This is a genomic window from Streptomyces sp. NPDC001443, from assembly GCF_053597355.1.
In genome coordinates this window covers 211,039-253,667 of the sequence record NZ_JBSFIA010000006.1, presented here as the reverse complement: position 1 = coordinate 253,667, position 42,629 = coordinate 211,039, and the positions used below count along the sequence as shown (strand labels likewise).

General features: G+C 71.3%; 40 protein-coding genes, 1 rRNA gene and 1 riboswitch (1 of these 42 running past the window's edge). Of the genes, 26 read left to right on the top strand and 15 right to left on the bottom strand.

The window, feature by feature from the left end:
• The first annotated feature begins 162 nt into the window (after window positions 1-162).
• From rrf to ACWC24_RS10255, 11 genes are all read left to right on the top strand, one after another.
• Window positions 163-279 (top strand): 5S ribosomal RNA (gene rrf, locus ACWC24_RS10305).
• 108 nt (window positions 280-387) lie between these two features.
• Window positions 388-996 carry a CDP-alcohol phosphatidyltransferase family protein gene (locus tag ACWC24_RS10300; RefSeq protein ID WP_351616052.1) on the top strand — a complete coding sequence of 203 codons (609 nt, stop codon included), beginning with the start codon at window positions 388-390 and terminating at the stop codon, window positions 994-996.
• 113 nt (window positions 997-1,109) lie between these two features.
• Entirely contained in the window at window positions 1,110-3,605 is a 2,496-nt protein-coding gene (locus ACWC24_RS10295; RefSeq protein ID WP_450662388.1) for a sugar phosphate nucleotidyltransferase, read from the top strand.
• A 166-nt stretch (window positions 3,606-3,771) separates the two neighbouring features.
• A complete protein-coding gene (locus ACWC24_RS10290) occupies window positions 3,772-4,608 on the top strand; it encodes a DUF881 domain-containing protein (protein WP_450662387.1) in 837 nt (278 codons plus the stop codon).
• Window positions 4,605-4,937: a small basic family protein gene (locus tag ACWC24_RS10285; protein WP_003988855.1), complete on the top strand. Its 333-nt coding sequence runs from the start codon at window positions 4,605-4,607 to the stop codon at window positions 4,935-4,937. The genes ACWC24_RS10290 and ACWC24_RS10285 overlap by 4 nt, the downstream gene beginning before the upstream one ends.
• 719 nt (window positions 4,938-5,656) lie before the next feature.
• Window positions 5,657-6,436: a DUF881 domain-containing protein gene (locus ACWC24_RS10280; protein ID WP_450662400.1), complete on the top strand. Its 780-nt coding sequence runs from the start codon at window positions 5,657-5,659 to the stop codon at window positions 6,434-6,436.
• A 61-nt stretch (window positions 6,437-6,497) separates the two neighbouring features.
• The gene (locus tag ACWC24_RS10275) at window positions 6,498-7,400 is read left to right on the top strand and encodes an FHA domain-containing protein (RefSeq protein WP_450662386.1); all 903 of its coding nucleotides are present in this window, start codon (window positions 6,498-6,500) and stop codon (window positions 7,398-7,400) included.
• Window positions 7,401-7,445: 45 nt separating this feature from the next.
• A complete protein-coding gene (gene ftsR / locus ACWC24_RS10270; RefSeq protein WP_450662385.1) occupies window positions 7,446-8,183 on the top strand; it encodes a transcriptional regulator FtsR in 738 nt (245 codons plus the stop codon).
• Window positions 8,184-8,277: 94 nt separating this feature from the next.
• Window positions 8,278-8,751: a bifunctional nuclease family protein gene (locus ACWC24_RS10265; protein ID WP_003988851.1), complete on the top strand. Its 474-nt coding sequence runs from the start codon at window positions 8,278-8,280 to the stop codon at window positions 8,749-8,751.
• Window positions 8,752-8,989: 238 nt separating this feature from the next.
• Entirely contained in the window at window positions 8,990-9,634 is a 645-nt protein-coding gene (locus tag ACWC24_RS10260) for a MerR family transcriptional regulator (protein WP_450662384.1), read from the top strand.
• 56 nt (window positions 9,635-9,690) lie between these two features.
• Window positions 9,691-11,181 carry a DNA polymerase IV gene (locus ACWC24_RS10255; protein ID WP_450662383.1) on the top strand — a complete coding sequence of 497 codons (1,491 nt, stop codon included), beginning with the start codon at window positions 9,691-9,693 and terminating at the stop codon, window positions 11,179-11,181.
• A gap of 261 nt (window positions 11,182-11,442) precedes the next feature.
• Here the strand turns inward: ACWC24_RS10255 and ACWC24_RS10250 are convergent, their stop codons facing one another.
• Window positions 11,443-11,814 carry a PRC-barrel domain-containing protein gene (locus ACWC24_RS10250; RefSeq protein ID WP_450662382.1) on the bottom strand — a complete coding sequence of 124 codons (372 nt, stop codon included), beginning with the start codon at window positions 11,812-11,814 and terminating at the stop codon, window positions 11,443-11,445.
• Between the two features lie 115 nt (window positions 11,815-11,929).
• A riboswitch (glycine riboswitch) is annotated at window positions 11,930-12,025 on the top strand.
• A 180-nt stretch (window positions 12,026-12,205) separates the two neighbouring features.
• On the opposite strand from ACWC24_RS10250, the gene gcvP reads away from it, so the two are divergent.
• The gene (gene gcvP, locus ACWC24_RS10245; RefSeq protein WP_450662381.1) at window positions 12,206-15,091 is read left to right on the top strand and encodes an aminomethyl-transferring glycine dehydrogenase; all 2,886 of its coding nucleotides are present in this window, start codon (window positions 12,206-12,208) and stop codon (window positions 15,089-15,091) included.
• A 175-nt stretch (window positions 15,092-15,266) separates the two neighbouring features.
• Here the strand turns inward: gcvP and ACWC24_RS10240 are convergent, their stop codons facing one another.
• The 4 genes from ACWC24_RS10240 to modA form a co-directional block, all read right to left on the bottom strand.
• Entirely contained in the window at window positions 15,267-15,686 is a 420-nt protein-coding gene (locus ACWC24_RS10240; protein ID WP_450662380.1) for a TOBE domain-containing protein, read from the bottom strand.
• A 75-nt stretch (window positions 15,687-15,761) separates the two neighbouring features.
• Window positions 15,762-16,853: an ABC transporter ATP-binding protein gene (locus ACWC24_RS10235; RefSeq protein WP_450662379.1), complete on the bottom strand. Its 1,092-nt coding sequence runs from the start codon at window positions 16,851-16,853 to the stop codon at window positions 15,762-15,764.
• Window positions 16,854-16,986: 133 nt separating this feature from the next.
• On the bottom strand, window positions 16,987-17,844 hold the full coding sequence (locus tag ACWC24_RS10230; protein WP_450662378.1) for an ABC transporter permease: 858 nt from the start codon (window positions 17,842-17,844) through the stop codon (window positions 16,987-16,989).
• Window positions 17,841-18,677: a molybdate ABC transporter substrate-binding protein gene (gene modA / locus ACWC24_RS10225; protein WP_450662377.1), complete on the bottom strand. Its 837-nt coding sequence runs from the start codon at window positions 18,675-18,677 to the stop codon at window positions 17,841-17,843. Before modA ends, ACWC24_RS10230 begins: the two co-directional genes overlap by 4 nt.
• A 208-nt stretch (window positions 18,678-18,885) precedes the next feature.
• Between modA and ACWC24_RS10220 the strand changes: the two genes are divergently transcribed.
• Window positions 18,886-19,374 (top strand): molybdopterin-dependent oxidoreductase, encoded by a 489-nt coding sequence (locus ACWC24_RS10220; RefSeq protein WP_450662376.1) that lies wholly within the window; start codon window positions 18,886-18,888, stop codon window positions 19,372-19,374.
• 46 nt (window positions 19,375-19,420) lie between these two features.
• Window positions 19,421-20,275, top strand: a complete 855-nt coding sequence (locus ACWC24_RS10215) for a LysR family transcriptional regulator (protein ID WP_450662375.1) — start codon at window positions 19,421-19,423, stop codon at window positions 20,273-20,275.
• A gap of 22 nt (window positions 20,276-20,297) precedes the next feature.
• Here the strand turns inward: ACWC24_RS10215 and ACWC24_RS10210 are convergent, their stop codons facing one another.
• The 3 genes from ACWC24_RS10210 to ACWC24_RS10200 all read right to left on the bottom strand — a co-directional run bounded on the left by ACWC24_RS10210 (window position 20,298) and on the right by ACWC24_RS10200 (window position 23,545).
• Window positions 20,298-20,693, bottom strand: a complete 396-nt coding sequence (locus ACWC24_RS10210; RefSeq protein ID WP_450662374.1) for a TOBE domain-containing protein — start codon at window positions 20,691-20,693, stop codon at window positions 20,298-20,300.
• A 132-nt stretch (window positions 20,694-20,825) separates the two neighbouring features.
• Window positions 20,826-21,368, bottom strand: coding sequence for a hypothetical protein (locus tag ACWC24_RS10205; protein ID WP_450662373.1), 543 nt, complete (start codon window positions 21,366-21,368; stop codon window positions 20,826-20,828).
• Window positions 21,369-21,589: 221 nt separating this feature from the next.
• Window positions 21,590-23,545 (bottom strand): amino acid transporter, encoded by a 1,956-nt coding sequence (locus tag ACWC24_RS10200; protein WP_450662372.1) that lies wholly within the window; start codon window positions 23,543-23,545, stop codon window positions 21,590-21,592.
• 374 nt (window positions 23,546-23,919) lie between these two features.
• On the opposite strand from ACWC24_RS10200, the gene ACWC24_RS10195 reads away from it, so the two are divergent.
• The 5 genes from ACWC24_RS10195 to ACWC24_RS10175 all read left to right on the top strand — a co-directional run bounded on the left by ACWC24_RS10195 (window position 23,920) and on the right by ACWC24_RS10175 (window position 30,045).
• On the top strand, window positions 23,920-25,461 hold the full coding sequence (locus ACWC24_RS10195) for a glycoside hydrolase family 43 protein (protein ID WP_450662371.1): 1,542 nt from the start codon (window positions 23,920-23,922) through the stop codon (window positions 25,459-25,461).
• 176 nt (window positions 25,462-25,637) lie between these two features.
• Complete coding sequence (locus ACWC24_RS10190) at window positions 25,638-26,930, top strand: extracellular solute-binding protein (RefSeq protein WP_450662370.1); 1,293 nt, start codon at window positions 25,638-25,640, stop codon at window positions 26,928-26,930.
• 6 nt (window positions 26,931-26,936) lie between these two features.
• Complete coding sequence (locus ACWC24_RS10185) at window positions 26,937-27,935, top strand: carbohydrate ABC transporter permease (RefSeq protein ID WP_450662369.1); 999 nt, start codon at window positions 26,937-26,939, stop codon at window positions 27,933-27,935.
• Window positions 27,936-27,994: 59 nt separating this feature from the next.
• Window positions 27,995-28,759, top strand: coding sequence for a carbohydrate ABC transporter permease (locus ACWC24_RS10180; protein ID WP_450662399.1), 765 nt, complete (start codon window positions 27,995-27,997; stop codon window positions 28,757-28,759).
• Window positions 28,760-29,016: 257 nt separating this feature from the next.
• Window positions 29,017-30,045: an endo-1,4-beta-xylanase gene (locus tag ACWC24_RS10175; protein WP_450662398.1), complete on the top strand. Its 1,029-nt coding sequence runs from the start codon at window positions 29,017-29,019 to the stop codon at window positions 30,043-30,045.
• A 184-nt stretch (window positions 30,046-30,229) separates the two neighbouring features.
• Here the strand turns inward: ACWC24_RS10175 and ACWC24_RS10170 are convergent, their stop codons facing one another.
• Window positions 30,230-30,436, bottom strand: a complete 207-nt coding sequence (locus ACWC24_RS10170; protein WP_351608496.1) for a DUF5999 family protein — start codon at window positions 30,434-30,436, stop codon at window positions 30,230-30,232.
• 278 nt (window positions 30,437-30,714) lie between these two features.
• Window positions 30,715-31,299 (bottom strand): hypothetical protein, encoded by a 585-nt coding sequence (locus ACWC24_RS10165; RefSeq protein WP_450662368.1) that lies wholly within the window; start codon window positions 31,297-31,299, stop codon window positions 30,715-30,717.
• 570 nt (window positions 31,300-31,869) lie between these two features.
• Between ACWC24_RS10165 and ACWC24_RS10160 the strand changes: the two genes are divergently transcribed.
• On the top strand, window positions 31,870-33,387 hold the full coding sequence (locus ACWC24_RS10160) for a glutamate-cysteine ligase family protein (protein WP_450662367.1): 1,518 nt from the start codon (window positions 31,870-31,872) through the stop codon (window positions 33,385-33,387).
• A gap of 304 nt (window positions 33,388-33,691) precedes the next feature.
• A complete protein-coding gene (locus ACWC24_RS10155; protein WP_450662366.1) occupies window positions 33,692-34,492 on the top strand; it encodes a CPBP family intramembrane glutamic endopeptidase in 801 nt (266 codons plus the stop codon).
• Between the two features lie 24 nt (window positions 34,493-34,516).
• Here the strand turns inward: ACWC24_RS10155 and ACWC24_RS10150 are convergent, their stop codons facing one another.
• Together ACWC24_RS10150 and ACWC24_RS10145 are read right to left on the bottom strand one after the other, a co-directional pair.
• Window positions 34,517-35,329, bottom strand: coding sequence for a PhzF family phenazine biosynthesis protein (locus tag ACWC24_RS10150; RefSeq protein ID WP_450662365.1), 813 nt, complete (start codon window positions 35,327-35,329; stop codon window positions 34,517-34,519).
• 109 nt (window positions 35,330-35,438) lie between these two features.
• Window positions 35,439-35,948, bottom strand: a complete 510-nt coding sequence (locus ACWC24_RS10145) for a DUF2199 domain-containing protein (protein WP_450662364.1) — start codon at window positions 35,946-35,948, stop codon at window positions 35,439-35,441.
• Window positions 35,949-36,144: 196 nt separating this feature from the next.
• On the opposite strand from ACWC24_RS10145, the gene ACWC24_RS10140 reads away from it, so the two are divergent.
• Window positions 36,145-36,777, top strand: a complete 633-nt coding sequence (locus tag ACWC24_RS10140; protein WP_450662363.1) for a PadR family transcriptional regulator — start codon at window positions 36,145-36,147, stop codon at window positions 36,775-36,777.
• Between the two features lie 87 nt (window positions 36,778-36,864).
• Here ACWC24_RS10140 and ACWC24_RS10135 read toward each other — a convergent pair whose 3' ends face one another.
• Window positions 36,865-37,293 (bottom strand): type II toxin-antitoxin system Rv0910 family toxin, encoded by a 429-nt coding sequence (locus ACWC24_RS10135; protein ID WP_450662362.1) that lies wholly within the window; start codon window positions 37,291-37,293, stop codon window positions 36,865-36,867.
• Between the two features lie 264 nt (window positions 37,294-37,557).
• Between ACWC24_RS10135 and ACWC24_RS10130 the strand changes: the two genes are divergently transcribed.
• The 3 genes from ACWC24_RS10130 (at window position 37,558) to ACWC24_RS10120 (ending at window position 40,459) form a co-directional block, all read left to right on the top strand.
• Window positions 37,558-38,205 (top strand): Clp protease N-terminal domain-containing protein, encoded by a 648-nt coding sequence (locus ACWC24_RS10130; RefSeq protein WP_450662361.1) that lies wholly within the window; start codon window positions 37,558-37,560, stop codon window positions 38,203-38,205.
• Between the two features lie 108 nt (window positions 38,206-38,313).
• Window positions 38,314-39,318, top strand: coding sequence for an EamA family transporter (locus ACWC24_RS10125; protein ID WP_450662397.1), 1,005 nt, complete (start codon window positions 38,314-38,316; stop codon window positions 39,316-39,318).
• 190 nt (window positions 39,319-39,508) lie between these two features.
• Window positions 39,509-40,459, top strand: coding sequence for a DMT family transporter (locus ACWC24_RS10120; protein ID WP_450662360.1), 951 nt, complete (start codon window positions 39,509-39,511; stop codon window positions 40,457-40,459).
• A gap of 106 nt (window positions 40,460-40,565) precedes the next feature.
• On the opposite strand, the gene ACWC24_RS10115 is transcribed toward ACWC24_RS10120, so the two are convergent.
• Both ACWC24_RS10115 and ACWC24_RS10110 read right to left on the bottom strand, forming a co-directional pair.
• The gene (locus ACWC24_RS10115) at window positions 40,566-41,198 is read right to left on the bottom strand and encodes an FMN-binding negative transcriptional regulator (protein WP_450662359.1); all 633 of its coding nucleotides are present in this window, start codon (window positions 41,196-41,198) and stop codon (window positions 40,566-40,568) included.
• Window positions 41,198-41,881, bottom strand: coding sequence for a pyridoxamine 5'-phosphate oxidase family protein (locus tag ACWC24_RS10110; RefSeq protein WP_450662396.1), 684 nt, complete (start codon window positions 41,879-41,881; stop codon window positions 41,198-41,200). The genes ACWC24_RS10115 and ACWC24_RS10110 overlap by 1 nt, the downstream gene beginning before the upstream one ends.
• Before the next feature lie 35 nt (window positions 41,882-41,916).
• On the opposite strand from ACWC24_RS10110, the gene ACWC24_RS10105 reads away from it, so the two are divergent.
• Window positions 41,917-42,629: the 5' portion of an aminotransferase class I/II-fold pyridoxal phosphate-dependent enzyme gene (locus tag ACWC24_RS10105; RefSeq protein ID WP_450662358.1), read on the top strand. It continues 619 nt past the right edge of the window; the window shows 713 of its 1,332 coding nt (coding positions 1-713); the start codon lies at window positions 41,917-41,919; its stop codon lies off the right edge, out of view.

Sequence of the window (42,629 nt, the reverse complement as noted above, 5' to 3'; positions counted from 1 at the left end):
GTTGATAGGCCGGATCTGGAAGCCCAGTAATGGGTGGAGGTGACCGGTACTAATAGGCCGAGGGCTTGTCCTCAGTTGCTCGCGTCCACTGTGTTGGTTCTGAAACCACGAACAACCCCACGTTTGTCACAGAGCGTGGTGCGGTTGTCAGTTTCATAGTGTTTCGGTGGTTATAGCGTGAGGGAAACGCCCGGTTACATTCCGAACCCGGAAGCTAAGCCTCACAGCGCCGATGGTACTGCAGGGGGGACCCTGTGGGAGAGTAGGACGCCGCCGAACTCCTTTTAGAGCTCTGGCTCTTGGGCATCAGCCCAAGAGCCAGAGCTTTTTTGTGTTGAGGTAAGGTCAGTGGGAATCATCGGCACATTTTCTACTGGAGGCCCCCGGGTGGAGGTCCAGGAGACCCGCGTCCAGACAGACCGGGTCCTCACCATCCCGAACATCCTGAGCATGGCGCGTCTTGCCGGCGTGCCGCTCTTCCTGTGGCTGATCCTCAGGCCCGAGTTCGGCGGGCCGAACAGCGACGGCTGGGCCCTTCTCGTACTGGCGCTCAGCGGCATCAGTGACTATCTGGACGGCAAGCTGGCACGACGCTGGAACCAGATCAGCAGCCTCGGCCGGCTGCTCGACCCCGCGGCCGACCGGCTCTACATTCTCTCGACATTGGTCGGGCTCACCTGGCGTGAGATTCTCCCGCTCTGGCTGACCGGCATACTTCTCGCGCGTGAGCTGGTCCTGCTGGTCATGGTCGGCATCCTCAGACGGCACGGCTACCCGCCGCCGCAGGTTAACTTCCTGGGCAAGGCCGCCACCTTCAACCTGATGTACGCCTTCCCGTTGCTTCTCCTGAGTGACGGAAGTGGATGGATCGCGTCACTCGCGGCTGTTTTCGGATGGGCGTTCGCAGGGTGGGGTACAACCCTCTATTGGTGGGCAGGAGTCCTCTACGTGGTGCAGGTCCGCCGTCTCGTTCGTGCGGACGCCATGGCCGACTGAGCTCGCCCTTCGGCGGTAATAGTGGCTCGATGGCCCGTTGCGGAAAAGTGCGGGACAATCAAGGCGGGTGAAGTCGGCTAGACCGTCGTCTCTTAGAGGAGGACGCTTCCGACATGAAGGCCGTCGTGATGGCCGGAGGCGAAGGCACACGCCTTCGCCCCATGACCTCAAGCATGCCCAAGCCGCTCCTGCCGGTGGCCAACCGGCCGATCATGGAGCACGTTCTGAGGCTGCTCAAAAGGCACGGGCTCAACGAGACCGTCGTAACCGTGCAGTTCCTGGCATCGCTGGTCAAGAACTACTTCGGAGACGGCGAAGAGCTCGGGATGGAGCTCACCTATGCCAATGAGGAGAAGCCACTCGGTACCGCCGGAAGCGTCAAGAACGCCGAGGAAGCATTGAAGGACGATGCCTTCCTCGTCATCTCCGGAGATGCCCTGACCGACTTCGACCTCACCGAGCTGATCAACTTCCACAAGGAAAAGGGTGCGCTGGTCACCGTCTGCCTGACGCGCGTACCCAATCCGCTGGAATTCGGTATCACCATCGTGGACGAGGAAGGCAAGGTCGAGCGCTTCCTGGAGAAGCCGACCTGGGGCCAGGTCTTCTCGGACACGGTGAACACGGGCATCTATGTCATGGAGCCCGAGGTGTTCGACTACGTGGAACCCGACGTGCCGGTCGACTGGTCCGGCGATGTCTTCCCGCAGCTGATGAAGGAAGGCAAGCCGATCTACGGCTATATCGCCGAGGGCTACTGGGAGGACGTCGGTACGCACGAGAGCTATGTGAAGGCGCAGGCGGACGTCCTCGAGGGCAAGGTCGACGTCGAACTCGACGGGTTCGAGATCTCCCCGGGCGTATGGGTGGCCGAGGGCGCCGAGGTGCATCCCGACGCCGTTCTCCGCGGCCCCCTCTACATCGGTGACTACGCCAAGGTCGAAGCCGGTGCCGAGATCCGGGAGCACACGGTCGTGGGCTCGAACGTCGTGGTGAAGACCGGAGCCTTCATGCACCGGGCCGTGGTGCACGACAACGTGTACGTCGGTCAGCACAGCAATCTGCGCGGCTGCGTGGTCGGCAAGAACACCGACATCATGCGGGCCGCCAGGATCGAGGACGGCGCGGTCATCGGCGACGAGTGCCTGATCGGTGAAGAATCGATCGTGCAGGGCAATGTGCGGGTCTACCCGTTCAAGACCATCGAGGCCGGCGCCTTCGTCAACACATCGGTGATCTGGGAGTCGCGAGGACAGGCCAATCTGTTCGGTGCACGCGGTGTGTCCGGGATCCTGAACGTCGAGATCACGCCCGAGCTCGCCGTGCGCCTCGCCGGGGCCTATGCGACGACGCTGAAGAAGGGCGCCACGGTCACCACGGCACGTGACCACTCCCGTGGTGCCCGCGCGCTGAAGCGGGCCGTCATCTCCGCGTTGCAGGCCAGTGCCATCGACGTCCGCGACCTGGAGAACGTACCGCTGCCGGTCGCCCGGCAGCAGACCGCGCGCGGCAGTGCGGGCGGGATCATGATCAGGACCTCGCCCGGTGTGCCGGACTCCGTCGACATCATGTTCTTCGACGGACAGGGCGCGGACCTGTCCCAGGCCAGCCAGCGCAAGCTCGACCGGGTGTTCGCGCGTCAGGAGTACCGGCGTGCGTTCCCGGGAGAGATCGGGGACCTGTACTTCCCGGCCAGCGTGTTCGACTCGTACACGGGATCCCTGCTGCGGAACGTCGACACGACCGGTATCGCCGAGTCCGGGCTGAAGGTCGTCGTCGACGCGTCGAACGGCTCGGCGGGTCTCGTCCTGCCCAGCCTGCTCGGTAAGCTGGGCGTGGACTCGCTGACGATCAACCCCGGTCTGGACGAGTCCAGGCCGACGGAGAGCGCCGAGGTGCGGCGGGCCGGGCTGGTCAGGCTCGGTGAGATCGTGGCGTCCTCCAGGGCCGCGTTCGGCGTACGGTTCGACCCGGTCGGTGAGCGGCTCTCGCTCGTCGACGAGAAGGGGCGGATCGTGGAGGACGACCGGGCGCTGCTGGTGATGCTCGACCTCGTGGCCGCGGAGCGGCGCAGCGGCCGGGTGGCCCTGCCGGTGACCACGACCAGGATCGCCGAGCAGGTGGCCGCCTACCACGGGACCCAGGTGGAGTGGACGACGACCTCGCCCGACGACCTGACCAGGGTCGGGCGGGACGAGGCGACCATCTTCGGTGGGGACGGCAAGGGCGGATTCATCGTTCCCGAGTTCAGCAGCGTCTTCGACGGCACCGCGGCCTTCGTACGACTGATCGGTTTGGTGGCCCGGACACAGCTCACGCTGAGCCAGATCGACGCGCGGATCCCGAGGGCGCACGTCCTCAAGCGCGATCTGGCGACTCCGTGGGCCGTCAAGGGACTGGTGATGCGCCGGGTGGTCGAGGAGGCGGGAGACCGCTTCGTGGACACCACGGACGGGGTACGGGTCGTGGAGACCGACGGGCGCTGGGTGATGGTGCTGCCCGATCCGGCCGAGGCGGTCACCCACCTGTGGGCGGAAGGGCCGGACGACGCCTCCGCGCAGGCCCTGCTCGACGAGTGGGCGGCGGTCGTGGACAGCGCCGGCCGCTGACGGCCCGGTCCGTGGGCGTGCCGGACAAGTGTCCCCGAGGGGGCCTGTCCGGCACGTCGGAGGGGCCGTTCGGAGGTATGGGTCGCGACATGCGACGATGTGCGGCATGCCGCAGGAGCCCCCCGTTCGGAGTACATTCACGCGCCCGTCGCGTCCGGACGCGTCCATGTCGCTGCTCACCAACGTCATGGATCACAGCCTGGACGACGGATACGCCGAGGCAGCCGCCCGCAAGAAGGCCGAGGGCGGCGGTGGCCTGCCCCGGACGCTGAGCGGGAAGCTGGGTCTCGCCGGCGGTCTGGTGCTCGCCGCGCTGGTCGTGACGGTCGGCGCGGCGCAGGCCCGGATCGCGGCTCCGGTGGTCGCCAAGGAGCGCCAGGAGCTGATCGACCGCATCGACCGTGAGACGAAGGCGGCGGACGAGCTGGAGGGCACCGTCGACGAGCTCCGGGACGACGTGGGCGCACGGCAGCGGGAGGCGCTCCGCGACGACGGCGGCGACAGCCGGGCCGAACTGGTGGGCATTCTCTCGGGCGCCTCCGAGGTGCACGGGCCCGGCGTGAAACTGGTCGTGGACGATGCGAAGGAAGCCACCACCGGAGGAAACGGGGACCCGCGTGAGACCTCCGGGTTCTCCGACACCGGGCGGGTGCGCGACCGGGACATGCAACGCGTGGTCAACGGGCTGTGGGAGTCGGGCGCCGAGGCGATCTCCATCAACGGACAGCGCCTGACTGCGCTGTCGGCGATCCGGGCCGCGGGGGACGCGATACTGGTCGACAACAGGCCGCTGGTGCCGCCTTACACGGTGCTCGCGGTGGGGGACGGGAAGCGGCTGAGCGCCAAGTTCCAGGACAGTGCCGACGGCCTGTATCTGAACGCCTTGCAGGAGAACTACGGCATCCGGACCGCCATCTCCACGGAGAGCGACCTCCGGTTGCCGGCCGCACCGAGTGTGATCGTACGTACAGCACAGCCGATATCCGAGAAGGGCACATCGTGATCGCCGTACTGGGCCTCGTCGTGGGAGTCGTGGCCGGCCTTTTGGTCCGCCCTGAGGTTCCGGCGGTCGTCGAGCCTTATCTGCCGATCGCCGTCGTGGCGGCGCTCGACGCCGTCTTCGGAGGTCTGCGGGCCATGCTCGACGGGATCTTCGACGACAAGGTGTTCGTCGTGTCGTTCCTGTCGAACGTGGTCGTGGCGGCCCTGATCGTCTTCCTGGGCGACAAGTTGGGCGTGGGCGCCCAGCTGTCCACGGGTGTCGTGGTCGTCCTCGGCATCCGCATCTTCTCCAATGCCGCGGCCATCCGTCGGCACGTGTTCCGGGCGTGAGACCGACGATGAGCAACCAGGACGAACAGCCTGAGCCGCGCGGGCCCGAGCAGCATCGGCCCGAGCCCGAGCAGCCCGAGCAGCCCGAGCCGGAGGAGCGTCGGCCCGAGCCCGCCCCCGCGCGGCCCGAGTCGGGGGAGCGTCGCCCCGAGCCTGAGCTTGAGCAGCCTCGGCCGGAGTCTGAGCAGTCGCGGCCGGAGCTTGAGCCCGTGCGGCGCCGGCCTGAGCCGCGTCGGGTCGAGCCTGAGCGGACGCAGCCTGCGCCGCAGGCGCCGGAGCCGCGTCGGCCCGAGCTCGAGCGGTTGCGCCAGCTTCGGTCCGAGGTGGAGCGGCGCCAGCCGGAGCCGCGTCGGTCCGAGCCTCAGCCTGAGCGGCCGCAGCCTGAGCGGCCGCAGCCTGAGCGGCCGCAGCCTGAGCGGCCGCAGCCTGAGCGGCCGCAGCCTGAGCGGTCACAGCCGGAGCCGCGTCGGGTCGAGCCCGAGCGGCCGCAGCCTGTGCAGCAGCGGCCGGAGCCGCACCGGCCCGAGCCCGAACGCCCCCTGATACAGCAGCCGCAGCCCCGGCCGGAGTGGTCCCGTCTGCAGCCGGAGCGGCCGCGGCCCCAACCCGAGCCGCCCCGGCCGCAGCCGGAATGGTCGCGGCCTCGACCCGAGCAGTCTCAGCCGCAGCCGGAGTGGTCCCGGCCCGAGCAAGGGCTGCGCAGGGAACTGCCCGACGAGGTGCCCGCGCAGCCTGTCCAGGCCGAGCAGCCGGCCGACACGGCGGCAGAGCCCGTGCTGTCCGGTCGGCAGCGACTGGCGCAGGGGCTGTGGCCGCCGCGTCTGTCGCGGGCCCAACTCATCGTGGCCGTGCTGCTGTTCGGTCTCGGCTTCGGACTGGCGGTGCAGGTGGCGTCGAACAGCGACAGCGACAGCGCGCTGCGCGGCGCACGCCAGGAAGATCTTGTTCGGATCCTCGATGAACTGGATGACCGTACTCAGCGTCTTGAGGACGAGAAGCAAGGTCTCGAGAAGCAGCGCGACGAGCTGGAGAACAGCTCCGACCAGGCCGAGGAGGCCCGTAAGCAGACGCTCGAGAAGGAGCGGCAACTCGGCATCCTCGCGGGCACGGTGGCCGCGCAGGGGCCCGGCATCACGATGACGGTCGAGGACACGAAGGGGACGGTCCAGGCGGACATGCTGCTCGACGCGATCCAGGAACTGCGTGCCGCAGGCGCGGAGGCGATCCAGGTGAACGGGGTGCGCGTGGTCGCAGGCACGTATCTGACAGAGTCCGGAAAGAGTGTGAGCGTCGACGGGAACAAGATCAACGCTCCGTATCGTTTCACTGTCATCGGCAAGCCGCAGGATCTCGAACCGGCGCTCAACATCCCTGGAGGCGTGGTGCAGACACTGGAGAAGGAGCAGGCCACGGTTACCGTCGAGCGTTCGAGCAAGATCGTCGTGAATGCCTTGCGGGCGGCGGAGCGGCCTGACTACGCTCGGTCGTCCTCCCAGTGAACCGGGGGTGCATGGTGGTCGTCGGCCCAGGGCATCAGGTTGCGGGGGGTCGGCGCACCGAATGGGTGGTGCGTGGTGGAAACTGTCTGGTGGATACGGACGTTGTGAAGATGTCCGGGTCGACCGGTGTATTGAGTCAGGGTTCGTCCTGCCCCACGGGCGGGTCTGTTTCGGTCAAGGGGAATCGCCCGTGAAGTTGTTTGCGAAGTTGTTCGGCAAGAGCGCTCGAGAGGGTAGCGAAAACGCGACCGCTCGCCATCGCGCACAGCCCGACGCGGACGGCCAGCGGCCGTTGTTCCGGGACCAGGTGGCTGGCCCGGGTGGTGACGTCTCCGGAGGTCAGGGCGCGGCGTCAGTTGACCCTGCCCAGTCCGGCGGCATAGGTTTCGGGCAACCGTCAACCTCAAGTTCGGGTGGAGGGTTTTCCGTGTCGGCCCTGGTGTGTACGAGGTGCGGCAACCGCAACGGCGAAAACAGCCGCTTCTGTTCCAACTGTGGCGCACCGCTGCGCCCCGGTCTGACGCCCGAGCGGGCGTCCGAGACGACGTCCACGATCTCGATCTCGGGGATCGAGGCCTACGACGCCGAGGTCACCGGCCAGACGGCGGTGCCGGCGCTGTCGCCCGAGGCGCAGGCGGCCGTCGACGCACTGCCGCTGGGTTCCGCGCTCCTGGTGGTGCGCCGGGGCCCGAACTCGGGCAGCCGCTTCCTCCTGGACGGCGAGCTGACCACGGCAGGGCGGCACCCGCAGAGCGACATCTTCCTCGACGACGTGACGGTCTCGCGTCGGCACGTGGAGTTCCGGCGTGGCCAGGACGGCACGTTCACGGTCGCCGACGTGGGCAGTCTCAACGGCACGTACGTCAACCGTGAGCGGATCGACGAGGTCCCGCTGGCCAACGGCGACGAGGTACAGATCGGCAAGTACCGGCTGGTCTTCTACGCGAGCCAGCGAGGCTACTGACCCTCCCCCGGACCCTGCGTCCGGGGGGACCCCCAGGGAAGGTCCATGCTTCGAACACCGGGCGGCGGTGCCGGGCACGGCACCGCCGAGGCGGACAGCGGGCTGATGAGTATCGGCTCGGTGCTGAACACGCTGCGCGAGGAGTTCCCCGAGGTCACCATCTCCAAGATCCGATTCCTGGAGTCGGAGGGCCTCATCGAGCCGCAGCGGACCCCTTCGGGGTATCGCAAGTTCAGCATCAAGGATGTCGAGCGTCTCGGCCATGTCCTGAGGATGCAGCGCGACCACTATCTGCCGCTCAAGGTGATCCGTGAGCACCTGGACGCCATGGAGCGCGGGGAGGCCGTACGGCTGCCCGCGCTGGGGCGCCAGCGGGAGGGCGAGGCCGTCCCGGAGGTCTCCGACGGCTTCACCGCGGCCCGGATCGGGCGGGCCGAGCTGCTCGCCGCCGCGGAGGTCGGCGAACGCGAGCTCGAGGAGTGGCAGTCCTACGGGCTCATCACCCCGCTGGAGGGCGGAGTGTATGACGCCGAGGCGGTCACGGTCGCCTCGCTCGTCATCGAGCTGGGGCGGTTCGGGATCGAGCCTCGCCATCTGAGGCTCATGAAGGCCGCCGCGGACCGTGAGGCCGGGCTGGTGGATCAGGTGGTGGCCCCGCTCAGACGGCACCGCAACCCGCAGACCAGGGCACACGCCGAGGACCGCACCAAGGAGCTCGCGGGGCTCACGACGAAGCTGCACGCGGCGCTGGTGCAGACCGCGCTCGGGGTCCGGCTGCCTTGAGAGCCGGGCACCCCGGGCCTCCCGGACGGCGTGATCGGGCGCCCGTTCCCGGCCCGACTACCCAAACATCCCGGGCACGGCCTAGGGTTGCTGTGTGAACGAGCTCGATGTCGTAGGTGTCCGGGTCGAAATGCCCTCCAACCAACCGATCGTGCTCCTGCGTGAAGTGGGAGGCGACCGTTACCTCCCTATCTGGATCGGGCCGGGGGAGGCGACGGCGATCGCTTTCGCCCAGCAGGGCATGGCCCCCGCGCGACCGCTGACCCACGACCTGTTCAAGGACGTGCTCGAAGCCGTCGGCCAGGAGCTCACCGAAGTGCGTATCACGGACCTGCGTGAGGGCGTCTTCTACGCGGAGCTGGTGTTCGCCAGCGGGGTCGAGGTCAGTGCCCGTCCGTCCGATGCCATAGCGCTGGCGCTGCGTACCGGGACGCCGATCTACGGCAGCGACACGGTCCTGGACGACGCGGGCATCGCGATCCCGGACGAGCAGGAGGACGAGGTGGAGAAGTTCCGTGAGTTCCTCGACCAGATCTCACCCGAGGACTTCGGCAGCAGCAGCCAGTAGGCGCTGAGCGGGCGTGTCGCCCCGGTCGGGTGGCGCGCCACGGCGGCGGCAATTGCCAGCGGCCAGTGAGTGCGTCCTACGGCTCCGCCCGAGAGCATTCGGCTAGCCTTTCCCCGCGGTGAGGTACGGGAAACCACTCCTAGGGTGATTATCACTCGGCGTGCCGAGTGTGGCGATCGTTGACGCACCCCTGGTGACTGCCTACCGTCGAGGAGGCAGGTCAAGGACGGAGGTCGGCGTGAGCAGCAGCGGCGGCGGTATGGCTGGGGGTGCCCCCGGACGCGGTTTCGGGGCGAGCGGCCCGTACCCGCTTCACGGTCATGCGGCCGACCATGCTCCGCAGCGGCCTTCGGCAGTGCCGAGCAGCGGAGGGGCGACGTCCATGGCGTCCGAGCAGATCGGCTATCGGGGTCCGACGGCCTGCGCGGCCGCCGGCATCACCTACCGGCAGCTCGACTACTGGGCCCGTACCGGCCTGGTCGAACCGAGCGTGCGGCCCGCCCACGGGTCCGGGACGCAGCGGTTGTACAGCTTCCGCGACGTGGTCGTCCTGAAGATCGTCAAGCGGTTCCTCGACACCGGGGTGTCGTTGCAGAACATCCGTACCGCCGTGCGGCACCTGAAGGAGCGGGGCTTCAGCGACCTGGAGCGCATGACGCTGATGAGCGACGGCGCGACGGTGTACGAGTGCACCTCGCCCGACGAGGTCCACGCGCTGCTCCAGGGCGGGCAGGGCGTCTTCGGGATCGCCGTGGGCGTGGTGTGGCGGGACGTGGAGAGCGCCCTGTCACAGCTGCACGGGGAGCGGATCGACACCGGGGAGACCCTGGTCGGACCCAACCCGGCCGACGAGCTGGCGCGGCGGCGCAACCGGGCCGTCTGAGTCCGCCCCGGCGCCGCGCGAGGGCATTGTCAGTGGCGTAGGGCAGCATCGGAGATGTGAGAACCGCGCCCACGATCCTGCATCTCGACATGGATGCCTTCTTCGCCTCGGCGGAGCAGGCGTCCAAGCCGAGTCTGCGCGGGAAGGCCGTCGTCGTGGGCGGGATCGGGCCGCGCGGGGTGGTGGCGACCGCTTCGTACGAGGCACGGGTCTTTGGCGTCAGCTCGGCGATGCCCACGGCTCAGGCCCGTCGGCTGGTGCCGAACGCGGCCTACCTCGTGCCCCGCTTCGGGTTCTACCGTTCGATCAGCGAGCAGGTGATGGAGCTGCTGCGGGCGCTGTCGCCGTTGGTGGAGCCGCTGAGTCTGGACGAGGCGTTCGTGGACCTGGAGGCCGGTGGAGCGGCCTGGGACACGGGGTCGGCCCGGTCGGCGGGGGAGAAGCTGCGTGCCGACATACGGGCGGTGACGGGGCTCACGGGGTCCGTGGGGCTGGCCGCGTCGAAGATGCTTGCGAAGATCGCCTCCGAGCAGGCCAAGCCGGACGGTCTGGTGCTGATCGACCCGGGCACCGAGCGGGCGCTGCTCGGGCCCAAGCCGGTACGGATCCTGCCGGGCGTCGGTCCGGCCACCGGCGACCATCTGCGGCGGGCCGGGATCACCACGGTCGACGAGATCGCCGGGGCCGGCGAGGACGAGCTCGTCCGGCTGCTGGGCAAGGCGCACGGCCACGCGCTGTACGCGATGGCGCTGGCGCGCGACGACCGGCCCGTGGTGGCCGAGCGGGAGGCCAAGTCGGTGTCGGTCGAGGACACGTACGACGTGGACATCCACGACCGGCTCAGGGTTGGGTTCGAGGTGGCGCGGCTGGCCGACCGGTGCGTGGGGCGGCTGCGCGGGGCCGGTCTGTCCGGGCGGACCATCGTGCTGAAGGTGCGGCGGTACGACTTCTCCACCCTGACCCGGTCCGAGACGCTGCGTGGCCCCACCGACGATCCGGCCGTCGTGCGCGAGGCGGCGGCCCGGCTGCTCGATTCCGTGGACACCACGGGCGGCGTAAGGCTGCTCGGGGTGGGGGTGACCGGGCTGGCCGACTACACGCAGGAGGACCTGTTCGCGCAGGCGGCCGGCGAACAGGCGGGCGAGCTGGAGGGGGAGGCTGCCGCGGACGAGGTCGTGCCGCAGCCGCCGGAGCCGGCCGAGCGGCACTGGCCGGCGGGTCACGACGTACGGCATGCCGAGCACGGGCACGGGTGGGTGCAGGGCAGCGGCCTGGGCCGGGTCACCGTCCGGTTCGAGACGCCCGACTCCGCACCCGGTCGGGTGCGGACCTTCCGTATCGACGACCCCGACCTGGAACCGGCGGATCCACTGCCGCTGGTACGGCGAAGACCGGCGGAGGACGAGAGTCCGGGAGTGGTTCGCGGTGCCGAGGAAGCGGCAGCGGAGGGAGAACCGTTCGACGGGGAGCCGCTGGACGGAGAACCGTTCGACGGGGAACCGGTGGACGGCGAGCCGGCGACCGCTGGGGAGCGCGCGACCGGCTGACGGCGGGCTCGGTGGTCTTGACGGGACGGAGTCGTGGCTGCCCGGAACGGTCCGGGTTCCGGCTGTGCGGAACGGCCGGGCCCCAGCAGCGGCAGCGGAAGCTGTCCAGGGCTACCGTCCGCTCACCCGCGAGCGCATCCCGTGGGCGGTCCGTGCGCGCCCGGGCGCGTTCCGTCGGCCCTCGCCCGACGTGCGGGGTGCCCGTCCGGGCGGGAAGTCGGGTGCGAGGTGTCGCGGGGGCGGTCGGGCGGGGCGGTGGCGTCAGGACTCGTCCGGGCCGGCCAGCTTGCCGAAGTCGTGGTCCGGGAAGGGGGGCGGGGCGGCGATGTCGAGACCGTAGTGGTGGTAGAGCTGGAGTTCCTGCTCGGGGGAGAGGTGACGGCCGACGCCGAAGTCGGGGGCGTCCTTGATCAGAGTGCGGTCGAACGGGATGCGCAGCGCGCCCTCGACCAGTTCGCTGGGCTCGAGCGGAACGAAAGCGTCCCTCGAGAACAGGCCGGTACGTATGGCTGCCCACTCCGGTACGCCGGTCGCGTCGTCGAGGTACACCTCGTCGACGGTGCCGATCTTGGTGCCGTTGCGGTCGAACGCCTTGCGGCCGATCAGGTTGCGCGGATCGATATCGGTCTGCACGGTCCCTCCTCCAGGTCGCAAACTCATCCGTAAGCACTACAAAAGAGCACATTCAGGAAGGTGGCCACTCGAAGACTCCCACGTTGACCTCGCTGGTAGTCTGGCAAGCGGCTGCTGACCCCGCGCGGGAGAGTCCTCCGGACATCACCGGAGGCGCCGAAGGAGCAAATCCTCCCCGGAATCTCTCAGGCACACGTACCGCACGGACGAGGTCACTCTGGAAAGCAGGACGGGTGTCGACGACCCGCGTCCTCACCGACGGTGAAAGCCGGTGACCCCGCTCAAGGTGATCCGGTGAAGCTCTCAGGTTGAGATGACAGAGGGGGAGGCCGTCCGGGTACCCGCGCCAGGGTGCCCCTCGCAGGTCGCGTCAGACCAGGAGGCCTCCGCAATGACCGCCCACCGCACCCCGCTCTTCGAACTCGAACAGGGCATCCCGTTCGAGCAGCGCCACATCGGGCCCGACCACGAGGCGCGGGCCAAGATGCTCGCCCACGTCGGCTACGGCTCGCTGGACGACCTCACAGCGGCCGCGGTGCCGGATGTGATCAAGAACGCAGACGCTCTCGACCTGCCGGGCGCGCGCACCGAGGCCGAGGTGCTGGCCGAGCTGCGCTCCCTGGCCGACCGCAACCAGGTCCTCGGCTCGATGATCGGCCTCGGCTACTACGGGACCTTCACGCCGCCCGTCATCCTGCGCAACGTGATGGAGAACCCGGCCTGGTACACGGCGTACACGCCGTACCAGCCGGAGATCTCGCAGGGCCGCCTGGAAGCCCTGCTGAACTTCCAGACCATGGTCGCCGAACTCACCGGGCTGCCGACCTCCGGCGCCTCGCTGCTGGACGAGGGCACGGCCGCCGCCGAGGCGATGGCGCTGTCCCTGCGCATGGGCAAGAACAAGAAGGGCCTGTTCCTGGTCGACGCGGACGCGCTGCCGCAGACCGTCGCCGTGATCGAGACCCGCGCCGAGCCGACCGGCGTCGAGGTGGTCGTCGCCGACCTCAGCGACGGCATCCCGGCCGAGCTCGCCGAGCGCGAGATCAACGGCGTACTCCTCCAGTACCCGGGCGCCTCCGGTGCCGTGCGCGACCTCAAGCCGGTCATCGACCAGGCCCACGGGCTGGGCGCGCTGGTCACGGTCGCCGCCGACCTGCTCGCGCTGACGCTGCTCACCTCGCCGGGCGAGCTGGGCGCGGACATCGCGGTCGGCACCACCCAGCGCTTCGGCGTGCCGATGGGCTTCGGCGGACCGCACGCCGGTTACATGGCGGTGCACGAGAAGTTCGCGCGCAGCCTGCCCGGTCGTCTCGTGGGCGTCTCCGTCGACGCCGACGGCAACCGGGCCTACCGCCTCGCCCTGCAGACGCGCGAGCAGCACATCCGCCGGGAGAAGGCGACCAGCAACATCTGCACCGCGCAGGTGCTGCTCGCCGTGATGGCGGGCATGTACGCGGTCTACCACGGGCCCGACGGTCTCAAGGCGATCGCCGCCCGCACCCACCGCTACGCCACGCTGCTCGCCGCGGGCCTCACCGCCGGCGGTGTCGAGGTCGTGCACGGCGCGTTCTTCGACACGCTCACCGCGCGGGTCCCGGGCCGGGCCGCCGAGACCGTGGCCGCCGCCCGCGAGCGCGGGGTCAACCTGCACCTCGTCGACGCCGACCGGGTGTCCCTGTCCTGCGACGAGACCACCACGCGCGCGCAGCTCGCCGCCGTGTGGACCGCGTTCGGGGTCGAGGCCGACATCGAGGCGCTGGACGCGGTCACCGAGGAGGCCCTGCCGGCCGCGCTGCTGCGCACCGACGCCTACCTGACCCACCCGGTCTTCCACCAGCACCGCTCGGAGACCGCGATGCTGCGCTACCTGCGCAGGCTCTCCGACCGCGACTACGCGCTCGACCGGGGCATGATCCCGCTGGGCTCCTGCACCATGAAGCTGAACGCGACCACCGAGATGGAGCCGGTCACCTGGCCCGAGTTCGGTCAGCTGCACCCCTTCGCGCCCGCCGAGCAGGCGCAGGGCTACCTCACGCTCATCCGTGAGCTGGAGGAGCGGCTCGCCGAGGTCACCGGCTACGACAAGGTGTCCCTCCAGCCCAACGCCGGTTCCCAGGGCGAGCTGGCCGGTCTCCTCGCGGTGCGCGGCTACCACCGGGCCAACGGCGACGACCAGCGGACCGTCTGCCTGATCCCGTCCTCCGCGCACGGCACGAACGCCGCCAGCGCCGTCATGGCCGGCATGAAGGTCGTCGTCGTCAAGACCGCCGAGGACGGCGAGATCGACGTCGAGGACCTCCGGGCGAAGATCGAGCAGCACCGCGAGCGGCTGTCGGTGCTGATGATCACGTACCCCTCCACGCACGGCGTGTTCGAGGAGCACGTCGCCGACATCTGCGCGCAGGTGCACGAGGCGGGCGGCCAGGTCTACGTCGACGGGGCCAACCTCAACGCGCTCGTGGGGCTCGCCAAGCCGGGGCACTTCGGCGGCGACGTCTCGCACCTGAACCTGCACAAGACGTTCTGCATCCCGCACGGCGGCGGCGGTCCCGGCGTCGGCCCCGTGGCCGTACGGTCGCACCTCGCGCCGTACCTGCCCAACCACCCGATGCAGCCCGCGGCCGGTCCGGAGACCGGTGTCGGCCCGATCTCGGCGGCCCCGTGGGGTTCCGCGGGCATCCTGCCGATCTCGTGGGCGTACGTCCGCCTGATGGGCGGCGAGGGACTCAAGCGGGCCACGCAGGTGGCGGTGCTCTCCGCCAACTACATCGCCAAGCGCCTGGAGCCGCACTACCCGGTGCTCTACACCGGCCCCGGCGGTCTGGTCGCGCACGAGTGCATCATCGACCTGCGGCCGCTGACCAAGGCGACCGGCGTGAGCGTCGACGACGTCGCCAAGCGGCTGATCGACTACGGCTTCCACGCGCCGACGATGTCGTTCCCGGTGGCCGGGACGCTGATGATCGAGCCGACCGAGTCCGAGGACCTGATCGAGCTGGACCGTTTCTGCGACGCGATGATCGCCATCCGCGCGGAGATCGAGAAGGTCGGCGCGGGCGACTGGCCGGCCGGTGACAACCCGCTGGGCAACGCCCCGCACACCGCCGCCGCGCTCGGCGGGGAGTGGGAGCACGCCTACAGCCGCGAGGAGGCCGTCTTCCCGGCCGGTGTCTCGGCCGCCGACAAGTACTGGCCGCCGGTGCGCCGGATCGACCAGGCCTTCGGCGACCGGAACCTGGTCTGCTCGTGCCCGCCGCTGGACGCGTACGACGACTGAGCACTCGGCCGGCCCACGGGCCGGTGAAGGACCGGTCCGCCCGGTCCCCACGCTCCCGTCGAGGGGTGCGGGGACCGGGCGGACCGGGTTCGGGGCTTCGGCACCCGCCGCTCGGCGGCGGGTGCCGGGGGGCTCCGTTCCGGCCTGCGCGGCCGGGGCGGAGCCCCCTTGCGCGTCACACGGACGCGAGGGACACCTCGGTCGACTTGATCAGCACGGTGACGGCCGAGCCCGCCGACAGGCCGAGATCGGCCGCGGAGTCCCGGGTGATCGCCGAGGTCAGCACGGCACCGTCGACGGCGACCTTGACGGTGGCCATGGCGCCGCCCGCGGCGACGTCCCGGACCGTGCCGGGCAGCCGGTTGCGGATGGACAGGCCCTCGACCGGCCCGGTGGCGAGGGCGACCTCGGTGGACTTCACCAGGGCGTGCACCGCGGCGCCCGGCGTCAGGCCGAGCTCCTCGACCGCCTCCCGGGTGATCGCCGCGGTGAGGTCCTGGCCCCCGGCCAGCCGGACCTTCACCGTCGCCATGACCTCGCCCGGGGTGACGGCGGTCACGGTGCCGGGGAGCTGGTTGCGGATGCTCAGGCTCATGGGGAACGCCTCGCAGACGGTGGGGTGCGTCGGGCTCTGGGCCTCGGGTGGCCCCACCGTAACCAGGCCGGGCCGTCAGGCCGGGTATGTGTGCGTCTGCGTCGCCTTCACGGTCGCCCAGACCGATGCGCCCGGATGCAGATCGAGCTCGGCCGCGGCGACCGTGGTGAGGTCCGCGGCCACCGGGAGTTCGCCGGTGAGGTCGGCCCGGATCCGGTCGCCGTGGGTCTCCAGGCCCGCGACCTCGCAGCGCCACAGGTTGCGGGCGCTGGAGCCGGTGGGACGGTCCCGGTACAGGGTGACCGCGTTCGGCGGGAACGCCACGAAGACCTCGCCCGACAGGGACTCGGTGGTGGTGACGGCGGGGCCGGCCTCGAGGCGGACCGTGTGCCCGTCGGACCGTCCTCGGTAGAGGTTCAGGCCGACCAGTTGCGCGACGTAGTCGGTACGCGGGTGACGGGCGATGTCGGTCGGGGCGCCCTCCTGGACGACGCGACCGTGCTCGACGACGACCAGCCGGTCGGCCAGCACCATGGCGTCGAGCGGATCGTGGGTGACCAGCACGGCGACGGCCTCGAACTCGGCCAGATGGCGGCGCAGCCGACTCCGTACCTCCAGCCTGGTACGGGCGTCCAGGGCGGCGAGGGGCTCGTCCAGGAGCAGCAGGCGCGGGCGGGTGGCCAGTGCGCGGGCCAGGGCGACCCGCTGGGCCTGACCGCCGGAGAGACGGCGGGGCCTGGCGTCGGCGTGGTCGGCCAGACCCATACGGTCCAGCCACTGCGCGGCCAGGGAGCGGGCCTGCGCCTTGGAGCTGCCCCGGCAGCGCGGGCCGAAGGCCACGTTGTCCAGGGCCGTCAGGTGGGGGAAGAGCAGATAGTCCTGGAAGACCACACCGACCGGACGGGACTCGGGAGGCGTGCCCTCGAGCGGGACGCCGTCGAGGCGCAGATGGCCGCCGGAGGGCGGGACGAGGCCGGCGAGTACGCGCAGGGCCGTGGTCTTGCCCGCGCCGTTGGGGCCGAGCAGGGCGACGACGTCACCGGGCGCGGCCGTCAGCGAGACGTCCAGGCGGAACGTGCCGCGGTCCACGACGAGACGGGCGTCGAGGCCCTGGTCGTGCGTGCCCACGGGGGCGGGGTGGACCCGGTCGGCGTCGAGGTCGGTCATGAGGCAATCGTCCGGCAGAGTCGGGGGCAGGGACAGGGGCAGGGGCGAGCGTAGGGGAGGGGTGGTGCGGGACGGGCGGGCCGCCGTGCCGGCCGGCTCGTCCGTCCCGCAGGTGTCGTCGGTGTCGTCGCTGTCATGACGTGGTGATCCAGCGGTCCCGCAGGCCCGCCAGTACCGCGATCGACACGGCCAGCAGCACCAGGCTGAGGGCGATCGCCGCCTCCGGGTCGCTCTGGAGCGCCAGGTAGACCGCGAGCGGCATGGTCTGGGTGCGGCCGGGAAAGTTGCCCGCGAAGGTGATCGTCGCGCCGAACTCGCCGAGCGCACGGGCCCAGGCGAGCACGGCGCCCGCCGCGATGCCCGGGGCGATCAGCGGCAGGGTGACCCGGCGGAACGCGGTGAAACGGGAGGCGCCCAGCGTGGTGGCCGCCTCCTCGTAGCGGGGGTCGGCGGCCCGCAGGGTGCCCTCCACGCTGATCACGAGGAACGGCATCGCCACGAACGTCTCCGCGACGACGACGCCCGCAGTGGTGAAGGGCAGGGTGATGCCGAACCAGGCGTCCAGCCACTGTCCGACGACCCCGTTGCGGCCGAGCGCGAGCAGCAGCGCGACACCGCCGACGACCGGGGGCAGCACCAGCGGCAGGGTGACCAGGGCCCGTACGAGGCCACGGCCGGGGAAGTCCGTACGGGCCAGTACCCAGGCCAGCGGGACGCCCACGACGAGACTCGCCGCGGTCGCCGCCGTGGCGCACAAGAGGGACAGCCGGAGGGCCTGCCAGACCTCCGGGCTGGTCAGTTGCCCGGGCATGTCGCTCCAGGGCGCCCGGACGATCAGGGCGACCAGCGGTACGAGCAGGAACGCGAGGCCGAGCAGCGCGGGCAGCAGCAGGGGCAGGGGGATGCCCCGGTTTCCGTTGCGGGAACGGCCGCGCCGCGGACGTTCCCGGTGGGTGTCGTCCGCGGCGTCGGCCTTGTCGGTGGGGATCACGGCTCCAGGAATCCGGCCTGGGTCAGGACCTGCCGACCCTCGGCGGACTGCACCAGCGCGATGAACGCCTTGCCGGCCTCGGCGTTGGGGGCGTCCTTGAGCAGGGCGATCGGGTAGTCGTTGACGGCGCCGGCGGACTCGGGGAACTCCACACCCTCCACCTTGTCACCCGCGGCGTGCACATCGGTCTTGTAGACGACCGCCGCGTCGGCCTCCTTCAGCTCGACCTTGGTCAGGGCGCTCTTGACGTCCTGCTCGTAGGAGACCGGGGTGAGCTTCAGCTCGGCGGCGTCGAGGGCCTTCTGGGCGGCGGCGCCGCACGGCACCGTCTTGTCGCACAGGACGACCTTCAGGCCGGACTTGGTGAGGTCCTTGAGCGAGGCGACCTTGTCGGGGTTGCCCGGCAGGGTCGCGATCTCCAGCTGGTTGCGGACGAAGGTGGCGGGCGTGGTGGCCGCGTCCTTCTTGTCCGTCACGATCGCCATGGTCTTGGGACTGGCGGCGGCGAACACGTCGGCGGGGGCGCCGCCGGTGATGCTCGCCGCGAGGGTGTCGCTGCCGCCGAAGTTGAAGGTGACCTTCGTGCCCGGGTGCTCCTTCTCGAACTGCTTGCCGAGGGCCGTGAAGCTCTCCTTCAGCGAGGCGGCCGCGAAGACGGTCACCGTGCCGGAGAGCTTCGGCGACGCCGACGTCGAGGAGTCGGACCTGGCGGCGGAGTCGGAGTCCGAACCGGAGGAGGAGCAGGCGCTCAGTGCCAGCAGCGCGGCGACGCCCGCACCAACCAGCTGCAAGGTCCGGTGGGTCCGGCGGATCCGGCGTGCGGGACGGGTCATCACGGGTCTACTCCCTTGGCTGCTTCACGTCGGGGTCCGGTGGGCCCCTCCACGGTCTCTTTCGGACCGTGCCCGATGATACTGCCGCATATGCGAGGCGTAACTCTTCTGTTGCATCGCATGATCTGCCACGATCCCGGGTTGAGGTGGGCATGTGCGTTTCCGCCAGGCCCTCCGCCGGGTACCGTCAAGCGGGAGGTGGTGGCACGTGACGCTCGCGGAACTCTCCCTGACCGGCGACCTCGCCCGCCCGGCCCGTCTGACCGTGCCGGATCTGCTCGGCTGGCCCCAGCACCGGGTGCGGGTCCGCTTCGAGTGCGCCACCAGCGGGACGCAGCACCACCGGTTCACCGGCCCGCGTCTCTACGACGTGCTGTCCGACGCGGGTCCCGGATTCGACCCGGTCCGACGCAAGGACCGGCTGCGCTTCCTGATCGCCGTCACCGGTTCCGACGGACACCACGCCCTGTTGTCCTGGGCCGAGATCGACCCCGACTTCGCCCACGCGCCCGTGCTGCTCGCGGTGAGCATCGACGACGACGCCCTCGACCGCTCCGGACCCCAGCTCGTCCTGCCGCAGGACCGCTGCGGGGCCCGGCACATCAGCGGCATCAGCGCGATCCGCGTCGACGGGGGCTACGACTGGCGACGGCCGGTGCCCGCCACACCCGGCCCCGGGTCGGCGGCGGCTTCGTGAACCGGGCACCTGTCGTCCGCCGGGTCCCGCGGGGCGGAGGCCGCGCATGCTGCTGCGTCAGCCGGAGTACCTCGTGGCGCTCGCGCGTGAGCGCCACTTCGCGCGGGCGGCGGCCGCCTGCCATGTCTCGCAGCCGTCACTGTCCGCCGCGATCAGCCGCCTGGAACACGAACTGGGCGTGCCGGTCGTACGGCGGGGGCGACGGTACGAGGGACTGACCCTGGAGGGGGAAGTCGTCCTGGCCCGGGCGCACCGCATCCTCGCCGAGCGCGACGCACTGCACCAGGAGCTGTCGATGCTGCGCGGTGGGCTCGCCGGCACGCTGCGGCTCGCCGTCGTACCCACCGCACTGCCCGTCGCCTCCCTGCTGACCACCCCGTTCTGCGACCGCCATCCGCGAGCCCGGGTCGCGCTGGAGTCGCTGTCCTCGGCCGACATCACCCAGGGGCTCGGCGGGTTCGAGCTGGACGCGGCGATGACGTACCTGGAGGACGACGCACTGCGCAACGTGCGCCGGATCCCGCTCCACGAGGAGCGGTACGTGCTGCTCACCCCCGTCGGCGGCGCGCTGGGCGAGGCGCGCGCGGCCCGCTGGCCCCAGGCCGCGGAGCTGCCGCTGTGCCTGCTCGGCCCGCGCAGCGGACGACTGGCGGGCTACGCGGGCGACGTCTGGTTCCCGCAGCCGGCACCCGCCGACCACCCCTGGCGCACCATGCCGCACCACGGCATGACCCCGCACATCTCCGGCTCCTCGCTGTCCGCGCAGGCCCGTTACGCGGCCGGCAGCCGGGAGATCCTGGAGTGCTGGCCGGCGGGGCGGCCGGTCCGGGAGGAGTACCTGATCGTGGACGGGGGAGCGCTGGCGGGGGCCGGCGCGCACGCCTGCTCCGTGCACGGGTGACCGGTGGGGGCCGCCGCCCGCTTCAGACCCGGTCGATGTGCACGTTCGTCGACTTCACCCGGGCGGTGGCCTCCATGCCGACCTCCAGGCCCAGTTCCTCCACGGCCTCGCGGGTGAGCAGGGAGACCAGGCGGTGCGGGCCCGCCTGGATCTCGACCTGGGCCGCGACATCGCCGAGCTTGATCGCGGTGACGATGCCGGGGAAGGCGTTGCGGACCGAGGTGTACGGGGTGTCCTCGTCGCCGCCGCCGGGCCTGGCCAGCTCGACGGAGAACGCGGCGAGGTCCTTGCCGTCGATGACCCGGCGGCCGCTGTCGTCGCGGTGCGTGGTCACCCGGCCCGCGTCCGCCCAGCGCCGGGCGGTGTCGGGGCTCACGCCGAGCAGCCGTGCCGCCTGTCCGATTGTGTAGGACTGCATACGCGTCACGATAGGGCCGGGAACCCGTGCAGGTGACATGGGGTCGGCCGACGCACCTGGGGTCGCGGGCCGGGACCGTGGGCCGTGCGGGTCACGGGGAGACCGTCGCGGGCCCGTCCCGGCGCGTCCTGTTCAGGAGATCCCGGAGCGTTCGAGCACGGCCCGCGCGGTCTCGTCGTCGATCTCCCGGCGCAGCCGCTCCAGCACCTCGGTGCCCTCCCGCAGCGTGCCCCGTTCGAGCGACCGGCGTGCGCCGGTGTCCAGGTCGTGCCAGAGCAGCGGGTCGGCGGCCAGCACGCGGGGATCGAGTTCCACCCGGTGACCGAAGGCGTCCCGCAGGACCAGGCGCGCGGAGAGCCCCGGGCACTGCCGTACCTCCGTCAGCGCGTCGGTACGGACCAGGTGCCGGCGCACCGGACCGCGCACCGCCAGCCAGCAGCGGCCCGCGGTGACGCGCTGCGGCAGCAGGGCGAGCAGGAGCACCAGGGAGAGGGCCGGCCACAGCAGGGCGCGCGCCGGTGTCAGGGTTCCGGCACCCCAGTCGAGCAGGAAGGTCAGGCCGCACAGGACCAGGGCGCAGCCCACCGCGTACCGGACGCCGGCGCGCCAGCGACGGTCGCCGTCCGGGGGCAGGCGCCGGAGGCGGGACGGGGTGAGCGAGGTGGTGGGGACCATGAGTCCCACGTTAGGTCCGCGCCCCCGGAACCGGACGTGCGCTGACGCGGCCCTGACGCCGTAGGGCCGGGTCCTGACGGGATCCATACGGGTCCTCGCGGCACCGGGACCGGGGGACCGGGGCCTCGGCCGCGACAGGCGCCTGGTCCCGCCCGCGACAAGCCCCCACGACAAGCCCCCGCGGCAGCCCCCGTGCAGACGCACGCCCGCGCGCGTCGTGCTCAGCCGGTGTGGACCCGGGGGCGCCGGTCGCGGTCCGGTTCCGCCTCGCGCAGCACCTCACGGGTGACCGGGGCGACCTCGCCCTGGCCGAAGAGGAAGAAGCGCAGGAAGTTGGCGAACGGGTTGCCCTCGGTCCACTCGAAGTAGATGTGCGGGGTGCGGCCGGTGGCGTCCCGCACGTGCAGCAGCAGCGCGGCCAGTGCGTTGGGGATGGAGGCGGACTCCAGGGTCAGGACCCGGTAGCGGTTGTGCAGCACCTCGCCGCGCACGATCAGGCCCGCCTCGAACTCGGACGGGTCGGTGACCGTGACCTCGACGAAGACGAAGTCCTCCTGGCCGGGGATGTCGTTGTCCTGGAGGATCTGCTCGATCTTGTCGCGGTACTCGGCCTTGTCCCGTCGGTCGGGCTCGTTGGCGATGAACCGGATCTTCCGGCTGGCCATGTCCCTGACGAAGCGGTCCGCCAGGTCGTCCAGCGTCACGCTGGTCACGCGCAGCTCGAAGGCGCGCGCCAGCCGGGACAGCAGCGAGACGAGCATGATGCCGACGATGAAGCAGGCACCGATCTTGACGCCGTCCGGACGCTCGATGACGTTGACGACCGTCGTGTACAGGAACACCGCCGAGATGACCGCGAACCCGATGGTCCAGTTGCGCTGGCCCGCCTTGCGCGCGGCGATGGTCACGGCGATCGCCGCGGAACTGATGAGCACCAGCACACCGGTGGCGTACGCGCCGCCCTGGGCGTCGACGTTCGCGTCGAAGATCCAGGTGACCAGGAAGCCGATCAGGGTGAAGACGATGACCATGGGGCGCACCGCGCGGGCCCAGTGCGGAGCCATGCCGTAGCGGGGCAGGTAGCGCGGCATCAGGTTCAGCAGGCCGGCCATGGCGGAGGCGCCGGCGAACCACAGGATGCAGATGGTCGAGACGTCGTAGACCGTGCCGAAGGCGTTGCCCAGGTACTCGTGCGCGATGTACGCCAGGGCGCGCCCGTTGGCCTGGCCGCCCGGCTGGAACTCCTTCTCCGGGATCAGCAGGGTGGTGATGAAGCTGGTGCAGATCAGGAAGCAGCTCATGATCAGGGCGGCGGTGGTGAGCAGCTTCTTGGTGTCCCGGATCCGTCCGGCCGGCCGTTCCTCCGTGTCGTCCGGGTCGCCCTCGACGTGCGGCATCACGGCCACGCCGGTCTCGAAGCCGGAGAGGCCGAGCGCGAGCTTGGGGAACACCAGCAGGGCCACGCCGACCATGGCGAAGACGTTGCCGTGCTCGGCGGTCAGGGCGGTGGTCCAGTCGGTGACCACGTGTCCGGCGGTGGCCACGTGGTAGAGGCCGCTGATCACGACGACGACGTTCAGGGCGAGGTAGATGCCCACCAGGACGACGGCGACGCCGATCGCCTCCAGGAAGCCCTTGAGGAACACCGCGCCGAGCAGCGCCAGCAGGAACAGGGTGATCACCATCTGCTTGTCGTGCAGGGCGCTGTTCAGATGCGGATTCTCGACCAGGTGGGTGGAGGCGTCCGCCGCCGACAGGGTGATGGTGATCAGGAAGTCGGTGGCCGCGAACCCGAGCAGGGTCAGCACGAAGAGCTTGCCCTGCCAGAACGACAGCAGTTTCTCCAGCATCGCGACCGAGCCCTGGCCGCGGGGGCTCTCCTCGGCCACCCGCCGGTACACGGGCAGCGCGCCCGCCAGGGTGACGATCACCAGGACGATGGTCGCGACGGGTGACAGCAGCCCGGCCGCGAGAGCCGCGATGCCGGGCTGGTAGCCGAGGGTCGAGAAGTAGTCGACACCGGTCAGGCACATCACACGCCACCAGCGCTGGCCCTTGTGCGCGGGCTCCGGCTGGGCGTGGGGCCCCTGGTGGCCGCCGCCCTTGCCCATGTCGGACAGGCCCTCCAGCATCCAGGCGCGCAGGCGGCTGGGCGGGGGGTGTTCGGTCGTGGCCATGGGTGTGCTCCTGGGGTGCGGCCCGGCGTGTGGTGTCGGCCATCACGCGGACGGCCGCACCAGCGTATGCAGAGCGTGACGCCAGGGCCCACGGATCTCGGGGTGGAGGGCGTCAATTCTCCGTTAAGACTGACCGGGCGGACCCGGGTGCGCACCAGGAAGACGCCCGTACGGCAGCCGGGGACCGCTCGGACCGTGCGGCGACGGGAACCGGACGACGTCCGCCGTCGGACACCCTGGGTGACGGGAGAGCCGATGACACACGGCGGCGGGACGTCTTGTCCGCCTCCCGTAGCCGCCCTACAGTCCGCTCCGTAATGTTCGTCGAAGAAGTCGAAAGTTTCGAACTGCTTCCCGCGGAGGAGCTGACGCGCATGGTGATTCGGACGTACGACAACCCCGTGATCCCCGGCTTCCACCCCGACCCGAGCGTCTGCCGGGTCGGGGCGGACTACTACCTGGTCTGTTCAAGCTTCGAGTACGTGCCGGGCGTCCCGCTCTTCCACAGCCGCGACCTGGTGCACTGGCGGCAGATCGGGAACGTGCTCGACCGGCCGGGGCAGTTGGCGATACCGCCGGACGCCCCCGCGTCCGCCGGCATCTACGCCCCGACCCTGCGGCACCACGACGGCCGGTTCCACGTCATCACCACCCTCGTCGGTGGCGGGGGTACCTTCCTCGTGCACAGCGAGCGGCCCGAGGGGCCGTGGTCCGATCCGGTCTGGATCGACCTGCCCGGCATCGATCCCGACCTCGCCTGGGACGACGACGGCTCCTGCTGGTGCGCCCTGGCCGGGGTCCGGGTGGCCCGCATCGACCCGGTGACCGGCAAGGTGCTCGAAGGGCCGTTGCCCGTCTGGTCCGGGACGGGGATGCGGGATCCGGAGGCCCCGCACCTGTACCGGATCGGCGGCTGGTGGTACCTGCTGCTGGCGGAGGGCGGCACGGCCCTGGGCCACAGCGTCAGCGTGGCCCGCGCCAGGTCCCCGCGCGGGCCGTTCGAGCCGGCGCCGGACAACCCTGTGCTCACCCATCGCGGCACGGACCTGCCCGTCCAGTGCACCGGTCACGCCGACCTGGTCGAGGCGGCCGACGGCACCTGGTGGATGGTGCTGCTGGGCACCCGTCCCGGCGGCTTCTTCCCGGAGTTCCACGTGCTCGGGCGGGAGACCTTCCTGGTGCCGGTGGAGTGGGCGGACGGCTGGCCGCGGGTGGGGCCGGTCGCCGGGCGGCACCCGGCGCCCGCCGCCTGGCACCCGCTCCCGCCGGAGCCGGTGCGCGACGACTTCGACGCCCCGGCCCTGGCGCCGTGCTGGATCTCCCCGCGTGCCAGGCCGGACGGGTCCTGGTCGCTGACCCGGCGGCCGGGCTCGCTGACGCTGACCGCGACCGGCGACAGCCTGGACCGACCCGGGCACACCTTCGTCGGCCGCAGACAGCAGTACCCCGACAGCCGGACGGCGGTCCGGCTGGACGCGGACCGGGGGCGGGCCGGAATCTCCGTCCGCCTGGACGAGGCCCACCACTACGACCTGGAGGTGTACGACGGCACGGTGGGCGTCCACGCCAGGATCGGCCCGCTGCGGCAGTGCGTCGCACGGCACGCCGTGCCGCCGGGACCGCTCACCCTGACCGTCGAGACCCGCACCGACGGCGTCCTGCCGCCCACGGTCACGGCCGTCGGCCAGGAAGCGCCCGGAGTCAGGGCCGGCGGCCCCGACACGATCGCCTTCTCCGTCGAGAGTTCCGAAGGCGTCCTGCGGCTCGCCGCACTCGACGGCCGCTATCTGTCCACGCAGGTCGCCGGGGGCTTCACCGGACGGGTGATCGGGATGTACGTCACCGAGGGCAGCGCCGCGTACGACTGGTTCGACCACGGTCCGCGCCCCGTGGAGCCCGGCGCCGGACCGCGCTGATCCCAACTGCCAAGCACTCCAAGGGGCTTGGCGGCGGATTCGCCGTGTACAAGGGGTTGCCACCCGTCCGAGGCTGTCTCTAGGGTGCGGCAGCAGCGAAGGTTTCCGGATCTACTACGAAACTTTCGGAACCTCGGACGGACAGGGCGAGCCGTCCCGTACCCAAGGAGCGCATCATGGGCGACCCGGCACTGTCCCGCCGCGGCTTCCTGGCGGTCTCCGCCGCGGCCGGTCTGGGCATGACGGCACTCAGCGGCTGTGGCGGCGACTCGGACGGAGGGTCGTCGGGGACGACCACGATCGAGTGGTGGAACATCTCCACGACCCAGCCCACCAAGGACGTCTGGGCAGGCCTCGCCAAGAAGTTCGAGGCGCAGAACCCCAAGGTGAAGATAAAGATCGTCCAGCTGGAGAACGACGCCTACAAGTCGAAGATGACGGCGCTGATCGCCTCCGGGAAGCTGCCGGACATCTTCCACACCTGGGGCGGCGGCGTCCTCCAGCAGCAGGTCGACGCGGGGCTCGTCGAGGACCTCACCGACAGCACCAAGGCCTGGGCCGAAGGACTGCTGCCGGTCGCGAAGCAGCCGTACCTGATCGACGACAAGACGTACGGCATCCCGTTCGACATCGGCATGATCGGCTTCTGGTACAACAAGGCGCTGTTCAAGCAGGCCGGCGTCAGCGCGCCCCCGACCACCTGGAGCGGCTTCCTCGACGCCGTGCGCAAGCTGAAGTCCGCCGGTGTCACCCCGCTCGCCCTCGCGGGCAAGGAGAAGTGGCCCGGCATGTACTACTGGGCGTACCTGGCGATGCGCACCGCGGGCGTCGACGCCCTGCGCAAGGCCGCGGACGACAAGGACTTCACCGGGGCCGGGTTCGTGCAGGCGGGCGGGCACCTGAAGGAACTCGTCGACCTCCAGCCGTTCCAGAAGGGCTTCCTCGGCGCCGCCTACTCCACCCCCACCGGCCAGGCCGCCACGGTCGGCAACGGCAAGGCGGCGATGGAGCTCATGGGCCAGTGGGCCCCTGTCGTCGAGGCCGACGCGGGCAAGGGCCTCGGCGCCGACCTCGGGTTCTTCCCGTTCCCCGCGGTCGAGGGCGGCCGGGGCTCGATCACCGAGGTGTTCGGCGGAGGCGGCGGCCACGCGCTGCGCAAGGGCGCCCCGCAGGCCGCCGTCGACTTCCTCAAGTTCTTCGCCTCCCAGGCCACCGACCAGGAACTGGTCAAGAAGACCGGCGTCCTGCCGGTGGTCCCGGCCGCCGAGAGCTCCCTGACCGACCCCAACCTCACCGCCGTACAGGCCCAGTTGAAGGCTGCCACCGGCTTCCAGCTCTACCTCGACCAGGCCTACGCGCCCGCCGTCGGCCAGGAGATCAACGACAGCGTGGCCGCGCTGATCGCCGGCTCCAAGTCCCCCGAGCAGGTCACGCAGTCGGTCACGAAGACCGCGAAGGAAGAGCAGTAGCCCGCGATGACCTCGACCTTCCTTCCGGACCGGCGGTCGGGCCCGGACCTCGCCCTCCCGCCCCCGGCCGCGTCCGTGGCCCGGGGGCGGGCCCGGCGGCGCCTGCTGAACTGGCTCACCGCCGTCGGCTTCCAGCTCCCCGCGCTGGTGCTGTTCATCGGCCTGGTCCTGCTGCCGATGCTGTTCGCGCTGTACGCGGCCTTCTTCCGCTGGGGCGGCTTCGGGATGCCCTCCGACTACGCGGGCACGGACAACTTCACCCGCCTCTTCGAGGACCCGGTCTTCCTGGGCGACCTGTGGCGCTGCCTGCTCCTGGTCGGCCTGTCGCTGCTGGTCCAGCTGCCCTTCGCGCTCGCCATGGCGGTGCTGCTCAACCAGCGGCTGCGCGGCCGGGCCGTCTACCGGATGCTGTTCTTCGCGCCGTACGTCCTGTCCGAGGCCATCACCGGCGTGCTGTTCAGCATGATCTTCGCGCCGGCCGACGGACTCGCCGACCACGTCCTGGGCGCCGTCGGACTCGACGGTCTGGGCGGCGAGTGGTTCGCCGACCCCTCCTGGGTCCTGGCCACCCTCTTCCTGGTCATGACCTGGAAGTACTTCGGCTTCCACATGATGCTCTACCTGGCCGGACTCCAGTCCGTCCCGGCCGAGTTGATCGAGGCGGCGCTGATCGACGGCGCCGGGCCCTGGCAGCGCTTCCGCAACGTCACCCTGCCGCTGCTGGCCCCCACCCTGCGCATCAGCGTCTTCCTGTCCGTCATCGGGGCGATCCAGTTGTTCGACCTGGTGTGGGTGGTCACCCAGGGCGGCCCCGACCACCATTCCGAGACGATGGCCGTGACCATGTTCCAGTACGGCTTCAAGCGCTACCAGGTCGGCTACGCCAGCGCGATCAGCGTGGTCATGTTCGGCATCTGCCTCGTCTTCGCCCTCGCCTACCAGCGGTTCGTGCTCCGCCGCGACCTGGAAGGCGCCACCACGACGATGAGGGGGAACGGCAAGTGACCCGCAAGACCCCGCGCACCCTGCCGCTGCACCTGGTCCTCCTGTTCGTCGGCGTGGTCATGGTCGTACCCCTGGTGTACGCCGCCCTGTCCGGCTTCAAGTCCACCGACGAGCTCTCCCGCAACCCCTTCGGGCTGCCCGACCGGTGGCGGACCGGGAACTACACCGACATCCTGCGCTCCGGCGACTTCTGGCGGCTGCTCGGCAACAGCACACTGATCGCGGTGGCGACGACCGTGCTGGTGGTCGCGGTGTCCGCGCTCGCGGCCTTCTCCTTCGCCCGGTTCGCCTTCCGCGGGCGGGAGACGCTGTTCACCCTCTTCACCCTGGGGCTGATGTTCCCCTTCGCGGTGGCGGCCCTGCCGCTGTTCCTGCTGCTGCGCTCGATGGACCTGCTGGACAACCCGCTCGGGGTGATCCTGCCGCAGGCCGCCTACGGACTGCCGATGACGATCATCATCCTGCGCGGCTTCTTCCGGCAGATCCCCGGCGAGCTGGAGGAGGCCGCCACCCTCGACGGATGCAGCCCCTTCGGCTTCTTCTGGCGCATCCTGCTGCCCATGGCGCGCCCGGCGCTGGGCACGGTCTCGGTCCTCGCCGTGGTCACCAGCTGGAACAACTTCTTCCTGCCGCTGCTGGTGTTCACCGACGGCACCTGGTGGACCCTGCCCATCGGCGTCCAGCAGTTCCAGGGCCAGTACTCGGCGGAGTACGCCCGTGTCTTCGCCTACCTCGTCCTCGCCATGGTGCCCGCCCTGGCCTTCTACTCCGTCGCCGAGCGCCAGCTCGTCGGCGGCCTCACCGCCGGCGCGACGAAGGGATGACCCGCGCCCGCGGACGTACGGCTCACTCTGCCCCCGGCTCCCGGCTCCGGCCGAGCCAGGGGGACCCGTCCCCGACCGTGAGGAGTCGCACCATGAGCACCACCGGATCAGTGAGCACCACCGGATCAGTGAGCACCACCGGATCAGTGAGCACCACCGGATCAGGGAGTGCCACCGGATCGGCGAGCGCCACGGGCGCCTTACCCGGCGTCCGTCCGTCCCGCGCCCGCCTCGGACTCGCCGGCGCCCTCGCCGCGATGCTGGTGGCGGCGGGTGTCGTCGCCGGCCCGGCCGCCCGGGCAGGCGAGGGACACGACGGCAACGGCCGGCACGCGGGGCGGTCCACCCTCGCCGACCTCGCCCGGAGCCACGGCCGCTACTTCGGCAGCGCCACCGACAACCCCGAACTCACCGACACCGCCTACACCGCGGTCCTCGGCAGCGAGTTCGACATGATCACCCCGGGCAACGGCATGAAGTGGTACGCCACCGAGCCCCGGCAGGGCGTCTTCGACTGGACCGCGGGCGACCAGATCGTGAACCTCGCCCGCGCCCACCACCAGAAGGTTCGTGCCCACACCCTGGTCTGGCACAGCCAGTTGCCCGACTGGCTCACCGGTCGGGCGTGGAGCGCCGACGACCTGCGGGCCGTGCTGAAGAACCACATCCTCACCGAGGCCCGCCACTACCGGGGCAAGGTCTACTCCTGGGACGTCGTCAACGAGGCGTTCAACGAGGACGGCACCTACCGCGAGACGGTCTTCTACAAGACGCTCGGTCCCGGCTACATCGCCGACGCGCTGCGCTGGGCCCACCAGGCCGATCCGCACGCCAAGCTCTACCTCAACGACTACAACATCGAGGCGACCGGCCCGAAGAGCGACGCCTACTACCGGCTGGCCCGGGAACTGAAGGCACAGGGAGTCCCGCTCGACGGCATCGGCCTCCAGGCCCATCTCGCCCTCCAGTACGGCTATCCGGCCACCCTGGAGGAGAATCTGCGCCGGTTCTCCCGGCTCGGTCTGGACACCGCGCTGACCGAGGTCGACGTACGGATGCTGCTGCCCGCCACCGAGGAGAAGCTGGCCGAACAGGCCGACTGGTACCGGGACATGACCCGGGCGTGCCTGGCGGTGCGCCGGTGCGTGGGCATCACGGTCTGGGACTGGACCGACAAGTACTCCTGGATCCCGGCGTTCTTCGAGGGGCAGGGCGCAGCGCTGCCGTGGGACGAACAACTCCGGCCCAAGCCTGCGTATTTCGCGCTGCGGGACGCTCTGCGGTGACGCGGCCCGGGTACCCGGGCACGGCGCGGGGGCGGGCACCGGTGGCGGCTCCGCCTCCGGACCACTACGGTGAGTGAACACCCTCGGACATGCGTCGGGGCCGGTTCGCAGGAAGTCCGCGGTCCGGCCCCTCATGTCCTCCCGGCGTCGCGCGGCGCCGCCGGGGTGTGTGTCCCTGCGGGCCCTAGGCGGCCGTCACGACCCGGCCGGACTCCAGCGGGCGGTGCGGCGCGATGATCTGGCCGTCGGGCAGGAGCTCACCGGTGTCCTCGAAGAGGAGGACGCCGTTGCACAGCAGGCTCCATCCCTGCTCCGGGTGGTGCGCCATCAGGCGGGCGGATTCCCGGTCGGCGGAGTCGGCTGTCGGGCACGGTGGCTGGTGCTGGCACATGGGCGGGATCTCTGTCTCTGTCGTGGTCATGTCCGTCCCCCGTGACGATAAGTCGGTCGGAACCCAGTGTTGCCCTACGGGCGTCAATCCGCAGGGATTTCGGTGCACCGCTTCTCACAGGTTCATGACGCGTCGCTCGGGCGGACGGTTCATTCCGACCGAGTGGTCCCTTCGGGGGGTTCACCGTGGTCAGGCAGGGCTAGTCACTGCGCGGACATACGCGCCCCGCCGCCGGAAGGGCATTCCGGCGGCGGGGCGCGAGAGGCGGATCCCGGAGGTCAGACCGGTTGGCTCAGCAGCGGTGCCGGTGTCGCCCGGTGGGTCAGGACCGGGAGCAGTTCGGCGACCCGGTGCGGGCGGTGGGCCGCGATGCCGGGCGGGGCGGGGGCCAGTGGAACCAGCAGGTCGGTGGCGGCGGGATGGCCCTCGGCGCCGTCCGCGGCGCAGTCGCCGTGCAGCCACAGGGTGAGCATGTACAGGCCGGGCACGGACAGCAGGCGTGCCTGGTAGGGCTGCTGCACCGACTCGGCCTGGCGCAGCGCCCGTTCGGTGGCGGCGATGTAGGGGCCCTCGAAGAAGTGCGAGAAGGCCCAGCCGTCAGGGGTGAGCCTGGTCTCCGCTGCGGCCACCGCGCGGTCGCCGCAGCGGATCAGGAACCGCCAGCCGGCCAGCCTCGTCCCGGACATGCCTTCGGGGGTGATCCGGTCCAGTACATGTACGGGCAGCGGGAGTTCGGGTGTCGCGGGTCCCTGGGCCGCGCGCAGGGAGGGAGTCTGCGCCTCTTGGACGGCGGTGGGGGAACCGAGTGCCGTGAGGACGGAGCGAAGGGCGGGCGCGGGAGCCGGGGGCACATGCAGCGGCATGGTGGGTCGCCTCTCATTCGACAGGCATGGTGGCACGAGGGCGGGGCGGTGCGGGGCGGACGGCGCTGTCAGCTCTCGAGGGGTCGGAGAGGCAGGGGCCGGGGTCTGTGAACCGGGAGTGTGGGTGTGCCTGCCGTTCGTCACCTCGACGACAGGTTCCTTCGACCGTGGGCGCCTGACCTTCTCCGCCTTGTTCGCGAAGTTTATACGACGAGTGTTCATCCTGTGATTCGTCTAGCCGTTTCCCGCGGTTTCGGCAAGGGTTCATTCAGCCTGCGGTACGCGGTAATCATCCCGATTCCGAGCCTGCTGCGAGGCGATGACCTCGGCTTATGCCGATGCGGCGGTCGGCCAATTGTCGTCGGCGTTTTTCACGAGACGCGCGGGGTACCCGAAAGTGCGTACTGTTTTATGCCTCGTGAATGTGCCGCCGGTCACGTCCGACCAATGTAGCGGCTGTCCGGCCCAGTGGGGGCGTTATCGATCGGCTTCGCTGGGCATCATCCCACCTGACCCCGGACAGCGGCGGCCCGGAACCCGAGAGCCGCCCCGACGAGGAGGGACGCTTCCATGGGGGAGAAGGTCGTGGCAGGTCGGTTCGATCTGTCCGATCGCCAGCGCTACCGTGACAAGCTCCGGCGGTGTCTGGCGGGGCTGGAGCGGCTTCTGGCGGAGAAGCGGTTCGATCGCCCGAAGAACCTCATGGGGCTGGAGATCGAGCTGAATCTCCTCGGGGCCGACGGCATGCCGAGAATGCTCAATGGGCAGGTGCTCGAACGGATCGCGAGCCGCGATTTCCAAACAGAACTCGCCATGTTCAATCTGGAAGTCAACATTGCCCCACACCGGCTGGGCGGGCGGGTATTCGACCGGCTCGCGGAGGAACTTCGTACGTCTCTGGCATATGCCGATCGGAAAGCGGGCGAACTCGACGCCGGAATCGTGATGATCGGTATTCTGCCGACCCTCGACCGGGACGACCTGGTGTCCTCCAACCTGTCCGCCGTCGACCGTTACACCCTGCTCAACGATCAGATCGTGGCCGCCCGGGGCGAGGATTTCGCGCTCGACATCGAGGGGGTCGAGCGACTGACCTGCACATCCAAGTCGATCGTCCCCGAGGCCGCCTGCACCTCCGTGCAGCTGCATCTCCAGGTCACCCCGGGCCGGTTCGCCGACGTGTGGAACGCCGCGCAGGCGGTCGCCGCCGCACAGATCGCCGTCGGCGCCAACTCGCCCTTCCTGTTCGGCCGTGAGCTGTGGCGCGAGTCGAGGCCCCCGCTGTTCCAGCAGTCCACCGACACCCGTCCGCCCGAGTTGCAGGCGCAGGGGGTGCGGCCGCGGACCTGGTTCGGCGAGCGGTGGATCTCCTCGGCGTTCGACCTGTTCGAGGAGAACCTGCGCTACTTCCCGTCGCTGCTGCCCATCTGCTCCGACGAGGACCCGCTCGACGTCCTGGACGCGGGCGGCATCCCGCAGCTGGGCGAACTCGTCCTGCACAACGGCACGGTGTACCGCTGGAACCGTCCGGTCTACGGCATCGCCGACGGCTTCCCCCATCTGCGGGTGGAGAACCGGGTGCTGCCGGCCGGCCCCACCGTCACGGACGTCCTGGCCAACGCGGCCTTCTACTACGGCGTCGTGCGCGCGCTGGCCGAGGACTCGCGGCCGGTGTGGACCCGGCTGCCGTTCGAGGCGGCCGCCGCCAACTTCGACGCCGCGTGCCGGTACGGCATCGACGCCCGCCTCGAATGGCCGCGGCGCGGGCGGTTGGGCGGTACGACGCAGGTGGACGCCGTCGGCCTCGTGCGCGACGAACTGCTGCCGCTGGCCGAGGCCGGCCTCGACGCGTGGGGTGTCGATCCCGCCGACCGCGATCTCTACCTGGGCGTGATCGAGGAGCGTTGCCGACGGCGGACCAACGGCGCGTCCTGGCAGGCCGCCACCTTCCACCGGGCCCTGGAGACGGGGCTGTCCCGGGACGCCGCGCTCGCCGCGACCACCCGGCGGTACCGCGAGCTGACCCTGCTCGGCGAACCGGTGCACAGCTGGCCGGTGGGACTGCCGGAGCCGGTGCCGCTGGGCTGACGGGCCGGCCGACTCCGCCCTCCGTCATCCGCCTTCGGGCCCGGGCCGCGTACGCGTGGTCCGGGCCCGTACGCGTGCGCCGAGCTCTGCACGCGTGCGCCGAGCTCCGTACGTATGCGCCGAGCCCCGTACGCATGGGCCGGACCCCGTACGCATGCGCCGAGCTCTGCATGCATGCGCCGAGCCCCGTACGCGTGGGCCGGACCCCGTACCGATCGGCGCGGCGGGCGTCCGCGCGGGGGGTCGGCCGCGACCGCTCCGGGTCGATCGGGCAAGCTGTGACGACCGTCGACAGGAGGCAGGTGTGCACGTGGAGGCAGGCTCGGTGGCCGACGCATATCCGGCGGAGCGGCCCTCGCGGCGGACGCTCCGGGACGAGACGCTGCTCGTGCTGGCGCTGTCGCTGGGCGCGAGCGCGCTGGCGGCACTGATCAGCTTCGTCGGCTCGGTCACCAAACCGGGGGGACTGAAGGACCAGGCGGCCACCCTCAACGCCTCGGCCGCGCCGGGCCGGCCCTGGCTGGACCTCGCCTGGCAGCTCTTCGGGATCGCCACGGCCCTGGTGCCGGTGGCCCTGGTCGCCCACTTCCTGCTCCGGGAGGGCGAGCACCTGCGCACTCTCGGCTTCGACCGCACCCGGCCCTGGCCCGACCTGGGCCGTGGCGCGGGCGTCGCGGCGGTGATCGGCAGCGCCGGGATCGCCTTCTACCTGGCCGCGCGCGGCCTCGGCTTCAACCTCACGGTGGTGCCGGAGGCGCTGCCCGACGTGTGGTGGAAGTTCCCGGTACTGATCCTCTCGGCGATGCAGAACGCGATCCTGGAAGAGGTCATCGTCGTCGGCTATCTGCTGCGCCGGCTGGGGCAGTTGGGCTGGACGCCGGGCAGCGCGCTGGTGGCCAGCGCCGTACTGCGCGGCTCGTACCACCTCTACCAGGGCATCGGCGGATTCATCGGCAACATGGTGATGGGCGTGGTGTTCGTCTGGCTCTACCGCCGCTGGGGCCGGGTGGGCCCGCTGGTGGTGGCGCACTCCCTGCTCGACATCGGCGCGTTCGTCGGTTACGCCCTGCTGGCGGGCAAGGTGGGGTGGCTGCCGACGGCCTGAGCGGCCACCCCGGCCCCGCCGGACTCACCAGGCGAGCAGCTCGCCCTCGATGACGGTGACCGCGCGACCGCCGAGCAGGGTGCGCCCGCCGCGTACCTCGGTACGGACCCGACCCGTGCGGGGCGAGGCCTGGAGGCCGGTGAGCGCCGCCCGGCCGAGGCGCTCGGACCAGTACGGCGCCAGCGCGGTGTGGGCGCTGCCGGTGACGGGGTCCTCGTCGATGCCGACGTTCGGGAAGAAGCAGCGGGAGACGTAGTCGTAGCCCAGGGCGGGGTTCTCGGCGCGGGCGGTGGCGATGATGCCGCGGCGGGAGTGGGCGCCGAGCGCCTTGTGGTCCGGCCGCAGGGCGTGCACGGTCTTCTCGTCGGGGAGTTCGACCAGCAGGTCGCCGATGTGCGGGCCGGTGTCGAAGGCGGTGAGCGGTTCGGCGCCGAGCGCCTGCGCGACGCCGTCCGGCAGGGCGACCGGGGTGAGCGGCGCGGTCGGGAAGTCCAGGGTGAACGAACCGTCCTCGGCGGGCGTGGCGACGAGGACACCGCTGCGGGTGGCGAACCGTACCGGGCCGGTGTGGGCGCCCGTGGTGTGCAGGACGTGGGCCGTGGCCAGGGTGGCGTGGCCGCACATGTCGACCTCGGTGAGCGGGGTGAACCAGCGCAGCGCCCAGTCCGCCTCGCCGCCCGGCGGCAGCGGGTGGGCGAAGGCCGTCTCCGCGTGGTTGACCTCCAGCGCCACGTTCTGGAGGCGCCCGTCGTCGGGGAAGGAATCGAGGAGGAGCACGCCGGCCGGGTTGCCGGCGAAGGGGCGGTCGGTGAAGGCGTCGACGATACGAATACGCATGTCACGAAGGTAGTTGGCCGCGTGTTGCCGCGGCCAAGGCCAATCCGTACCGACTGGACCGATGCGGGCGGGCGGTGCGGGGCGGGGTGACGCCGCGCACCGCGGTGGCTCAGGCCGGATGCAGCACGGCCGTGGCGATCTCGCGCACCCGGTCCCGGGTGATCCCGTTGCGCTGTTCGACGGCGAGCGGGTGGTCGGTGGGCTCCAGTTCGATGACGTGGTGCTCGCCGACCGGCCGTGTGTGGGCGTTGGTCTTCAGGTCGGTGGTGCTCTCGGGGTAGAACGAGAGATCGGTGCTGAGCCAGCCGAAGTAGGGCTGCTCGCTCTCGCGGCCCGGAGTGTTCCACAGCTCCACGGCGCGGGTGAAGTTCTCCCTGCTCAGCGAGACCCAGACCCCCCAGCTGAAGACGTCTTCGCTGCCGATCACCGGTATCTCGATCAGGCCCTTGACGAAGAAGTGCGACCCCCGGATCACGCACCGGTCGGACGTCAGCAGGGAGTCGGGATCGGTCTCGAAGGCGGGGCCCCAGACGTCGGGCGCCGTGGCCGAGTAGCTCAGGGGGGATTCGGCGTGGTGCTCGTCGCAGCAGGAGCACGTGAATCCGGTGGTGATGGACATGGCGGGAGCCTAGCGCCGCGGCACACCAGCAGTCCCGCAGTGCACAACAGTCCCAGAACACAGCAACAGTCCCAGGGGAAGCGGTAGTTCCATGGTGCGGCAGCAGTCCCATCGCGAAAGGGGGCTTGTCGGCGACAGTCTTCCGATATATCGTTGAGGCATCGCGACAGATCAAAGACTGAATGGAGTGATGGCGATGCGTTCCTACGGATTCGAGCGTGGACATCGACAGGACGACCCCTCCTGGCGCGGCCGGGGCGGTTTCGAGGGGCGGCGCGCGGCTTTCGGGCCGTTCGGCCCCGGTGGGCCGGGCTTCGGTCCCGGCGGCCCCGGCTTCGGTCCGGGCGGCGGGCCCTGGGGCGGGCGGGGGCGCGGCGGGCCCAGGGGGAGGGCCCGGCGAGGTGACGTACGGGCATCCATCCTGGCGCTGCTCAAGGACCGGCCCATGCACGGCTACGAGATGATCCAGGAGATCGCCGAGCGCAGCGGCGGGGCGTGGAAGCCCAGTCCCGGCTCGGTGTACCCCACCCTCCAACTGCTGGAGGACGAAGGCCTGATCGTCAGTGAGACCGAGGGCGGCAAGAAGCTGTTCGCGCTCACCGAGCAGGGCCGCGAGGCCGCGGAGGAGGGTGCCGACGCGCCCTGGGAAGAGGCTTCGCGCGGAGTCGACTGGGAGGCTCTCAGCGAGATCCGCCAAGCCGGCTTCGGTCTGATGGAAGCCTTCGGGCAGGTCTGGAAGACCGGCAGCAAGGAGCAGCGCGAGAAGGCGCTGACGGTGATCAACGAGGCCCGCAAGAAGCTGTATCTGATCCTCGCCGACGAGCACTGACGGCGAGGCGGGCGGCAGGACTGGTGACAGAACGACGACCCGGGCGCCCGGCGGACCGCTCCGCCGGGCGCCCGTGCACGCGTGTCCTCAGGTCACCAGCCCGGTCAGCTTGCGCAACGACTCGTCGAGCGCCGCCGTCGCCGAGTCCTTGAGCTTGCCCGCCATCAGCGAGACGGCGGCACCCGTGAACTCGCCGTCCATGCGCAGGGTGGTGGCGTCGCCGTCGGGCGTGAGCGTGTAGCGGGTGGCGACGGTCACCGCCATCGGTCCCTTGCCGCGGATGGCGAGGACCCGGGCCGGTTCCAGTTCCTCGACGGTCCACTCGACCTCCGCCGGGAAGCCCATGAGCTTCATGTTCTCCTGGAACGTGGCGCCCACTTCGAGCGTCTCGGGGCCGCCCTCGGGGAAGCTCGTGTGGGTCGCGTTCCACTCGCCGTAGGCGGACCAGTCCGTGAGCCGCGCCCACACCTTCTCCGCGGAGGCCTGGATACGTGCCTCCGCGCTGACTTCGGCCATGCGACCACCTCTTCGTGTCGGGCTGTGGTGTCGCGGAACGTAGCCCCAGGGCCCCGAACATTCAATACTGATGAGCCGTCAGGAAGTGTGCGGGCGGGCTCCGTCAAGGGCGCGAGGCGAGGCGGCGCGCGTCGTCGTGGGGCGAACGGCGTGATCTCATCCCTGAGGAGGAGATTTCGGCCCGCTTCGTCCACTCTGCGTGGGACGCCGAAATGCTTCGCGCCGGGGATGCCCGGACCCGCCGGGGCTGATGAGCTGGGACCTGTGCAACCCCGAATTCCCCGGCAGTCCCCCGGCGACCAGGTCGTCCGCGTCGGCGACCGGGACATCCGCGCCGGTGGCGAGGCCGGGCTCGGTGCCGAGCTCGCGGCGGTGGTCGCCGGTGCCCGGCGCAGGGCGCTGCGGGGCGGGGACCGTCACATCGACACCGCCCATCTGCTGCACTCGGTGCTGGAGTGCGACCCCGAGGCGCGCGCCGTCTTCGGCGAGGGGCCGCGGCTCGCCCGGCTGCTCGGCTATCTCGTCCAGCGCAGCATCGGATACGGCCTGCGCTGGCAGGAGGGGGCCGAGGACTCCGCCCCGCCCCGGCCGGTGAGGCCGCGGGTGGCGGTCGAAGGGCTCTCGCCGCTGGCCGCCGGTGCCGTGGAGCACGCCTGGGCGCGTGCCAGGACGCGCGGCGGCGAGCCGCCCCGCTGCGTCGACCTCCTCGCGGCGATCCTCGTCGACCCTCGGGCCCGGGCCGTCGAGGTGCTGGTCCGTGCCGGGCTCGACCCGCGCGAGATCACCGCCCGCATCGACGGCGGCCCGGAGAGCCACGGCGGCCCGGAGAGCCACGGCGGCCCGGAGAGCCACGGAAGTGCGGCGAACCACGGAAGTGCGGCGAGTCGCGGAGGTGTCGAGGAGGACCGGTGACGGCGGGTGCTCCATAGGCGCGGGCCGTGGGCGCACGGGCCGTGGGCGCGTCCAGCCGGTGAGACAGGTGTCATGGAGGGTGACGCTCATGTCATTGCCTGCAATCATGTGCCGGTGCATATGACAGACAGCAGTCCGACCGGTCACGGCAAGGGCGCCGGGCTGGGGCTCGCCGTCGCCTCGGCGCTGGCCTTCGGCGGCTCCGGAGTCGCGGCCAAGCCGCTGATCGAGGCAGGTCTCGACCCGCTTCACGTGGTGTGGCTCAGGGTCGCCGGAGCGGCCCTGGTGATGGTGCCGCTCGCGGTGCGCCACCGTGCGCTCGTGCGCCGCCGCCCCGCGCTGCTCGCCGGGTTCGGGCTGCTCGCCGTGGCCGGTGTCCAGGCCTGCTACTTCGCCGCGCTCTCCCGGATACCCGTCGGGGTCGCGCTGTTGGTCGAGTACCTCGCGCCCGCCCTGGTGCTCGGCTGGGTGCGGTTCGTGCAGCGGCGGCCGGTGACCCGCGCCGCGGCGGTCGGGGTGGTCCTCGCGGCCGGCGGCCTGGCCTGTGTCGTCGAGGTGTGGTCGGGGCTGAGCTTCGACGCGCTCGGACTGCTGCTCGCGCTCGGCGCCGCCTGCTGCCAGGTCGGTTACTTCGTCCTGGCCGACCAGGGCAGCGACTCCGCGGACGACGCCCCCGACCCGCTCGGCGTGATCGCCTACGGCCTCCTCGGCGGCGCCGCCGTGCTGACCGTGGTGGCCCGGCCCTGGACCATGGACTGGTCCGTTCTCACGCACACCGCGCGGATGGACGGCACCCCGGTCGCGGCCTGGGTGCTGCTGGCCTGGATCGTGCTCGTCGCCACGGTGGTCGCGTACATCACCGGTGTCCTGTCCGTGCGCCGGCTCTCCCCGCAGGTCGCCGGTGTCGTGGCCTGTCTGGAAGCCGTCGTCGCGACCGTCCTGGCCTGGGTGCTGCTCGGCGAGCACCTGTCCGCCCCGCAGCTTGTGGGTGGCGCGCTGGTGCTGGTCGGCGCGTTCATCGCGCAGTCGTCGACGCCCGCCAAGGCAGCCGCGGAGCCGGTGGCGGGAAGCCTGCCCGAACGGGAAGCGTCCGTCCCCGAACCGGTGGCGTGACGTGCGGACCAAGCCTTCGGACGCACGCGTTCTTTCGCCTCCGGCCGCCTGAGACGGGCCCTCCGTCGATCCGCCCCGGCCTGCCGTCGGGCCGAACGGTGCTGCCCGCAGCCGAAGTCCCCGGACCCCCGAGTCGGGGTCCATTCCCGAACTTCCGCGCACGGTCGCTGCGCGTCTGCGGAGAGAACGCATGTCCACAGCTGTCTCCGGCCTGCCCGTCGGGCGAGGCCTGCTCTATCTGATCGTCGCCGGTTTCGCCTGGGGCACGGCCGGCGCGGCCGCCTCACTGGTCTACCGCTCCAGTGACCTGGGCGCCGTGTCCCTGTCCTTCTGGCGCTGCGCCGTCGGGCTCGTCCTGCTGCTCGCCGCCCGTCGGCTGCGCCCGCGGCGGCCCGCCCGCACCGCCGTGGCCGCGGCCCTGCCCCTGCGGCAGAAGGCGCTGCGCGCCGGGGCCACCGGGCTGGGGCTCGCGGTCTTCCAGACCACGTACTTCGCGGCCGTCTCCGCGACCGGTCTCGCCGTCGCCACGGTCGTCACCCTCGGCGCCGGACCGGTCCTCATCGCGCTCGGCGCGCGGCTGACCATGGGGGAGCGGCTCGGCCGCGCCGGGCTCGCCGCCGTCGCGGGGGCGCTCACCGGGCTCGCCGTGCTCGTGGCCTGGGGCGGGGACACGACCGTGCGCCCGGCGGGTGTGCTCCTCGCGCTGGTCTCGGCCGCCGGATACAGCGCGATGACCCTGTTCACCCGCTGGTGGGGCCGCGACGGCGGAGCGGACGCGGCCGGTACGTCGGTGGGCGCGTTCGTGGTCACCAGCCTGTGCCTGCTGCCGTTCGCGCTGGCCCAGGGGCTGGTCCCGCACACCGCCGAACCGTTGCGGACCCTGTGGCTGGTGGTGTACATCGCGGCCGTCCCCACGGCCCTCGCGTACGCCCTGTACTTCGCGGGCGCGGCCGTCGTGCGCTCCGCGACGGTGTCCGTGATCATGCTCCTGGAGCCGGTCGGCGCGGCGGTCCTCGCCGTCTCCCTGCTCGGCGAACGCCTCACCCCCGCGACCGTCGTCGGCACCCTGCTGATGCTGGGCTCGGTCACCGGGCTGGCCCTGGCGGAGGCCCGCGGCGCCCCCGCACCGGCCACGGCCTGAGGGGCGCGCGACCGGCGTACACGGCCACGGCCCGAGGGGCGCGCAAACCGGCGTCGGACGCGGGTCCTGCCGGCGAGCGGTCGCCCGCCGACCGGCCCCCGGGGTGTCAGTCCGCGCCTCTGCGCAGCAGGTGTGTCAGGGCCGCCGCGTCGCCGGGACCGTCGCGGTCCGCGAGCCGGGTCGCGATCCGCTCCCGGACCGCGCCGGTGTGCTTGCCCGCGTACTTGAACTTCGCGCGCACGCCCGTCACCTCCAGCCGGATCCCCCGGATACCGGACAGCAGACGGCCGTACGGTTCCGTGCCGACCGCCGCCGGTGCGGAGCCGCCCTCGGGCTGGAAGTGGCCCAGCTGCCGGTTCAGCAGTTCGGCCTTGTCGGCCGGATCGTCCACGACGTGGGCCGTGCAGCGGAGCTGGACGGCCGCGTAGAAGCTCGTCGGCGTGCCGTGCTCGGCGGGGCCGTCCGCCGCCGCCTGCCAGGGGCCGGGAACGAAGACGTAGTCGTCGACGACGCTCAGCACCACCTGGGGGTCCGTCTCCAGCGCCTCCCACAGCGGGTTGGGACGGGCCAGGTGGGTGACGGCCTCGCCGCGGCCGGGGTCGTAGGCGAAGTGCAGGGGCTGGACGTGCGGGGGCTCGCCGGGCAGGCCGTTCACCGCGAGCTGGCCGAAGTCGTGGGTCGCCAGCCAGCCCTGCCACTCGGCGTCGTCGCGCGGCGCGTCCCACGGGTGGACCAGCATCACAGCCCCGCGAGGTAGTCGGGGACCGCGGTGCCGGGGGCCAGGGCGGGGTCGGCGAGCGGAGCGTCGTAGCCCTTGCGCAGCGGCACCACACCGGCCCAGTGCGGGAGGCCGAGGTCCTCGGGCTCGTCGTTCACCCCGCCGGTGCGCAGCTTGGCGGAGACCTCGTCGAGGTCCAGGCGGATCACGGCGGTGGCGGCCAGCTCCTTCTTGTTCGCGGGCCGGGAGTCGGCCGCGCGGCCCGTCACGACCTGATCGACGAGGGCGTCCAGGGCAAGCCGCTTCTCCTCGGGGTCGGTCACGTCGTGGGCGGTGCCGTGCACCACCACCGAGCGGTAGTTGATCGAGTGGTGGAACGCCGAGCGGGCCAGGATCAGCGCGTCGACATGGGTGACCGTCAGGCACACCGGCAGCCCCGGGTCGGCCTGTCCCGTCATCCGCAGCGGACGCGAGCCCGTGGAACCGTGCACGTACAGCCGCTCGCCGACCCGCGCGTAGAGAGTGGGCAGCACCACCGGCGCGCCGTCGCGGACGAAGCCGAGGTGGCAGACGTAGCCCTCGTCGAGTATCGCGTGCACGACCTCCGGGTCGTACGAGGCCCGGTCCGGGGAGCGGGTGGGGACCGTGCGGTCGGTCGGCTGGTAGGCGGCGGGCTGCGACGGTGTCTGCCGGGTCCCCTGCATGGCGCTCTCCATTGCACTAGTGCATAATTGGCTTTGTGCTAGGAGAATATCCGATCCAGGGTCGGCGTGCGGCGGAGATTTCGGCGAGCGTCGAGCGCGCGGTGAGCGACGGCTCGCTGCACCCCGGGCAACTGCTGCCACCCATGAGGGAGTTGGCGGAGGCGCTCGGGGTGAACCCGAACACCGTCGCGGCCGCCTACCGCACCCTGCGCGAGCGCGGGGTCATCGAGACCGCGGGGCGGCGGGGCAGCCGGGTGCGGGCCAAACCGGCCACCACCGGCCGGGAGCAGATCCGGGTGGAGGTCCCGGAGGGCGTGCGCGACCTGGCCGACGGCAACCCGGACCCGGCGCTGCTGCCGGCGCTCGCCCCGGCGTTCGGCGCGGCCGCCGCGCAGGGCGACCGGGAACCGGTCCTGTACGGCGCCGATCCCGTGGAGCCCGGGCTGGTGCGTATCGCGCGGGCCGACCTCGACGCCGACGGCGTGCCGGGCGGTCCGGTCGCCGTCGCCTCCGGCTCGCTGGACGCGGTGGAGCGGGTGCTCGTCGCGCACCTCAAGCCCGGCGACACGGTCGCCGTCGAGGACCCGGGCTGGGGCAGCCTGCTCGACCTGGTGCCGGCCCTCGGCCTGCGCACGGCTGCCGTCGCCGTCGACGACGAGGGGCCGGTCCCGGACGCCGTGCGCCGGGCCCTGGAGGCCGGGGCGCGCGCCCTGATCGTCACGGACCGGGCGCAGAACCCCACCGGTGC

Bases quoted from the DNA above. Each gene is read 5' to 3' on its own strand.
- ACWC24_RS10295 (WP_450662388.1), top strand. From the start codon at position 1,110: ATGAAGGCCGTCGTGATGGCCGGAGGCGAAGGCACACGCCTTCGCCCC.
- ACWC24_RS10290 (WP_450662387.1), top strand. From the start codon at position 3,772: ATGTCGCTGCTCACCAACGTCATGGATCACAGCCTGGACGACGGATAC.
- ACWC24_RS10275 (WP_450662386.1), top strand. From the start codon at position 6,498: ATGGGTGGTGCGTGGTGGAAACTGTCTGGTGGATACGGACGTTGTGAA.
- ftsR (WP_450662385.1), top strand. From the start codon at position 7,446: ATGCTTCGAACACCGGGCGGCGGTGCCGGGCACGGCACCGCCGAGGCG.
- gcvP (WP_450662381.1), top strand. From the start codon at position 12,206: ATGACCGCCCACCGCACCCCGCTCTTCGAACTCGAACAGGGCATCCCG.
- ACWC24_RS10240 (WP_450662380.1), bottom strand. From the start codon at position 15,686: ATGAGCCTGAGCATCCGCAACCAGCTCCCCGGCACCGTGACCGCCGTC.
- ACWC24_RS10235 (WP_450662379.1), bottom strand. From the start codon at position 16,853: ATGACCGACCTCGACGCCGACCGGGTCCACCCCGCCCCCGTGGGCACG.
- modA (WP_450662377.1), bottom strand. From the start codon at position 18,677: ATGACCCGTCCCGCACGCCGGATCCGCCGGACCCACCGGACCTTGCAG.
- ACWC24_RS10215 (WP_450662375.1), top strand. From the start codon at position 19,421: ATGCTGCTGCGTCAGCCGGAGTACCTCGTGGCGCTCGCGCGTGAGCGC.
- ACWC24_RS10210 (WP_450662374.1), bottom strand. From the start codon at position 20,693: ATGCAGTCCTACACAATCGGACAGGCGGCACGGCTGCTCGGCGTGAGC.
- ACWC24_RS10205 (WP_450662373.1), bottom strand. From the start codon at position 21,368: ATGGTCCCCACCACCTCGCTCACCCCGTCCCGCCTCCGGCGCCTGCCC.
- ACWC24_RS10200 (WP_450662372.1), bottom strand. From the start codon at position 23,545: ATGGCCACGACCGAACACCCCCCGCCCAGCCGCCTGCGCGCCTGGATG.
- ACWC24_RS10195 (WP_450662371.1), top strand. From the start codon at position 23,920: ATGGTGATTCGGACGTACGACAACCCCGTGATCCCCGGCTTCCACCCC.
- ACWC24_RS10190 (WP_450662370.1), top strand. From the start codon at position 25,638: ATGGGCGACCCGGCACTGTCCCGCCGCGGCTTCCTGGCGGTCTCCGCC.
- ACWC24_RS10185 (WP_450662369.1), top strand. From the start codon at position 26,937: ATGACCTCGACCTTCCTTCCGGACCGGCGGTCGGGCCCGGACCTCGCC.
- ACWC24_RS10180 (WP_450662399.1), top strand. From the start codon at position 27,995: ATGGTCGTACCCCTGGTGTACGCCGCCCTGTCCGGCTTCAAGTCCACC.
- ACWC24_RS10175 (WP_450662398.1), top strand. From the start codon at position 29,017: ATGCTGGTGGCGGCGGGTGTCGTCGCCGGCCCGGCCGCCCGGGCAGGC.
- ACWC24_RS10170 (WP_351608496.1), bottom strand. From the start codon at position 30,436: ATGTGCCAGCACCAGCCACCGTGCCCGACAGCCGACTCCGCCGACCGG.
- ACWC24_RS10165 (WP_450662368.1), bottom strand. From the start codon at position 31,299: ATGCCGCTGCATGTGCCCCCGGCTCCCGCGCCCGCCCTTCGCTCCGTC.
- ACWC24_RS10160 (WP_450662367.1), top strand. From the start codon at position 31,870: ATGGGGGAGAAGGTCGTGGCAGGTCGGTTCGATCTGTCCGATCGCCAG.
- ACWC24_RS10150 (WP_450662365.1), bottom strand. From the start codon at position 35,329: ATGCGTATTCGTATCGTCGACGCCTTCACCGACCGCCCCTTCGCCGGC.
- ACWC24_RS10145 (WP_450662364.1), bottom strand. From the start codon at position 35,948: ATGTCCATCACCACCGGATTCACGTGCTCCTGCTGCGACGAGCACCAC.
- ACWC24_RS10140 (WP_450662363.1), top strand. From the start codon at position 36,145: ATGCGTTCCTACGGATTCGAGCGTGGACATCGACAGGACGACCCCTCC.
- ACWC24_RS10135 (WP_450662362.1), bottom strand. From the start codon at position 37,293: ATGGCCGAAGTCAGCGCGGAGGCACGTATCCAGGCCTCCGCGGAGAAG.
- ACWC24_RS10120 (WP_450662360.1), top strand. From the start codon at position 39,509: ATGTCCACAGCTGTCTCCGGCCTGCCCGTCGGGCGAGGCCTGCTCTAT.
- ACWC24_RS10115 (WP_450662359.1), bottom strand. From the start codon at position 41,198: ATGCTGGTCCACCCGTGGGACGCGCCGCGCGACGACGCCGAGTGGCAG.
- ACWC24_RS10110 (WP_450662396.1), bottom strand. From the start codon at position 41,881: ATGCAGGGGACCCGGCAGACACCGTCGCAGCCCGCCGCCTACCAGCCG.